61 protein-coding genes (1 of these 61 running past the window's edge) are annotated in these 54,935 nt (G+C 59.0%); 30 read left to right on the top strand and 31 right to left on the bottom strand.

Annotated elements, in window-relative coordinates:
- Positions 1-324 precede the first annotated feature (324 nt).
- Together AC2FEE_RS05040 and AC2FEE_RS05045 are read left to right on the top strand one after the other, a co-directional pair.
- A complete protein-coding gene (locus AC2FEE_RS05040; protein WP_496863488.1) occupies positions 325-1,245 on the top strand; it encodes a sulfite exporter TauE/SafE family protein in 921 nt (306 codons plus the stop codon).
- A gap of 2 nt (positions 1,246-1,247) precedes the next feature.
- Positions 1,248-2,015, top strand: coding sequence for a TIGR02186 family protein (locus AC2FEE_RS05045; protein ID WP_496863489.1), 768 nt, complete (start codon positions 1,248-1,250; stop codon positions 2,013-2,015).
- A 3-nt stretch (positions 2,016-2,018) separates the two neighbouring features.
- Here the strand turns inward: AC2FEE_RS05045 and AC2FEE_RS05050 are convergent, their stop codons facing one another.
- From AC2FEE_RS05050 to AC2FEE_RS05080, 7 genes are all read right to left on the bottom strand, one after another.
- A complete protein-coding gene (locus AC2FEE_RS05050; protein WP_496863490.1) occupies positions 2,019-2,747 on the bottom strand; it encodes an SDR family oxidoreductase in 729 nt (242 codons plus the stop codon).
- Positions 2,744-4,276 (bottom strand): ATP-dependent DNA helicase, encoded by a 1,533-nt coding sequence (locus AC2FEE_RS05055; protein ID WP_496863491.1) that lies wholly within the window; start codon positions 4,274-4,276, stop codon positions 2,744-2,746. The genes AC2FEE_RS05050 and AC2FEE_RS05055 overlap by 4 nt, the downstream gene beginning before the upstream one ends.
- Positions 4,277-4,336: 60 nt before the next feature.
- Positions 4,337-4,975 (bottom strand): acyl-homoserine-lactone synthase, encoded by a 639-nt coding sequence (locus AC2FEE_RS05060; RefSeq protein ID WP_496863492.1) that lies wholly within the window; start codon positions 4,973-4,975, stop codon positions 4,337-4,339.
- 84 nt (positions 4,976-5,059) lie between these two features.
- The gene (locus tag AC2FEE_RS05065; RefSeq protein ID WP_496863494.1) at positions 5,060-5,779 is read right to left on the bottom strand and encodes a helix-turn-helix transcriptional regulator; all 720 of its coding nucleotides are present in this window, start codon (positions 5,777-5,779) and stop codon (positions 5,060-5,062) included.
- Positions 5,718-5,936, bottom strand: a complete 219-nt coding sequence (locus AC2FEE_RS05070; protein WP_496863496.1) for a hypothetical protein — start codon at positions 5,934-5,936, stop codon at positions 5,718-5,720. Before AC2FEE_RS05070 ends, AC2FEE_RS05065 begins: the two co-directional genes overlap by 62 nt.
- A gap of 205 nt (positions 5,937-6,141) precedes the next feature.
- Positions 6,142-7,428: a crotonyl-CoA carboxylase/reductase gene (gene ccrA / locus AC2FEE_RS05075; RefSeq protein WP_480592861.1), complete on the bottom strand. Its 1,287-nt coding sequence runs from the start codon at positions 7,426-7,428 to the stop codon at positions 6,142-6,144.
- Positions 7,429-7,539: 111 nt separating this feature from the next.
- Positions 7,540-8,928 (bottom strand): 1-acyl-sn-glycerol-3-phosphate acyltransferase, encoded by a 1,389-nt coding sequence (locus AC2FEE_RS05080; RefSeq protein WP_496863498.1) that lies wholly within the window; start codon positions 8,926-8,928, stop codon positions 7,540-7,542.
- Positions 8,929-9,072: 144 nt separating this feature from the next.
- On the opposite strand from AC2FEE_RS05080, the gene AC2FEE_RS05085 reads away from it, so the two are divergent.
- The 3 genes from AC2FEE_RS05085 to deoD all read left to right on the top strand — a co-directional run bounded on the left by AC2FEE_RS05085 (position 9,073) and on the right by deoD (position 12,213).
- Positions 9,073-11,040, top strand: a complete 1,968-nt coding sequence (locus AC2FEE_RS05085) for a methylmalonyl-CoA mutase family protein (RefSeq protein WP_496863500.1) — start codon at positions 9,073-9,075, stop codon at positions 11,038-11,040.
- 124 nt (positions 11,041-11,164) lie between these two features.
- Positions 11,165-11,482 carry an H-NS histone family protein gene (locus tag AC2FEE_RS05090; RefSeq protein WP_496863502.1) on the top strand — a complete coding sequence of 106 codons (318 nt, stop codon included), beginning with the start codon at positions 11,165-11,167 and terminating at the stop codon, positions 11,480-11,482.
- Between the two features lie 17 nt (positions 11,483-11,499).
- Positions 11,500-12,213, top strand: a complete 714-nt coding sequence (deoD, locus tag AC2FEE_RS05095) for a purine-nucleoside phosphorylase (protein ID WP_496863504.1) — start codon at positions 11,500-11,502, stop codon at positions 12,211-12,213.
- 261 nt (positions 12,214-12,474) lie between these two features.
- On the opposite strand, the gene AC2FEE_RS05100 is transcribed toward deoD, so the two are convergent.
- The 10 genes from AC2FEE_RS05100 to AC2FEE_RS05145 all read right to left on the bottom strand — a co-directional run bounded on the left by AC2FEE_RS05100 (position 12,475) and on the right by AC2FEE_RS05145 (position 19,748).
- Complete coding sequence (locus AC2FEE_RS05100; RefSeq protein ID WP_480592851.1) at positions 12,475-12,621, bottom strand: hypothetical protein; 147 nt, start codon at positions 12,619-12,621, stop codon at positions 12,475-12,477.
- Between the two features lie 137 nt (positions 12,622-12,758).
- Complete coding sequence (locus AC2FEE_RS05105) at positions 12,759-13,538, bottom strand: succinate dehydrogenase iron-sulfur subunit (RefSeq protein ID WP_421597218.1); 780 nt, start codon at positions 13,536-13,538, stop codon at positions 12,759-12,761.
- A gap of 12 nt (positions 13,539-13,550) precedes the next feature.
- The gene (sdhA, locus tag AC2FEE_RS05110; protein ID WP_496863506.1) at positions 13,551-15,359 is read right to left on the bottom strand and encodes a succinate dehydrogenase flavoprotein subunit; all 1,809 of its coding nucleotides are present in this window, start codon (positions 15,357-15,359) and stop codon (positions 13,551-13,553) included.
- A gap of 25 nt (positions 15,360-15,384) precedes the next feature.
- Positions 15,385-15,756, bottom strand: coding sequence for a succinate dehydrogenase, hydrophobic membrane anchor protein (locus tag AC2FEE_RS05115; protein ID WP_496863507.1), 372 nt, complete (start codon positions 15,754-15,756; stop codon positions 15,385-15,387).
- An 11-nt stretch (positions 15,757-15,767) separates the two neighbouring features.
- Positions 15,768-16,151 (bottom strand): succinate dehydrogenase, cytochrome b556 subunit, encoded by a 384-nt coding sequence (gene sdhC, locus AC2FEE_RS05120; protein ID WP_496863508.1) that lies wholly within the window; start codon positions 16,149-16,151, stop codon positions 15,768-15,770.
- 213 nt (positions 16,152-16,364) lie between these two features.
- Positions 16,365-17,027, bottom strand: coding sequence for a DUF1194 domain-containing protein (locus AC2FEE_RS05125; protein WP_496863510.1), 663 nt, complete (start codon positions 17,025-17,027; stop codon positions 16,365-16,367).
- Between the two features lie 55 nt (positions 17,028-17,082).
- Positions 17,083-18,111, bottom strand: a complete 1,029-nt coding sequence (locus tag AC2FEE_RS05130; protein ID WP_496863511.1) for a MaoC family dehydratase — start codon at positions 18,109-18,111, stop codon at positions 17,083-17,085.
- Positions 18,111-18,317 (bottom strand): DUF1737 domain-containing protein, encoded by a 207-nt coding sequence (locus AC2FEE_RS05135; protein WP_496863513.1) that lies wholly within the window; start codon positions 18,315-18,317, stop codon positions 18,111-18,113. The genes AC2FEE_RS05130 and AC2FEE_RS05135 overlap by 1 nt, the downstream gene beginning before the upstream one ends.
- 12 nt (positions 18,318-18,329) lie before the next feature.
- Positions 18,330-18,884 (bottom strand): NnrU family protein, encoded by a 555-nt coding sequence (locus tag AC2FEE_RS05140; RefSeq protein WP_496863514.1) that lies wholly within the window; start codon positions 18,882-18,884, stop codon positions 18,330-18,332.
- A gap of 6 nt (positions 18,885-18,890) precedes the next feature.
- The gene (locus AC2FEE_RS05145; protein WP_496863515.1) at positions 18,891-19,748 is read right to left on the bottom strand and encodes an HpcH/HpaI aldolase/citrate lyase family protein; all 858 of its coding nucleotides are present in this window, start codon (positions 19,746-19,748) and stop codon (positions 18,891-18,893) included.
- Positions 19,749-19,918: 170 nt separating this feature from the next.
- Here AC2FEE_RS05145 and AC2FEE_RS05150 point away from each other — a divergent pair, with 170 nt between their 5' ends.
- Positions 19,919-20,218 carry a hypothetical protein gene (locus tag AC2FEE_RS05150; RefSeq protein WP_496863516.1) on the top strand — a complete coding sequence of 100 codons (300 nt, stop codon included), beginning with the start codon at positions 19,919-19,921 and terminating at the stop codon, positions 20,216-20,218.
- On the opposite strand, the gene AC2FEE_RS05155 is transcribed toward AC2FEE_RS05150, so the two are convergent.
- Positions 20,215-20,970 carry a sulfite exporter TauE/SafE family protein gene (locus tag AC2FEE_RS05155; protein WP_496863517.1) on the bottom strand — a complete coding sequence of 252 codons (756 nt, stop codon included), beginning with the start codon at positions 20,968-20,970 and terminating at the stop codon, positions 20,215-20,217. The genes AC2FEE_RS05150 and AC2FEE_RS05155 overlap by 4 nt on opposite strands.
- A gap of 161 nt (positions 20,971-21,131) precedes the next feature.
- Between AC2FEE_RS05155 and mdh the strand changes: the two genes are divergently transcribed.
- The 11 genes from mdh to lpdA all read left to right on the top strand — a co-directional run bounded on the left by mdh (position 21,132) and on the right by lpdA (position 34,154).
- Entirely contained in the window at positions 21,132-22,094 is a 963-nt protein-coding gene (mdh, locus tag AC2FEE_RS05160; protein WP_496863518.1) for a malate dehydrogenase, read from the top strand.
- Between the two features lie 75 nt (positions 22,095-22,169).
- Positions 22,170-22,847, top strand: a complete 678-nt coding sequence (locus AC2FEE_RS05165; protein WP_496863519.1) for a hypothetical protein — start codon at positions 22,170-22,172, stop codon at positions 22,845-22,847.
- An 85-nt stretch (positions 22,848-22,932) separates the two neighbouring features.
- On the top strand, positions 22,933-23,706 hold the full coding sequence (locus AC2FEE_RS05170) for a hypothetical protein (RefSeq protein ID WP_496863521.1): 774 nt from the start codon (positions 22,933-22,935) through the stop codon (positions 23,704-23,706).
- 192 nt (positions 23,707-23,898) lie between these two features.
- Positions 23,899-25,092, top strand: a complete 1,194-nt coding sequence (gene sucC / locus AC2FEE_RS05175) for an ADP-forming succinate--CoA ligase subunit beta (protein ID WP_496863522.1) — start codon at positions 23,899-23,901, stop codon at positions 25,090-25,092.
- 593 nt (positions 25,093-25,685) lie between these two features.
- Entirely contained in the window at positions 25,686-26,567 is an 882-nt protein-coding gene (gene sucD, locus AC2FEE_RS05180; RefSeq protein ID WP_496863523.1) for a succinate--CoA ligase subunit alpha, read from the top strand.
- A gap of 5 nt (positions 26,568-26,572) precedes the next feature.
- Positions 26,573-27,415: a hypothetical protein gene (locus tag AC2FEE_RS05185; protein ID WP_496863524.1), complete on the top strand. Its 843-nt coding sequence runs from the start codon at positions 26,573-26,575 to the stop codon at positions 27,413-27,415.
- A complete protein-coding gene (locus AC2FEE_RS05190; protein WP_496863526.1) occupies positions 27,412-27,954 on the top strand; it encodes a DUF805 domain-containing protein in 543 nt (180 codons plus the stop codon). The genes AC2FEE_RS05185 and AC2FEE_RS05190 overlap by 4 nt, the downstream gene beginning before the upstream one ends.
- Positions 27,951-30,908 (top strand): 2-oxoglutarate dehydrogenase E1 component, encoded by a 2,958-nt coding sequence (locus AC2FEE_RS05195; RefSeq protein WP_496863527.1) that lies wholly within the window; start codon positions 27,951-27,953, stop codon positions 30,906-30,908. The genes AC2FEE_RS05190 and AC2FEE_RS05195 overlap by 4 nt, the downstream gene beginning before the upstream one ends.
- A gap of 3 nt (positions 30,909-30,911) precedes the next feature.
- Entirely contained in the window at positions 30,912-32,420 is a 1,509-nt protein-coding gene (gene odhB, locus AC2FEE_RS05200) for a 2-oxoglutarate dehydrogenase complex dihydrolipoyllysine-residue succinyltransferase (RefSeq protein WP_496863528.1), read from the top strand.
- Between the two features lie 2 nt (positions 32,421-32,422).
- Positions 32,423-32,692 (top strand): hypothetical protein, encoded by a 270-nt coding sequence (locus AC2FEE_RS05205; protein ID WP_170333339.1) that lies wholly within the window; start codon positions 32,423-32,425, stop codon positions 32,690-32,692.
- Between the two features lie 73 nt (positions 32,693-32,765).
- On the top strand, positions 32,766-34,154 hold the full coding sequence (lpdA, locus tag AC2FEE_RS05210) for a dihydrolipoyl dehydrogenase (protein WP_496863530.1): 1,389 nt from the start codon (positions 32,766-32,768) through the stop codon (positions 34,152-34,154).
- A 21-nt stretch (positions 34,155-34,175) separates the two neighbouring features.
- Here lpdA and AC2FEE_RS05215 read toward each other — a convergent pair whose 3' ends face one another.
- Positions 34,176-34,754, bottom strand: a complete 579-nt coding sequence (locus tag AC2FEE_RS05215; protein WP_496863531.1) for a TetR/AcrR family transcriptional regulator — start codon at positions 34,752-34,754, stop codon at positions 34,176-34,178.
- 100 nt (positions 34,755-34,854) lie between these two features.
- Here AC2FEE_RS05215 and AC2FEE_RS05220 point away from each other — a divergent pair, with 100 nt between their 5' ends.
- The gene (locus AC2FEE_RS05220) at positions 34,855-35,448 is read left to right on the top strand and encodes an NAD(P)H-dependent oxidoreductase (RefSeq protein WP_496863532.1); all 594 of its coding nucleotides are present in this window, start codon (positions 34,855-34,857) and stop codon (positions 35,446-35,448) included.
- Positions 35,449-35,457: 9 nt separating this feature from the next.
- Here AC2FEE_RS05220 and AC2FEE_RS05225 read toward each other — a convergent pair whose 3' ends face one another.
- The 4 genes from AC2FEE_RS05225 to AC2FEE_RS05240 are packed head-to-tail and all read right to left on the bottom strand — an operon-like array spanning position 35,458 to position 38,363.
- On the bottom strand, positions 35,458-36,063 hold the full coding sequence (locus AC2FEE_RS05225; RefSeq protein WP_496863534.1) for a pyridoxamine 5'-phosphate oxidase family protein: 606 nt from the start codon (positions 36,061-36,063) through the stop codon (positions 35,458-35,460).
- Positions 36,050-36,790: a lysophospholipid acyltransferase family protein gene (locus AC2FEE_RS05230; RefSeq protein WP_496863535.1), complete on the bottom strand. Its 741-nt coding sequence runs from the start codon at positions 36,788-36,790 to the stop codon at positions 36,050-36,052. Before AC2FEE_RS05230 ends, AC2FEE_RS05225 begins: the two co-directional genes overlap by 14 nt.
- The gene (locus AC2FEE_RS05235) at positions 36,790-37,689 is read right to left on the bottom strand and encodes a cell division protein FtsX (protein ID WP_496863536.1); all 900 of its coding nucleotides are present in this window, start codon (positions 37,687-37,689) and stop codon (positions 36,790-36,792) included. The genes AC2FEE_RS05230 and AC2FEE_RS05235 overlap by 1 nt, the downstream gene beginning before the upstream one ends.
- On the bottom strand, positions 37,686-38,363 hold the full coding sequence (locus tag AC2FEE_RS05240) for a cell division ATP-binding protein FtsE (RefSeq protein WP_496863702.1): 678 nt from the start codon (positions 38,361-38,363) through the stop codon (positions 37,686-37,688). The genes AC2FEE_RS05235 and AC2FEE_RS05240 overlap by 4 nt, the downstream gene beginning before the upstream one ends.
- Before the next feature lie 183 nt (positions 38,364-38,546).
- On the opposite strand from AC2FEE_RS05240, the gene AC2FEE_RS05245 reads away from it, so the two are divergent.
- Positions 38,547-39,338 (top strand): zinc-ribbon domain-containing protein, encoded by a 792-nt coding sequence (locus AC2FEE_RS05245; RefSeq protein WP_496863537.1) that lies wholly within the window; start codon positions 38,547-38,549, stop codon positions 39,336-39,338.
- Positions 39,339-39,356: 18 nt separating this feature from the next.
- Here AC2FEE_RS05245 and AC2FEE_RS05250 read toward each other — a convergent pair whose 3' ends face one another.
- The 5 genes from AC2FEE_RS05250 to argH form a co-directional block, all read right to left on the bottom strand.
- Entirely contained in the window at positions 39,357-41,894 is a 2,538-nt protein-coding gene (locus AC2FEE_RS05250; RefSeq protein ID WP_496863538.1) for a TIGR02302 family protein, read from the bottom strand.
- Between the two features lie 36 nt (positions 41,895-41,930).
- Entirely contained in the window at positions 41,931-43,196 is a 1,266-nt protein-coding gene (lysA, locus tag AC2FEE_RS05255; protein ID WP_496863539.1) for a diaminopimelate decarboxylase, read from the bottom strand.
- A 65-nt stretch (positions 43,197-43,261) separates the two neighbouring features.
- Positions 43,262-43,411, bottom strand: coding sequence for a hypothetical protein (locus AC2FEE_RS05260; RefSeq protein ID WP_496863540.1), 150 nt, complete (start codon positions 43,409-43,411; stop codon positions 43,262-43,264).
- Positions 43,412-43,502: 91 nt separating this feature from the next.
- Complete coding sequence (locus AC2FEE_RS05265; RefSeq protein WP_496863541.1) at positions 43,503-43,685, bottom strand: argininosuccinate lyase; 183 nt, start codon at positions 43,683-43,685, stop codon at positions 43,503-43,505.
- On the bottom strand, positions 43,685-45,073 hold the full coding sequence (gene argH / locus AC2FEE_RS05270; protein ID WP_496863542.1) for an argininosuccinate lyase: 1,389 nt from the start codon (positions 45,071-45,073) through the stop codon (positions 43,685-43,687). The genes AC2FEE_RS05265 and argH overlap by 1 nt, the downstream gene beginning before the upstream one ends.
- Positions 45,074-45,094: 21 nt before the next feature.
- Here argH and AC2FEE_RS05275 point away from each other — a divergent pair, with 21 nt between their 5' ends.
- The 10 genes from AC2FEE_RS05275 (at position 45,095) to yddG (ending at position 53,081) form a co-directional block, all read left to right on the top strand.
- Positions 45,095-45,661: a TlpA disulfide reductase family protein gene (locus AC2FEE_RS05275; RefSeq protein ID WP_496863543.1), complete on the top strand. Its 567-nt coding sequence runs from the start codon at positions 45,095-45,097 to the stop codon at positions 45,659-45,661.
- 91 nt (positions 45,662-45,752) lie between these two features.
- Complete coding sequence (locus AC2FEE_RS05280; protein ID WP_496863544.1) at positions 45,753-46,082, top strand: hypothetical protein; 330 nt, start codon at positions 45,753-45,755, stop codon at positions 46,080-46,082.
- A gap of 59 nt (positions 46,083-46,141) precedes the next feature.
- Positions 46,142-46,528, top strand: a complete 387-nt coding sequence (locus AC2FEE_RS05285; RefSeq protein ID WP_496863545.1) for a hypothetical protein — start codon at positions 46,142-46,144, stop codon at positions 46,526-46,528.
- Positions 46,525-47,496, top strand: a complete 972-nt coding sequence (locus AC2FEE_RS05290) for a sterol desaturase family protein (RefSeq protein ID WP_496863546.1) — start codon at positions 46,525-46,527, stop codon at positions 47,494-47,496. The genes AC2FEE_RS05285 and AC2FEE_RS05290 overlap by 4 nt, the downstream gene beginning before the upstream one ends.
- Positions 47,497-47,588: 92 nt before the next feature.
- Positions 47,589-47,777, top strand: a complete 189-nt coding sequence (locus AC2FEE_RS05295; protein ID WP_496863547.1) for a hypothetical protein — start codon at positions 47,589-47,591, stop codon at positions 47,775-47,777.
- Between the two features lie 91 nt (positions 47,778-47,868).
- The gene (locus tag AC2FEE_RS05300; protein ID WP_496863548.1) at positions 47,869-48,702 is read left to right on the top strand and encodes an EAL domain-containing protein; all 834 of its coding nucleotides are present in this window, start codon (positions 47,869-47,871) and stop codon (positions 48,700-48,702) included.
- A gap of 184 nt (positions 48,703-48,886) precedes the next feature.
- The gene (locus tag AC2FEE_RS05305) at positions 48,887-50,062 is read left to right on the top strand and encodes an acetyl-CoA C-acetyltransferase (RefSeq protein ID WP_496863549.1); all 1,176 of its coding nucleotides are present in this window, start codon (positions 48,887-48,889) and stop codon (positions 50,060-50,062) included.
- A gap of 185 nt (positions 50,063-50,247) precedes the next feature.
- Complete coding sequence (gene phbB / locus AC2FEE_RS05310) at positions 50,248-50,970, top strand: acetoacetyl-CoA reductase (RefSeq protein ID WP_496863551.1); 723 nt, start codon at positions 50,248-50,250, stop codon at positions 50,968-50,970.
- A 300-nt stretch (positions 50,971-51,270) separates the two neighbouring features.
- Positions 51,271-52,218, top strand: a complete 948-nt coding sequence (locus AC2FEE_RS05315) for a transcriptional regulator GcvA (RefSeq protein WP_496863553.1) — start codon at positions 51,271-51,273, stop codon at positions 52,216-52,218.
- Entirely contained in the window at positions 52,215-53,081 is an 867-nt protein-coding gene (gene yddG / locus AC2FEE_RS05320) for an aromatic amino acid exporter YddG (RefSeq protein WP_496863554.1), read from the top strand. Before AC2FEE_RS05315 ends, yddG begins: the two co-directional genes overlap by 4 nt.
- Here the strand turns inward: yddG and AC2FEE_RS05325 are convergent.
- The 3 genes from AC2FEE_RS05325 to AC2FEE_RS05335 all read right to left on the bottom strand — a co-directional run bounded on the left by AC2FEE_RS05325 (position 53,078) and on the right by AC2FEE_RS05335 (position 54,349).
- The gene (locus AC2FEE_RS05325; protein ID WP_170327212.1) at positions 53,078-53,242 is read right to left on the bottom strand and encodes a YdcH family protein; all 165 of its coding nucleotides are present in this window, start codon (positions 53,240-53,242) and stop codon (positions 53,078-53,080) included. The genes yddG and AC2FEE_RS05325 overlap by 4 nt on opposite strands.
- Positions 53,243-53,363: 121 nt before the next feature.
- The gene (locus AC2FEE_RS05330; RefSeq protein WP_496863556.1) at positions 53,364-54,083 is read right to left on the bottom strand and encodes a tRNA1(Val) (adenine(37)-N6)-methyltransferase; all 720 of its coding nucleotides are present in this window, start codon (positions 54,081-54,083) and stop codon (positions 53,364-53,366) included.
- 50 nt (positions 54,084-54,133) lie between these two features.
- Entirely contained in the window at positions 54,134-54,349 is a 216-nt protein-coding gene (locus AC2FEE_RS05335) for a putative signal transducing protein (protein WP_037316655.1), read from the bottom strand.
- A gap of 55 nt (positions 54,350-54,404) precedes the next feature.
- Between AC2FEE_RS05335 and AC2FEE_RS05340 the strand changes: the two genes are divergently transcribed.
- Positions 54,405-54,935, top strand: the 5' portion of a protein-coding gene (locus AC2FEE_RS05340) for a polyprenyl synthetase family protein (protein WP_496863557.1). 468 nt of this gene lie beyond the right edge of the window; only the first 531 of its 999 coding nucleotides appear in the window; its start codon is at positions 54,405-54,407; its stop codon lies off the right edge, out of view.

Below are 54,935 nucleotides of genomic sequence, written 5' to 3' on the forward strand. Positions count from 1 at the left end.
TATCAGTCCAGTTCGCCGCAGCGCCGCATGCAGAGTTGATTTTGCATGCGGCAACCGCTCTAAAGGGGTATGTGTGTGTTTCCTTTGATAGCCGAGATCGGACCTTCCCAGATCAGGGTGCCGGAAACACAAGAACGCCCGCCTTACGGGCGTCCTCGCATTCTTCAGCCAAATCGGATTACCGGGTGCCAGCCTGGGCGTTCGAGATTCGCCATGTGGCCGTGGGATTTGTCCCCGACGCGCCGCATAAACGCCTCACCCAAATGGTTTGAGACAGCATGCGTCACCCAATGTGCCGCGGCCGATCTCATCCGGTAACTCCAAATGCAGATTTACCTTCCAATCGCCGAAGTCTCCGTCAATGCCTTCCTGCTTCTGGGGCTGGGTGGGATGGTCGGTATCCTGTCTGGCATGTTCGGCGTGGGCGGCGGGTTCCTGATGACGCCGCTGCTGTTCTTCATCGGCATCCCCCCTGCCGTCGCCGTCGCGACCGAAGCCAACCAGATCGTCGCCTCTTCCTTTTCCGGTGTGTTAGCGCATTTCCGACGAAAGACGGTGGACCTGAAAATGGGCACGGTCCTGTTAACCGGAGGGTTAATAGGCGCCGCCCTCGGGGTGGTGGTGTTCAACTACCTCAAGAGCCTTGGCCAGGTCGATCTGCTCGTCACACTATGTTACGTCGTCTTCCTCGGCGTGGTCGGCAGCCTGATGTTCATCGAAAGCCTGCGTGCGCTGCGCAAGGCGAAAAAGGGTGGCGGAGCACCTGCGAAACGACGTCAGCGTGGCTGGGTTCATGCGATGCCGTTCAAAATGCGCTTTCGCACGTCGGGCCTCTATATCTCGGTCATACCCCCGATGATGGTCGGGCTGTGCGTCGGCGTTCTGTCGGCTATCATGGGGGTCGGCGGCGGCTTTATCATGGTACCGGCGATGATCTATTTGCTGGGGATGCCCACAAAGGTCGTGGTCGGCACCTCGCTGTTTCAGATCATCTTCGTGACGGCCTTCACCACCATGCTGCACGCCACCACGAACTATACGGTCGATATCGTTCTGGCGGTTCTGCTGCTGGTCGGTGGTGTCGTCGGGGCGCAGATTGGTACTGTGATCGGTGCCCGGATGCCAGCCGAGCAGCTTCGGGTTCTTCTGGCGGGTTTGGTTCTGGTGGTCTGCGGCAAGTTGGCGTTGGACCTGTTGATTGAACCGTCCGAGCTTTACTCGCTTGGCAGCGAAGGGGGCCACTGATCATGCTGAAACGCCTGATTGCCCTTATGATCCTATGCTGCACCCCTGCCCTTGCGGTGGAAGAGCAGGTTGTTCTGGGCCTCAGCCAGGATCGCGTTGCCATCACCGCGACCTTTGACGGCTCGGAAATCCTGATCTTTGGCGCCGTCAAACGAGAAACACCCATTCCACCCGGCCCTCCGCTTGAGGTGATCGTGGCCGTGGCCGGACCGTCCAGCCCGGTGGTGGTCCGGCGCAAGGAACGTAAACTGGGGATCTGGATCAATACCGACAGTGTTCTGGTTGATCTCGCGCCCAGCTTTTACGCGGTGGCCACCAGCGGGCCGCTGGTCGATATCCTTTCGGATACCGAGGATCTGCGCTATCGCATCTCGATCGAGCGGGCCATCCGCTCGGTCGGGGCGGCGATGCATATCCGCGGCGCGCAGTCATTCGCGGACGCCGTGGTGCGCATCCGCGAGGATGAGGGGCTGTATTCGATCCGTGAAAAAACCGTGGCGGTGGACGAACAGACCTTGTTCCGTACCTCGATCGCAATGCCCGCCGACCTGACCGAGGGCGACTACGCGGCACGCATCTTCCTGACTCGCGGCAAACAGGTCATCTCGCAGTTCGAGACCACCATCGACGTGCGTAAAGTGGGATTGGAACGCTTCCTCTACAACCTGTCTCGCCAGCAACCGGTCTGGTACGGTCTGATGTCGCTGGTCATTGCAATTGCGGCCGGTTGGGGTGCGTCCACGGCGTTCCGGCTGTTGCGCGAGAACTGAAGCCTATCCGCGGCCGATATAGGGCATCGTTGTGGCCATCACGGTCATGAACTGAACATTGGCCTCGGGTGGCAGGCTGGCCATATGCAGCACCGAGCGCGCGGCGTCCTCGACGGCCATGGTCGGGTCGGGCTGCTGTCCTGCCGCAACGGCTGTATCCACCAGACCCTGAACCATCTGCGTGCGCGCATTACCGATGTCGATCTGACCGCAGGCGATCCCAAAGGCGCGCCCATCCAAAGACAGGCTTCGGGTCAAGCCGGTGATCGCATGTTTCGTGGCCGAATAATGCACCGAGTCCGGGCGCGGTACATAGGCAGCAATCGAGCCGTTATTGATGATGCGCCCGCCTTGCGGCGACTGATGCCGCATGATCCGAAACGCTTCGCGCGCGCTCAGAAACATGCCGTTCAGGTTGACGTTGACGCTTTGGTACCAGTCCTCCAGCGCGATTTCGTCAATGGTGCCACCCGGCGCAAAGATTCCGGCATTGTTGAACAGCGCGTCCAAACGACCGGTCTTGTCCTGAAAGGTCTTGAACGCGGCCTGAACCGCATCCGCATTGGTCACATCCGCGACCAAAGGGATGGCATTGTCGTGGTCAGAGGCCATCTGGTGCAGCTTGTCCGCGCTGCGCGCGAGCAGGCCAACCGTCCAGCCCTCGGCCAGGAACAATTCCGCCGTGGCCCGCCCGATGCCCGAGCTTGCGCCGGTTACGATGATGGTGCTCATGTCTCTTCGGTCTCCAATGTCAGCGAAGCAGCCGGAACGGCGCGCAGGTCATCCACGCGCAGCGGGTGGGTGGGCTTGGCCAATCGGTTACGAACGACCCAAATAAGGCGTTCCTGCGCGCGTGTGATAGCCACATAGGCCAAACGTTTCCACAGCGGCTGCCCAGCCTCGGTTCGGCCCATGCGGGCGGCGGCATAGATGTCCGGCGCAAAGACCTGCACCGTGTCCCATTGAGAGCCCTGCGCCTTGTGAATGGTCACCGCTGCGCCATGCAGAAAAGTCGCGCCCATGCGCGCGGCATAGGGGATGAAGGGCTCTTCCTCATCCGGCTTCTCGATCTTGACGATAGACGCGGCGCTGACTTGCGGATCTTCGGCCCCCATCACGTGCAGGCGCGAAAACCCCGGCTTGCGTCCCGGACCCAAATAGATGACTTGGGCCCCTTTGATCAGCCCGCGCGCCTCAAGGTCCAGGCGTTTCTTGCGGTGCTTCAGCGGCAGCTCGATCCCGTCGCAGATCAGCGGCTCGCCCTCCATCAACTCGGTATCCGGCGCGCCGTGGACGTGCCGGAAGGCCTGAATAAGACGAATACGGGTGGCGTTCCGCCAGACGAGCACCGGGCTGCGAGCCATCAGATCGACCTCGACGCGCTGCCCCCAGATCACACGGTCATCTTGACGAGCGGTCTGTTCAACCATCTGTTCGAAATCCTCGAACCCCATCTGCGGGTCGGCCAGCGCGTGGGCAAGGTCCAGAATCGGGTTGTCCGCCTCTTGCCGGTGGACCCGGTGGAGGATCTGTTTGCGCGGTTCCGGTAAGGCCTCAAACACCATGCTGCCGGATTGATTGACCGGCGCCAGCTGTGCAGGGTCGCCAAACAGCAGCAGGGTTGGAAAAATCTCCTGCAGGTCCTCGAACTGCCGGTCATCCAGCATCGAGGCTTCGTCCACAAACCCGACATCCAACGGCTCATCCCGACGTTTCCAGCCGGTGATGAAATCCGACCCGCGCAAGCCCGCGGCAGCCAACGCACCGGGGATGGATTTGTTGTTCTGATAAAAGGCGGCGGCGCGGTCCAGTGCCTCATCGGTCAGACCCTCGATCTCGGGGCGTTCGTCATTGCCCGCCAGCCATTCAGCGATGCGCTCATAATCCGGGTCATAGACCGGCGTGTAGAGTATGCGGTGAATCGTCGTCGCGGGAACACCACGCAGGCGCAACACGCTGGCCGCCTTGTTGGTGGGCGCCAGGATCGCCAGGCTGCGCTTTTCCTTCGCCTTGCGGCTTTCGAAATCGCCCGAGACGATTTGCACTCCGGTTTCGGCCAGCGCCTTGTACAGTTCGGCCAGCAATAGGGTTTTACCCGACCCCGCCTTGCCGATTACCGCCATGACACCGGACTTCCCCGCCCCCGGCAGCTTCAGCAGAGCGTCGTCATCCAGGTCAACACCGGCTGATCGCAACATCTCGGCGATGCTGTCGTAGGCGGCGGCCTGGTCTTCGGAAAAGGTAACGGGGGGCATAGACATGGCGCGACCCTACAGGGCCGCGCCAGCTATCACCAGAGAGGGATTAAGGATTTCGCGCGGTCAGGCCGACAGGGCGAACCGGTGTTGTCGGCCGGTACCAAAGGCGGTTTTGAACCACAGGCGGGACAGTTCGCGAGGGATTCCCGCACGTTCGGCGACACGGTTGCAATCCGCGGCGGAATAAGGCCAAAGCCCGACTGAAACCTGATCGCGCCCCTTCCCTTCGGTGCCCAGAACAATGGGCGAAGACCCGATCAGCCGGTAAATCCGGATCATCCGTGCATCGAAAACACCCGCGATATGGGTCAGACCGAACCCTTCCATCATTTCACCACCGCTTAGCATGATCGCACCCGCCGTATGCGGGCTGGCTGTTCGGGACAGACAAAACCGGGTCACCTCCCAGATCAGAGAGCTGCGGATCGGTTTGCCCCCGGTCAGGTGGCCAAAGACCTCATTCACCATCACAGGTCCGGTGGTCGGCAGAACACGCATGGATCCACCGTGACGGCCATCCTCTTCTTCCCAGATGACGTACAAAGGGTTCAGGTCGTCGTACTGATCCCGCTCCTCTCCTTTATCGTTGACCTGGACGTCCCAGCCCAGCCGGGTTTTGAACTGATCCGCGCGGTCCCGGAACATTCCATCGGCCAGGTCCGGAAACTTGTGAAGCTCGTCAGCAAACAGGTAGCGCAACATGACTTTTTTCCCCTTGTCGTCCTGTGCAGGAACGAAGGGGGTACAAAGTCACGGTTAATTTCCCGTTCGTGGGGCGTGCGCCTGTTAAACCACTATTAATCCCCGGCTCAGCGCCGTGGCGATGGCGTGGGTTGTGTTCTGCGCCCCTAGCTTGGCGCGGGCGCTTTCGATGTAAACACGCAGCGTATGCTCAGAAATTGACAGCGAATGGGCTACTTGTGCACGGCTGTAGCCCAGCGCCAGCAGGGTCATCGCGTCCACCTCTCGCGGTGACAGGCCACGGGACGAGTCGGGCTGACGGTCACTTTCGAATTCCAGTGCTTTGCGGTTGAAGTAATGCGCGATCAAAATCAACTCGCGGCCATGTCGGTCGATGAAGTTTTTCCAGGTTTCGTCGCTGCAGGAATGGTTCACCGTGAACAGGGCAAATTGCCCTTTCGGCCCCCGGATCGGGATCGAATATCCCTGATTGCCAACGCCGTGGCTTTGCGCATCCTTCAAGAAGGCCTTGGCCACCTTGCCGGACCAGTCCAGGGTTTTCCAATCGACCGGATGAAACCGCTGAAAGCAGCCCAGTATGACAGGATCTATGCGGTGATAGTTCTTTTCCAGATACCGTTCAGCCCAGGCATCTGGATAGGTCGTATAGCCGTACTGATCCCCAGCGCCATCGACCCAATGGTAAATGAGATGTTCGACCTTCAGCCTGTCGCGCAATCGGATGGCGACATTGCTTAACTCATCAAGCGTGCTGGTGTTTTCCAAGTCCTTCAGGACCTGGCTCATATCGAGTTTTGTTCCCATCCGCGGGCGTCCGTACCTCAGCCTTCATGGACGCGATCTCGGCGGCGGCGACCAGCTTAGTGTCGTCCAGTTGCTCGGCCAGCGCGATCAAACCATTCTCAACAGCGAAGGCGTTGAGGTCCGACAACACGTCCAGTATCCACTCATTCTGCGCCATCAGGGTCGCTCCGAAACGGTTAACGAAGGGTTAACACAACCATAACATGTGTGGTGTTTTTTAGCCTATTCACTGGTTTCTACTCCCCAAAAAAAGTGAGGCTAGGATCGGTAAATTACTGAAAAGAGTAGACCTATTCATAAAAAACTGCGCCCGCGAACCGATAAGTCGATTCGCGGGCGCCTGAGATTTATTTACGTGCGATTCAACCGCGCGCGTCCAGAACCTCTTCCAGAGTGCGCATTCCGGTCTGCGGCGCCTGAACCAGGACCGACATGTTGCCCGGTTTATGCTCGTTGCGCAGCATCTTCATGTGCGCCTCGGGCAGATCATTCCAGGTGAACACTTCCGACATGCAGGGGTCCAGACGGCGCTCGACCATCAGCTGGTTGGCTGCCGCGGCCTGTTTCAGATGCGCAAAGTGCGAGCCCTGCAGGCGCTTCTGGTGCATCCACATGTAACGGACGTCGAAGGTCAGGTTATAGCCGGTGGTACCAGCGCAAATCACAACCATGCCGCCCTTTTTCACCACGAAGGTAGAGACCGGAAAAGTGCTTTCGCCCGGGTGTTCGAACACCATGTCCACGTTCACACCTTTGCCGGTGATATCCCAGATGGCTTTGCCGAACTTACGAGCCTCTTTGAACCACTCGGCATATTCCGGTGTGTTCACCGTCGGCAGCTGGCCCCAGCAGTTGAAGTCCTTGCGGTTCAGAACGCCTTTGGCACCCAGCCCCATAACGAAATCGCGCTTGCTTTCGTCCGAGATCACGCCGATCGCATTGGCGCCTGCAGTGTTGATCAGCTGAATCGCGTAGGAGCCCAGCCCGCCCGACGCGCCCCAAACCAGAACGTTCTGGCCCGGCTTCAAATCGTGTGGCTCGTGGCCGAACAGCATCCGATAGGCAGTTGCCAGCGTCAGCGTGTAGCAGGCGCTTTCTTCCCACGTCAGGTGCTTGGGACGCGGCATCAGCTGCTGAGCCTGAACATTGGTGAACTGCGCAAACGATCCGTCCGGCGTCTCATAACCCCAGATCCGCTGGCTGTCCGAATACATTGGGTCACCGCCGTTACAGTGTTCGTCGTCGCCATCGTCCTGATTGCAGTGGATGACAACCTCGTCGCCGACCTTCCAGCGAGTCACTTTCGACCCCACCGCCCAGACGATGCCCGACGCATCCGAACCAGCGATGTGATAGGGTGCCTTATGGCCGTCAAACGGCGAGATCGGCTTGCCCAGCGAAGCCCAGACGCCGTTGTAGTTCACGCCCGCGGCCATCACCAGAACCAGCACCTCGTGGCTGTCCAGTTCGGGAACGTCCACAACTTCCTGCACCATCGCGGTGTCCGGCTCGCCGTGGCGTTCTTTGCGGATCGCCCATGCGTACATTTTTTTGGGCACAAACCCCATCGGAGGGATTTCACCCATCTCATAGAGGTCTTTTTCCGGCGCGTCGTAAGACGCGATACCGCTGTCGGTGTCCAGAGCCATGTTGGCCTCCTTTATTCAAATCATTGCCGCGATGCAGAATCGCGTGCTCTAAACGATGAGATATTGGCCGGAGAGAAATATTGCAACATATTTTGAGTGTATTTTGTAATTTTATGACCCAGCGGGTGCAGAAATTTCCTTTGCGGATGCAGCAATAACTGTTTTTGCGTCCAATGGCGCTGAAGCCGCATAATAGTCCAGCAGGTCAACCCTCTGATCAGAAACGGATATTTTTCCGCCCTCACGTTTAAGAATGTTGCGGTCGAGCAATTGTTGGATCGCAGCCTCGATTTCCACGCGCTCCAAAGGCGTGGAGATACCGTTACGTCGCATAAGCCGCTCGATAAGTTGCACGGCGTCATCTTCGGGGATCTCGCCCATCTCGCGCGCAAGCCAGCACGCCGCAGGCCCCGGAACCAGAGGAATCGCAGCCCCGATACCTGCCATAAGATCACGGGCCAGATCCGTCATCAGGTTGGTTTCATGTTCCGTTCGGAACGCTTGCAGAGAGACCGGTCGCCCGTACCGTACCGAGGCCACACCGAATCGTTGATAGCGCCCGATCATCCGCCGCCCGATCTGCTTGAGTATCCACCACGTGATCACGCCGATCCGGGCGCGAAACCGGCGTTCGTTGCCTAGGGCGGCCTTGGTCAGAATCGTATCCTCAAGTACCCGGTCATAATTCAGGGCGACCGGCACGAACACAACATCGCGCCCTTGGGGCACCGTTGCGTCAATGATGTATTTCAGCAGCCCGAGCTTTGGACGCCCAAGCGCACCGGTCAGGCTGAGGCCGCCCTCGGGGAACATCGCCTGGGTTACACCGGCCTCAGTCGCGTGGCGAACGTAACAGGCCAGCACTTGCCGATACAGCTCACTGCCCGATTTACGACGAATAAAGTAAGCTCCCATCGCCCGGATAAGGCGGCTGAGCGGCCAGACCCGCGCCCATTCGCCTACAGCATACGACAAGGCCGATTGCTGCGCCGCCAGATAGGTGACCAGCACATAGTCCATATTGCTGCGGTGGTTCATGACGAAAACAACCGTTGCATCGGGATCGATGTCACTGATGGCCTTTTCATCCATATAGCTGAGCCGGACATTGTAGAAGGCATTGCTCAGCATCCGGGTCAAACGAATAGCGACGCTGAAATAAGCAACAGCGGAAAAGGAGGGCACAATCTCACGCGCATACCGGCGTGCGGTTTCAAAGGCCACGGCTTGCGGAACACGTTCCTCGCGCGCAAAGTCCTGAACCGCCTGCCCGACTTGCGGGTCATAGATCAGGCGCTGAATCATGTCGTGTCGCCGCGCCAGCTTGAACGGTTGAATCGGCCTTTGCAGCCGTTTGTTCAGGCGCTTGACCGCGCGTTCAAGGCGATGGCGGAAAAACCAGCGTACGGATGGGAACAAAAAATGCGAAGCCAGCGTGACCACGGCAAAAACCAGGATCAGCAAAAACAGCCAAAGCGGAAGTTCCACGGTCTGAGTCATGCGCGCACCCTGCCACCAAACCGTTGCACCTACAATCTGAAGAACCAAATATGCCGCGACGCAGCGAATTGACATATCCCGAAAATTGCGCTTTAGAACGCTTGAACGTAATTTTCTTGCCCACGCAAAGCACGAGGTCCCGTTATGACGCAGACGCAGAAAGATCGCCCCTGGCTCATCCGAACCTATGCCGGTCATTCCACCGCCAAGGCGTCGAACGCCCTGTATCGTGGCAACCTGGCCAAGGGCCAAACGGGTCTGTCAGTGGCCTTCGATCTGCCGACTCAGACCGGCTATGACAGCGACCATACATTGGCGCGCGGAGAGGTAGGCAAGGTGGGCGTGCCGATCAGCCATCTGGGCGACATGCGGGTGCTGTTCGATCAGATCCCGCTGGAGCAAATGAACACCTCGATGACGATCAATGCCACGGCCCCTTGGCTTTTGGCGCTGTACATCGCAGTTGCCGAGGAGCAGGGCGCGGATGTCGCCAAACTTCAGGGCACCGTTCAGAACGATCTGATCAAGGAATACCTGAGCCGCGGCACATATGTATGCCCGCCGAAGCCCTCGCTGAAGATGATCGCGGACGTGGCCGAGTATTGCTATACCAACGTGCCCAAATGGAACCCGATGAACGTGTGTTCCTATCACCTGCAAGAAGCTGGTGCGACACCCGAACAGGAACTGGCTTATGCGCTGGCTACCGCGATTGCCGTGCTGGACGAATTGCGCCCTCGGGTCCCGGCCGAGGATTTCCCCGCTCTTTGCGGCCGAATTTCGTTTTTCGTGAATGCCGGTATCCGATTTGTCACCGAAATGTGCAAAATGCGCGCCTTTGTCGATCTTTGGGACGAGATTCTGAAAGACCGCTACGGCGTCGAAGACCCCAAGTTCCGCCGCTTTCGCTATGGCGTTCAGGTAAACTCTCTGGGTCTGACCGAGCAGCAACCCGAGAACAACGTTTACCGCATCCTGATCGAGATGCTGGCCGTGACCCTGTCGAAAAAGGCGCGCGCCCGTGCAGTGCAGCTGCCCGCATGGAACGAAGCACTTGGCTTGCCGCGCCCCTGGGATCAGCAATGGTCGATGCGGATGCAGCAGATCCTGGCATATGAGACAGACCTGCTGGAATACGGCGACCTGTTTGACGGCAACCCGGCCGTGGATGCCAAGGTCGAGGAGTTGAAAGAGGGTGCGCGGGCCGAATTGGCCAACCTGGATTCGATGGGTGGTGCGGTTGCCTCAATCGAATACATGAAATCGCGTCTGGTCGATTCGAATGCGGAGCGTCTGAACCGGATCGAACGCAATGAAACCGTTGTTGTCGGCGTGAACAAATGGACTGAGGGTGAGCCCTCACCGCTGCAAACCGAAGATGGCGGCATCATGGTCGTCGACCCGGCGGTACAGCAGGAACAGATTGCCCGACTGAACGAGTGGCGGTCCGAGCGTGACGACGCGGCCGTTTCGGTGGCTCTGTCCGCGTTGCGCGAAGCGGCGCAGACCGGCGCCAATGTCATGGAGCCGTCGATTGCCGCAGCAAAGGCGGGCGTCACCACCGGTGAATGGGCAGAGGAAATGCGCAAGGTCTACGGCACCTATCGCGGCCCGACGGGCGTTTCCGGTTCAGTGTCGAACAAGACCGAAGGTCTGGACGACCTGCGCGCCGCAGTTGATGCCGTCAGCGACAAATTGGGGCGCCGTCTGAAATTCCTGGTCGGTAAACCGGGTTTGGACGGCCACTCCAACGGCGCCGAACAGATCGCCTTCCGCGCCCGCGATTGCGGTATGGATATCAGCTATGAGGGCATCCGCCTGACGCCCGAGGAAATCATCGCCGCCGCGATCGAGGACAAGGCCCACGTGATTGGCCTGTCAATCCTGTCCGGCAGCCATATTCCACTGGTGCAGGAGGTCATGACGCACTTGCGCGAAGCCGGTTTGGACGATGTTCCCGTGATCGTCGGAGGAATCATTCCCGATGACGATGCCGCAAAACTCGCGGCAATGGGTGTGTCCAAGATCTATACGCCCAAGAATTTCGAGCTCAACGCAATTATGGATGATATTGTGACTCTGGTCGATCCACAGTACATTGCGGCCCAATAACGGCCGCATTTCCGTTTTCATCTCCAAATCCATTGCCTTTAAGTAAGGTATAGATAAAAACCGGGTTTCAACTTACGGTGGTCTATTACGCCCATTCGTGGTGTATTTCGGAATGGAGAAAGAAATGGCGATCAGCCTTGAGAAAATGTCACGCAAAGAACTACTGGAATTGCGTGATAAGGTGGAAACTGCACTCAAAAGCGCGGAAAAGCGCGAACGTAAAGAGGCGTTGAAAGCCGCAGAAAATGCTGCCGCTGAATTTGGGTTCTCTCTGTCGGAACTCTCGGCAGGCGCAGCAAAGTCGACCAAAGGCGCAAAATCCAGCGCAAAATACAAAAACCCTGCCAACCCGGACCAGACGTGGTCCGGTCGCGGACGCAAACCGCAATGGGTTCACGATGCATTGAACGCCGGCGCTGATATTTCGGATTTGGAAATCTGACGGGAATTGGATCAGAGATGACAATTCATATTGGTGCCGAAAAAGGTGAAATCGCTGAAACCGTTTTAATGCCCGGCGATCCGTATCGCGCGAAATGGGCCGCAGAGACGTTTTTGCAGGATGCAAAACTTGTCAATAACGTGCGCGGCATGCTGGGTTTTACCGGTACCTGGAAGGGGAACCCGGTTACAATTCAGGGCAGCGGGATGGGAATGCCGTCCCTGTCGATCTATGCCAATGAACTGATCAGTGACTATGGTGCCAAGACTCTGATCCGGATCGGTTCGTGTGGCGGGATGCAGGACAGCGTCAAAATCCGCGATGTAATCCTGGCGATGACATCGACCACCCTCAGCACACCATCGCGCGGCATCCTGAAAGAGTTGAACTTTGCGCCCTGCGCCGATTGGGGCTTGCTGCAGGCTGCAGTCAAGGCTGCCGAAGCCAAAGGCACGCCCACCCACGTTGGCGGGATTTATTCGTCCGATGTCTTCTATGACGAACGCCCCGACCTGAACGAACAGATGGTTCGGCACGGCATCCTGGGGGTCGAGATGGAAGCCGCCGAGCTGTACATTCTGGCCGCACGCCACAACTGCCGGGCACTGGCCGTACTGACAGTGTCCGATCATCTTCTGACGGGTGAGGCTCTACCCTCGTCGGAACGCGAAAGCAGCTTCGGCGAAATGGTTGAGATTGCCCTGCAGGCGGCTTTTCCGGACACAGCATAACCAATAACAGGGCGCGACATCGCCCTGTTGATTTACTGTTTGCCCTGCAGGCAGGCTGTCGGGGCGTTTTCCCCGTCTTGCCGCGCCCCACAATAGGCGCAAATCCAGACACCTTCTTTTCGGTGCTGCCGCCATCGGCAATCGCGTGTCAAAGAGGACGTCCGTGACCGCCAGACGAAATAGGCAAACACGCCAGCGGCCAATAAAAGCAACAGAATGGGCATACTTATGCATTGCCCAATCTCTGCGTGAATTCAAGTGTCAGGCGGCGTTCGCGTATTCGAACAGCTCTGGTTCGTGCTGCTCCTGAGACACGAGCGCAGGTTCAGGAGTGTAGTAGGCCCAAGCCTGTTCCAACAAAGCCAGAGCTTCGGCTGCTTTGGTGTTTTCTGCTTTTTGTTCTTGCATCGGAGCGATCCCGTTTCGGTTCCATCACTCCTCCCTGCAGGCAGAATAGACCTGAACAGAACGGCTTGCATTGCATAGTATTGCAATCTCGCCATGCACTCGCCGCAATGCGGCGAGTGCAGTCTTTTGGGCGTCGCTTAAACTCCGCGATCGATCATCATCTTCTTGATCTCAGCAATTGCCTTGGCCGGGTTCAGACCTTTCGGGCAGGTCTTGGCACAGTTCATGATCGTGTGGCAGCGATACAGTTTGAATGGATCTTCCAGCTCATCCAGACGCTCTCCTGTGGCCTCATCGCGGCTGTCTATGATCCAGCGATAAGCGTGCAGCAGTGCGGCCGGCCCAAGGTAACGGTCGCCGTTCCACCAATAGCTCGGGCACGAGGTCGAGCAGCTGGCGCACATCACGCATTCATAGAGACCATCCAGTTTCTTGCGGTCTTCGATCGACTGCTTCCACTCTTTCGCGGGGCGATTGGTCTTGGTTTCCAGCCAGGGCATGATCGAGGCGTGCTGCGCGTAGAAATGGGTCAGGTCGGGGATCAGGTCTTTGACCACCGGCATATGCGGCAGCGGATAGATCTTTACGTCGCCCTTGATCTCATCCATGCCATAGATACAGGCCAGCGTGTTGATCCCGTCGATATTCATCGCGCAGGATCCACAGATGCCTTCGCGGCACGACCGACGGAAAGTCAGGGTCGGGTCGATCTCGTTCTTGATCTTGATCAGCGCGTCCAGAACCATCGGGCCGCAGCTATCCATGTCGACGAAATAGGTGTCGAGCTGCGGGTTTTTGCCGTCTTCGGGATTCCAGCGATAGATCTGGAACTTTCGCACATTGGTCGCGCCTTCCGGCTTGGGCCAGGTTTTGCCCGTCGTGATGCGCGAATTCTTGGGGAGGGTCAGTTGTACCATAAGTTCCTCTCCTTAGAACGTCCGCGCCTTGGGCGCGATTTTCTTGAGGCTGATGCCGCCTTCGTCTTCGGTGGTCAGCGGATCAACGATGACCGGGCGATAGCTGAGGTCTACCTTGTTACCCTCAACGCGTGAAACTGTGTGGACGCGCCAGTTCTCGTCATCACGCTCGGTGAAGTCCTCATGCGCGTGCGCGCCACGGGACTCCTTACGAGCCTCGGCACCGACGATAGTGGCCAGAGCGCTCGGCATCAGGTTGGTCAGTTCCAGCGTTTCCATCAGGTCACTGTTCCAGACCAGAGAGCGGTCGGTAACTTTCAGGTCGTCCATCTTGGCGGCGATTGCCGTCATCTTCTCGACGCCCTCGGCCATGGTCTTGGCGGTCCGGAACACGGCCGCGTCTTCCTGCATGGTCCGCTGCATCTCAAGACGCAGATCAGCAGTCGCGATCTCGCCGGTGGCATTGCGCACAGCATCGAAACGATCAAATGCCTTATCGACCGAAGCCTGGTTCAGAACCGGGTTCGCTGCCTTGGCGTCAACAACCTCACCTGCCCGGATCGCAGCCGCGCGGCCAAACACCACAAGGTCAATCAGCGAGTTCGAACCCAGACGGTTCGCGCCGTGAACCGAGGCACACCCGGCCTCACCCACCGCCATCAGACCCGGCACAACACCGGTTGGGTTGTCGGCGGTCGGGTTCAGAACCTCACCCCAATAGTTGGTCGGGATACCGCCCATGTTATAGTGCACGGTCGGCAGAACCGGGATCGGTTCCTTGGTAACGTCAACACCGGCAAAAACGCGTGCCGATTCCGAAATCCCCGGCAAACGTTCCGCCAGCGCTTCGGCTGGCAGGTGGCTGAGGTTCAGGTGGATGTGGTCGCCACCGTCGCCATGGCCTCGGCCTTCGCGGATCTCCATGGTCATCGAACGCGAAACGTAGTCGCGCGGCGCAAGGTCCTTGTACTGCGGCGCGTAACGCTCCATGAAACGCTCGCCTTCCGAGTTGGTCAGGTATCCGCCTTCACCCCGTGCGCCTTCGGTAATCAGGCAGCCTGACCCATAGATGCCGGTCGGGTGGAACTGAACAAACTCCATGTCCTGCAGCGCCAGGCCCGCACGGGCCACCATGCCGCCACCGTCACCGGTGCAGGTATGGGCCGAGGTCGCGCTGAAATAGGCCCGGCCATAACCGCCGGTCGCCAGCACCACCATCTTGGCGTTGAAGACATGCATCGTGCCGTCGTCCAGCTTCCAGCAGACGACACCCTGACACTGACCGCCCTCGGACATAATCAGGTCGATGGCGAAATACTCGATATAGAACTCGGCGTTGTTCTTAAGGCTCTGCCCATACAGCGTGTGCAGGATCGCGTGGCCGGTCCGGTCGGCGGCGGCACAGGTCCGCTGTACCGCGGGGCCTTCGCCGAATTCGGTGGTATGACCACCAAAGGGACGCTGATAGATCTTGCCTTCTTCGGTCCGGCTGAAGGGCACACCATAGTGCTCCAGCTCGTATACAGCTTTGGGAGCTTCGCGCGCGAGGTATTCCATCGCGTCGGTATCACCCAGCCAGTCCGAGCCCTTGACGGTGTCATACATGTGCCACTGCCAGTGGTCCGGGCCCATGTTCGACAGAGATGCCGCGATGCCGCCCTGCGCCGCAACCGTGTGCGAACGGGTCGGAAAAACCTTCGTGACACAGGCTGTACGCAAGCCTTGCTCCGCCATGCCCAGCGTTGCCCGCAGACCCGCGCCACCTGCGCCTACGACAACGACGTCGTATTCATGGGTTTCATATTCATATGCTGCTGTCATTGTTCTTGTTCCTTACCGCGCATCATCACAGGGCCAGCTTGACCAGGGCAAACAGCCCGGCAGCCATCAGCGTGTAGCCCACGGCCCACATTGCAGCGAGAGAGACTTTCTCAAGCACCCCGTGCACATAGTCCTCAATCGCTTCCTGCGCCTCGTACATCAGTTGCAGCAGGCCCACGACCAACGTGAGCGCTGTAACAAGCGCCGGGAACGGACGGCTGAAATAAGCCACGACCTCTTCGTGGGTTCCGCCAATGCCGGCGCCAAAGGTGAAGATGAAGATCGGCACCAATACGGTCAGGATCATCGCCCGAACCATGGTTCGCCAGTGAATGAGTGTGCCGGATTTCCCTGCGCCCAGACCCTGCGCGCGCTTGCGGTCAGTCAGATATCGCATGTGCCTTCTCCTTAAACCACAAGCACGGTGATCAGGGTCAGGACGGTCGCACCAACGAACATGCCCAGTCCCAGTTTCTCAGCGGTCTCGATGTCGAGACAATAGCCGAAATCCCAGATGACGTGCCGCAGTCGGCCCAGCGTGTGATACCATAGCCCCCAGGTCGCAGCCGTCAGGATGAGGTCACCGAACCAGCTGCGCAGAAAACCGTCGATCCCCGAGAATGCACTTTCCGATGTCGATGCGGCCAGCAGCCACCAAACGACCAGAATTGCCACCGCGAAAACCCCGATCCCGGTCAAACGAACCATGATCGAAGACAGAGACGTCATCTGAGGGCGATAAATCATAATATGTGGCGAGAGCGGGCGGTTGCCCCGATTTACATCGGCCATGTCGGCTCCTCTTTCATTGGCTACATGTCGTTTTACCTTTTTTTGCTTATCTGTCACGTGCTGCACGCGCAAAAAACGGCAAAAGGGGCACAATATCGCAGAAACCGGGATAATGTGATCACACAAAATAATACTGTGATCACAAAACTTATGCAGTCAAATCAATGTTAGCGCCTTCATGTTGCAATCATTGTGATCACGAATCCTCGGCGCTCACTCCAAAGCGGCAGATTGTTGTGTTACTTCGCGTAGCAGCTTCTTTCGGATTCGTTCGGGATAGTCTGAAAATCCGGCGGCCGAAACAACAAAAGCCCCTTCGCCAACAATGACGTTTTCAAAGAAATAGGCGGTCAGATCCGGCTCGCTTTCCTCGATTGCGATGGCGTTGACCGTGACACCCTGATTGCGCAACACTCCGTGCACCTCGGTCGGCTCGACCCCTTCATTGGACACTCCGTCGCCCGAAATGTCGATAAGGTGCCTCGCGCACTCGGACACGTCGTCAAAGCTGGACAGGGTCATCTCAAGCGCCTCGCCTATCGCGGTCGAGAAGTTGCGCCAGACCCGGGGGTCGGCGGCCACCTGATCGGCAAACCGTTCGAGCGTGTCGAAACTGTCGATCCGGGTCCATGGGATCGTCACCTTCTGGCGCGAAGCACCGGTCCACTGCACCAGCATCAACTGCGCTTGCCCGCGCACCAGCGCCTCGGACACGAGGGGATCGCGCAAACCTGCGGCCAGACCGTCCATCTGAATCCGGTATTCGCTTGTATCGACTGACCCGGACACATCCACCGCCAAAGCCAGCGCAAGATCGCAGCCCAGCGCCGGCGGGGTCAGAAACAGGCAAGCAGCAAGTGAGCGGAACAGGACCATGACCGCAGCCTAGCATGAATGTCGCAGGCTGCGATCAAATGAATGTGGGGTGCCCTCAGATCGGCATCAGCGCCCAGTAGTCCAGATCCAGCAGCACCCCGGGCTTGTATCGTCCATCTTCGCCCTTCAGTTCAAAGGGCGCACCACCCTTGGTGGCGACCAGTCGCAGTCGGATGGCGCCCACACCGGGCACACCGGTTTCGGCCTTATCCAGAACCTCGGACCAAGCCTTGATCGTGTCGCCCGAGAAACAGGGGTTGGCATGTGCTCCGCCGTTCAGGCCAACAATCATCTGCGCATTGGCCAGACCGTTGAACGACAGGGCCCGCGCCATAGAAATCACATGGCCGCCATAGATCAACCGGCCATCCGGGCGGAAGGTCAGGTCGAAATGCACTTTGGCCGTGTTCTGCCACAGACGGGTGGCCAGCATATGTTCAGCCTCTTCGACCGTCACACCATCAACGTGGTCGATGGTCTCTCCGATCTCGTAATCGCCCCAGCGATGCGCCTCACCTGACTGGACAAAATCATAGTTCGAGAAACTCAGCCCCTCGGGCACAACAAGATCGCCTGGCTCCAGAACCTTTTTCAGGTCCGGCACCACCGCCTCGGGCGCGGGGGCGTCGACGTTCGCTTTGCGCACCATCACCCAGCGCACATATTCGATCACCACCTCATCGCGCTGGTTCAGTCCGCGTGTGCGCACCCAGACCACGCCGGTCTTACCATTCGAGTTCTGCTTGACCCCGATCACTTCGGATTCAGACCGCAGCGTATCACCGGAATAGACCGGTTTCAGCCAGCGCCCCTCGGCATAGCCCAGATTGGCAACCGCGTTCAGCGAGATATCGGGAACGGTTTTGCCAAACACTACGTGGAACGCCGCCAGATCATCTATCGGACTTCGCGGAAGACCACTGGCCCGGGCAAACTCGTCCGAGGAATAAAGCGCATGTCGCGCAGGGTAGAGCGCATGATACAACGCCCGTTCACCGTCGGTTACGGTGCGCGGCACTGAGTGGTGCAGCACCTGCCCAACGGAGTAGTCCTCGAAAAAGCGGCCCGGATTGGTTTTTGCCATTATTGCTGTCCCAGTTTCATTTCGGGGGAGTAGTCGGCCTCGACCTCTTTGGTCACGGCCTGCGCACAACGCATGACGCTGTTGGCTGTGTCATAGGCATAAGAGGGGTCGCCATACAGCTCCCACCCCTTTGCCAGTGCATCCGACACCTTGTGGCAGAAGGCGGATGTGTCTTCCTCGGTCAACAGACGATAGAGTTTTGCCATCTTGTCTGCTCCTTATGACGGGAACGGCGATGGGCCGACCAGTCCGTGAATGTAACCGATGATCCCGAACAGCACGATCGAGGCCACAAAGAACATCGCGTCCTTGCCGTAGGTGCCGGGCTCAGCCGGGGTCCAGTCGGGCTCGGCGCGGTTGATCACGACCACCTCGACCATGGCCCATAGGAACAGACCACCGAACAGGATGATCGAAGCCAGATCGCCATTCACCAGCAAATGCGCAAAGGCCCAGGCACGGAAACCGGCCAGCATCGGATGACGCGTCTTGTTCAGCAGGCGACCTTTCTGACCGGCGGGGCTCATCATGTAGATGGCAATCAGCACCAGCAGGTTGTTGATGTGGATCATGAAGGACGGCGGCGACCAGACATGGATGAAGTCGGTCATGCGATAGCCGAAGATCATCAGCAAAATCGCTGCGACCAGCGCCAGCGCCACTGCGCCCTTGCCACCATTGCCCATGGCCGCGCGCTGCGCCGGCATCACGCGTTTGAACAGATGGGCGGCCCACCAAAGCGCCACCCCAAGAATTAGAAGAACAAAGCCCATGCTGGCTTACCCCGCTTGCAAAGCTGAAATCGCCTCCGCTTTTGCCAGAATTTCGCGGGCAGTTACAACATGCAGGTTTTCAACGATTTTGCCATCGACGACAGCAACACCCTGCCCTTGCGACTCAACCTCTTCAAAGGCCGCAATCTGGCGGCGGGCCAGGTCGATTTCGGTATCCGACGGGGCATAGGCTGCATTGGTGATATCCACCTGTGCAGGATGGATCAGGGTTTTGCCATCAAAACCCATGTCTCGGCCCTGTTCGCATTCAGCGGCCAGACCTTCGCCATCCTTGAAGGCATTATAGACACCATCGACAATGATTAGGCCCTCGGCCTTGGCAGCCAGCAGGCACAGACCGAGAGAGGTCATCATCGGCAGGCGATCCGGGCGGAAACGGGTCTGCAACTCCTTGGCCAAGTCGTTGGTGCCCATGACGAACCCGGCCATCAATGGGTGCGCCGCGATCTCGGCGGCGTTCAGCATGCCGCGCGGGGTCTCCATCATCGCCCAGATCGGCGTGTCGCCAGTAATCGCGGCCAGCGCTTCCACATCAGTGGCAGAATTCACCTTTGGCAGCAGCACCACATCAGCATCCATCTCGCGCACCGCTTCGGCATCGGCGCGGCCCCATTCGGTGTCCAACCCGTTGATGCGGACGATCTTGACCCGCGAGCCGTAGCCCCCGGCCGCCAGGGCAGTTTTGAGTGTTTCGCGGGCGTTTGCCTTTTCATCCGCCGAAACTGCATCTTCGAGGTCAAATATGATCGCATCCACCGGCAAGGTACGCGCCTTATCTAGCGCCCGGTCGCGCGAGCCGGGGATATAGAGAACGGAACGATAGGGGCGCTGACGGGGGTCCATTGGCCTCTCCCTTTGAAAGATTGTTGCGCGGAATGGGCCATTTTTTACTGGAAAGTTCAAGAGGAAAATTGCCGCAGCGCAGCATACGTGACGCAACGCGCGGAGTTTTAACCAGATTTCTGTCCTCCGACCGCACTCTGTTTGCCAGATGGAATCGAAAGGGGTGAGAGATGAAAAAGACGTTCTTCAAGATGACGATGAGCCTCGGAATCGTGGCTCTGGCTGCACAACAGGTTGAGGCCCGCACCTGCGCCCCGCGCGAGGACGTGGTGAAACGGCTGGCCGAAACCTATGGCGAGACACGACGCGGCATCGGCATTGCACGGCAGGGTGCGGTGATGGAGGTCTATGCCTCGGATCAGACCGGAAGCTGGACCATAACGGTGACACTGCCGGATGGAATGACTTGCCTGATCGCGACCGGCCAAGCCTATGAGCAGATGGCCGAGGCGCTGCCCCCCAACGTCTAGGTCAGCGCGTCCCAGATCAGTTTGCTACCGGTTATGGTCAACAAAACATAGGCGATACTAAAGAAAAGGCGCTCGGACAGCATGAAATGCGCCCGAACACCCAGCCACGCGCCAAGGATGGCAAACGGGGCCAACAGAAGATCCGCCAGCGCCGTGTGCCAGGTGAACAGGCCCAGATAGGCGTAGGGGATGAACTTCGCGCCGTTGATGACCCAAAAGACCAATACGGTCGAGGCCTGGAACTCGGTCTTCGACAGGCGCTGAGACAGCAGATAGACGGCGGCGGGCGGACCGCCTGCGTGACTGACAAAACTGGTGAAGCCCGCGACCAAACCCGCGAACAACCCGGCGGGGGCTGACAGGCGATTGGCAAAACCGCGGATCAGACCTTTGCTCTGCGCCATGTGCCAGATCACGAAGCCGACCGAAATCCCGCCAATCAGCAGGCGCAGAAGGTCGTCATTTGTTGCACGATAAAGCCAAGCGCCCAGCGCAACACCCGGCACGGCACCCAGGATCAGCAGCCGTGAATCCGGCCAGCTCCAACGTTTCCAGTACGGCCCCAGAGTGGTCACATCGATCACCATCAGAATTGGTAACATCAGCGCCAACGCCTGCCCGGGCGTGAGGATAAGGGCCAGAATCGACGACGACGCAAAGGCCACGCCCGAGCCGAAACCTCCCTTCGAGATACCGGCAAAGATCACCGCCGGGATTGCCACAGCAAAAAACATCAGGTTCAATTCGAACATGCGGCGTCCCGTAAATAGGCTTGTCTAACAGGCCGTTTAGCGCAATCACCAAGCACAGTGCAAACAGTATGCGGTTGTATGCCACGCTGCATAACCCTTGCGCGAAAACCATTTACCGACTAGCACAACCGCGATTTCAAAACCGACCGGAGATATTCCAAATGGCCAGACCCAAGATCGCGCTGATCGGCGCAGGTCAGATCGGCGGCACGCTCGCCCACCTCGCAGCAATGAAGGAACTTGGTGACGTCGTCCTGTTCGACATCGCCGAAGGCATCCCGGAAGGCAAGGCGTTGGACATCGCTGAGTCCGGTCCTTCGGAAGGGTTCGACGCCAAGCTGAAAGGAACCCAGTCCTATGAAGACATCGCAGGCGCAGATGTCTGCATCGTGACCGCCGGTGTGCCGCGCAAACCGGGCATGAGCCGCGACGATCTGCTGGGCATCAACCTGAAGGTCATGAAGTCGGTCGGTGAAGGCATCGCCGCCAACGCGCCCGACGCGTTTGTCATCTGCATCACCAACCCGCTGGACGCGATGGTCTGGGCTCTGCGCGAGTTCTCGGGCCTGCCGCACAACAAAGTCTGCGGCATGGCAGGCGTTCTGGACTCGGGCCGTTTCGCTCATTTCCTGTCGGAAGAGTTCAACGTGTCGATGCGCGACGTGACTGCGTTTGTTCTGGGCGGCCACGGCGACACCATGGTGCCGTCGGTCCGTTACTCGACCGTTGCCGGTATCCCGCTGCCCGATCTGGTCGAGATGGGCTGGACCACCCAGGAAAAGCTGGACGCCATCGTGCAGCGTACCCGTGACGGCGGCGCCGAGATCGTCGGCCTGCTGAAAACCGGTTCGGCCTTCTATGCGCCCGCAACTTCGGCAATCGAAATGGCCGAAGCCTATCTGAAAGACCAGAAGCGCGTTCTGCCCTGCGCCGCCTATTGTGACGGTGAGCTGGGTGTTGAAGGCATGTATGTCGGCGTGCCCACCGTGATCGGCGCGGGCGGCATTGAGCGTGTCGTCGACATCAAGCTGAACGAAGAAGAGCAGGCTGGTTTCGACAATTCGGTCAACGCCGTGAAGGGCCTGATCGAGGCATGCAAAGGCATCGACAGCTCGTTGGCTTGACGACACACGCATTGATTGCAAGGTTAAACGCGCCGGGACAGCTCGGCGCGTTTTTTTATTACAGGCCTTACATTTATGAAGAAACTGCTTCTGATTGCGTTGCTCGGCATCGCCACCAGCACTGCGGCCCAAACGACCCCGCAAACACTGACGCAACGTCTTGAGACAGCCCGCGAAGGGTCGTTCGAGCGCGGCACGCTCGAAACGCTGCGCGCGGTGGAAGTTCTGCTGCAGACCCAATACCAATATGGGATCGGCCGTGGGTTTGGCCGCGTTTTTGGAATGAGCCGCGGCAGGTCCGCCAACCCGGCGCCGGATAACCGCACGCCGACAACCTTTGCCGAGATGATCCAGGTCTTCGCCGTTGACCTCGAAGCCGCCCGAGGGACACTGGCGCAGACAAGTACCGAGACCGCAGAACCGTTCGAGATGGTGGTGACCGATCTGTGGTTCGACATCAATAGAAACGGACTCTTGGATGAAGGCGAGAATGTTTCGAACCTGTTGGTGCAATTTGCAGTGCCCCGCAATGCGCGACCCGAAAGGGAAGAGACCATTGCGCCACTCACCGTACGCTTCGATGGGGCCGATCACGCATGGCTGACGGCCTACACACACATGCTCTCGGGTATCGCCGAGGGCATTCTGGCCTTTGACCCTTCAACCATCTTTGCCGACTTGCTGTTTGCCGAGGCCATGTTGGCGGATGCACCCACAATTCCCAACACCTATAATTCAGATGCCATCCTTTAATTCAGATGCCATCCTTCTAAAGATCACAGCATTGGAAGTTCAATTAGAGGAATTGAACGCGTTCGAGGATCAACAGGAGGAAGACTTGGAACTTTTGCGCCAGAAAGAGCGCGATCTGGAAGCTCGAATTAGCGAGATGGCCGAGGCAGGTGAAGCAGCCGAACTAAAGCTAGAACTGGAAGACCTGCGAACACAGCGCAAGATTGCAAGGATAGACCACGGTGACACGTTCCGACAGCGCCGACTGATACGGAATGAAATCCGGGCGCACGAACGAAAGCTGTCACCCGAAGAACTGACAAAATACCTGGATACGGACTCTCAGAAGAAAATGCAGCACCGTGTGAGACGAACGATACAAGAACAAATCCCAAACGAGACCCGCAACGCAGTTTACGCGTTGATCAAAGCACTGGACTCCGAACCCGACCCCACAAGAATTGCCCGCGCGCGGGATCACTGGCTGAACATGCTGGCGCAAAACCGCATGTTCTGGGAAGCGCTGGAACGCGAGACGGATAATGACCGCGAGTGGATTGCGAACCCGAACCAATCAAGTGTTTTGGGTATAACGCTGGACGATGAAACGATTCAGGCCTGGAGGAGTGTTCTGGACGACGCGCAAGCCGTTTTGGAAGGCCGTCTTCTGGCCCCGCATCCGTTTTTACCCGAAGAATACGGCATAGATGTTTCGGTCTGGTTCGATGATCCTGCGCCGATTGATCTGCTATCCTGGCTTCATGGACGGGCCGCCATACCTTATGCCGCCAAGGGTCCCAAGATAACCAACGCAAACTGGCTGGCCTTCCAGCGGATGACACAAGGCAACGCCGGAAGTTTCGCGCTTTATTTCAACTGACGCGGCGCCCGCCCCGCGATTTCGTAAGTTAGATTCGAATCGATAAATAGTTTTGTGATCACACCCAAAAAAACTGTGATCACAAAAGTGAAAAATCTTCACTAAAAACCGCATTGGCATAAAAAAACCCTTTATAAATGCCCCCTAGGCACCTCTATAACGGTGTAATCGTAGTCAGACGGGACAGTTTCGATGAACATTCACGAATATCAGGCCAAAGCTCTTCTTCGCAGCTATGGCGCTCCGGTCTCCGAAGGTCGCGCAGTTCTGCGCGCCGAGGAAGCCAAAACCGCAGCCGGTGAACTGGATGGCCCCCTGTGGGTTGTCAAAGCACAAATCCACGCGGGCGGCCGCGGCAAGGGTTCTTTCAAAGAGGCCGACGCTGGTGAAAAAGGCGGCGTTCGTCTGACCAAGTCGGTGGAAGAAGCCGCCGAAGAAGCCAAGAAGATGCTGGGCCGCACGCTGGTAACCCATCAGACCGGCCCCGCAGGCAAGCAGGTCAACCGCATCTATATCGAGGCCGGTTCCGGCATCGAACGCGAGCTGTACCTGGCCCTGCTGGTGGACCGCCAGACCAGCCGTATCTCGTTCGTCTGCTCCACCGAAGGCGGCATGGATATCGAAGAGGTGGCAGCCGCCACGCCCGAGAAAATCCTGTCCTTCTCGGTCGATCCTGCCACGGGTTATCAGCCCTATCACGGCCGTCGCATCGCCTTCTCGCTGGGCCTGGAAGGCGCGCAGGTCAAGCAATGCGTCAAGCTGATGGGTCAGCTCTATAACGCCTTCGTCGAGAAGGACATGGAGATGCTGGAAATCAACCCGCTGATCGTTTCCGACAAGGGCGACCTGAAAGTGCTGGACGCCAAGGTTGGCTTTGACGGCAACGCGGTTTACCGCCACCCCGACATCGCCGAATTGCGCGACACGACCGAGGAAGACCCCAAGGAACTGGAAGCCTCCAAGTACGACCTGAACTACATCGCGCTGGACGGTGAGATCGGCTGTATGGTCAACGGTGCTGGTCTGGCGATGGCGACGATGGACATCATCAAGCTCTACGGTGCCGAGCCTGCCAACTTCCTCGACGTGGGCGGCGGTGCCACCAAAGAGAAAGTCACTGAGGCGTTCAAGATCATCACCTCGGACCCGCAGGTCAAAGGTATTCTGGTCAACATCTTCGGCGGCATCATGCGCTGCGATGTGATTGCTGAGGGCGTTGTCGCCGCGGTGAAAGAGGTCGGCCTGCAGGTTCCGCTGGTCGTGCGTCTTGAAGGCACGAATGTCGAGAAGGGCAAAGAGATCATCAACACCTCTGGCCTGGACGTGATCGCGGCGGACAACCTGAAAGACGGAGCAGAGAAGATCGTGAAGGCGGTTAAGGGGTGAACACAGCCCATCGTATAAGTCTGCTGTCGGGAATGTTAGCCTCAAGCGCTTTGCTTTCTGCGTGTGATGAAAGCCCTTCAAGGCATTCTTCCGAAGGAAGCGTTGCGCAACAAGCGGCTAATGCATTCTCAAGCACTTGTCTGGCAAGCCTTCCTGATTTCGGAAACTTTCAAAGTAACGCCCGCGCTGCTTCGCTGAATTCCTCAAAGGATCTAGGTCCAATTCATTCAGTTTATGTCGTGCCGAATAGCAAGATCTATGTTGGCCTTCGGAACCTCCCAGGTGCATCTGACGTCGAGGTCTGCGGCATTAGAGCGATAAGTTCCGAGCCTTCGTCAGTCATTGGGAATGCAATTTTGAATGCAGCCCACTCGGCAGTGGGCTCAGGAACTGAAGAAGAGTTTCCATCCGACAGGTTCGAATACGCTATCCAGCTTCCAAACGGCAGCCTTCTTACACACGACGCAAAAGACATGGGGAGCACGACAAGCAACGTGTTTCTGATTTCTCAACCAGTACCACAGGGAAGAGTCCCGTCGCTAATTTACGACGAATAGGCGCGCCCTCAGAAATCCAATAAAGGAGAACGCCAAATGGCAGTCCTCATCGACGAAAATACCAAAGTGATCTGTCAGGGCTTTACTGGCTCGCAGGGCACATTCCACAGCGAACAGGCCATCGCGTATGGCACCAAGATGGTCGGCGGCGTGACCCCCGGCAAAGGCGGCATGACACATCTTGACCTGCCCGTGTTCAACTCGGTCCACGAAGCCAAGGCCGTGACCGAAGCCAACGCCAGCGTGATCTATGTTCCGCCGCCCTTCGCAGCGGATTCGATCCTCGAAGCGATTGATGCCGAGATGGAAGTGATCGTCTGCATCACCGAAGGCATTCCGGTTCTGGACATGATGAAGGTGAAGCGCGCGCTGGAAGGCAGCAAGTCACGCCTGATCGGGCCGAACTGCCCCGGTGTGATCACGCCCGACGCCTGCAAGATCGGCATCATGCCCGGCCACATTCACAAACGCGGGAGCGTGGGTGTCGTTTCCCGCTCGGGTACGCTTACTTATGAAGCTGTGAAACAGACAACAGACGTAGGCCTGGGCCAGTCCACCTGTGTGGGCATCGGCGGCGATCCGATCAAAGGGACTGAGCATATCGACGTGCTGGAATGGTTCCTGGCCGATGACGAAACCCACTCGATCATCATGATCGGTGAGATCGGCGGCTCGGCCGAAGAAGAAGCCGCGCAGTTCCTGGCGGATGAGGCCAAGAAGGGCCGCAAAAAGCCGACCGCCGGTTTCATCGCAGGCCGCACGGCCCCTCCGGGCCGCCGCATGGGCCACGCGGGCGCGATTGTCGCCGGTGGCAAGGGCGGTGCCGAGGACAAGATCGAAGCCATGCGCTCGGCCGGTATCGTCGTGGCCGAAAGCCCAGCGCAGTTGGGTGAGGCTGTGCTGGAAGCGATTGGGTAGTCGCGATGGCGCACCAAAGTACATGCTTTGCGAAGCGGGGGAAGAAGTTCCCTCGCTTTCGGCATGTTTTGGTTATTGTTCTTGCCTGCCTGTACTCTGCATCAACAGCTGGTGCGAACGCATCGCCCGACTTCTCCAAGCCAACAAAGGACGTAATCGAACTTTGTACTTGGTCGACCGAGGATACCGTAGCTATTTCTCAAAAGTTTCTTGCTAGAGGGTGGAAGCGTTTCCGAGCACCCTTCACTGACTCAATGCTGGGGCTCGTCACAGATGGGTACTTACTGCCTGCTTTTACGTACAAGGATCACAACCCGCTCGAGTTGGATCTAGAAACTGGTGTGTCCACTAACCTTCTCGATCATGTAAACACAATTTCTGAAGGAGCCGAATTAGGACACTATGAAGTGTTGTGGACGGACCAAAACCCCAGCGCATTCTTGTTGCTATCTGATCGCAAAGACGAAACTGCTTCCAGCATTAGTTTGGGTTGCAACTATCATAGTACTTCGTTCGAGGACGCGACAAAAATAAGAGATGCAATCTGGGCATTCAATATCGAGGATCTAGGCGAAACTCGTGAACGTGAGTATGGTCCTTCTAGATACCTTTCGGCGACAACTTGGGGATACCCATCGAGCCAAGCAAACATAGCAAAGCAGAGTTTGGACAGAAAACCCACCGACTTGGAAAACCGCCCACTTCCAGAACCCGATTTGGGCGCTGGACCCGCAAAAATTTGGTTTTGGAGATTTGACGAAGCGGAGTTCAAAGAGGCCTTCGGCAGAACGCCTCATGCCGCCTTAACTCTGGACATAAGACGTCGAACGATAAGGCAAAAGCAATGACCTTCTCCGACGCCATCCGCACCTGTTTTTCCAAGTTCTTCACCTTCTCGGGTCGCGCCTCGCGGCCCGAATACTGGTTCTTTTTCCTGTTCATCGTGATCTGGAGCTTTATCGCCGGGGTCATCGACTGGCAGTTCTTCACTCAGGTCGCTACGACGCAGACCGATGAAGTCAAACAAGTCACCGCAACGTCCAACCAGCCGGTGCAAAGCATCGTCAGCCTGATCGTGTTCTTCCCGCATCTGGCCGTCGCGTGGCGGCGGATGCATGATACCGGGCGCAGCGGGCTTTATGCTCTGCTGCCAATCCTATTGATCCTTGGCGCCGGGGCCGTGCTTGTTTTTGGCATCGGCCTTGCCTCTCATTTCCAGCATGGCGGCAATCTGGACATTCTGTTCACCCGCGCCACGTTGCTGGTCGTCCTTCCGACACTTTTCGTTCTGTTTGTGTCGCCCCTCCTGGTTCTGTGGTGGCTGACCCGCCCGTCTCAACCAGGCACCAACCAATACGGTCCCAACCCATATGAGGTAGCCCAATGACCGAACATACGCCCAATTCCGCGTTCCACGCCTCAAGCTTCATGCAGGGGCACAATGCCGAGTATCTGGAGCAGCTTTATGCCCAGTACACCAAGAATCCCGGGGCGGTAGATGCCGCCTGGGCCGAGTTCTTCAAGGCCATGGGTGACGCCACACCGGACGTTCAGAAAGAGGCCGAAGGGCCGTCCTGGGCACGCACCGACTGGCCTCCGACGCCGGCGGATGATCTGACCGGTGCTCTGACCGGCGAATGGGCGGAGATCGACGCCAAGGCAGCGGGCAAGAAGATCAAGGACAAGGCTGCGGACAAGGGCGTTGAGGTCAGCGAAGACCAGATCAAACGTGCGGTTCTGGACAGCCTGCGGGCGCTGATGCTGATCCGGGCCTATCGGATCCGGGGTCATCTGGCCGCCAATCTGGACCCGCTGGGGATGCGCGCAGCCAGCACACACCCTGAGCTGGACCCCAGGACCTATGGCTTCACCGAAGCCGACATGGATCGACCGATCTTTATTGACAACGTGCTGGGCCTTCAGATGGCCAGCATGCGCCAGATCGTCGAGATCGTGAAGCGGACTTATTGCGGCACGTTTGCGCTGCAATACATGCATATCTCGGATCCCGAACAGGCCGCATGGCTGAAAGAACGGATCGAAGGCTATGGCAAGGAAATCCAGTTCACCAAGGAAGGCCGTAAGGCGATCCTGAACAAGATGGTCGAGGCTGAAGGTTTCGAGAAGTTCCTGCACGTCAAGTATATGGGCACCAAGCGGTTCGGTCTGGACGGCGGTGAAGCGTTGATCCCGGCGATGGAGCAGATCATCAAGCGCGGTGGCGCATTGGGGATCAAGGACATCGTCATCGGAATGCCGCACCGGGGCCGCCTGAACATTCTGGCCAATGTGATGAACAAACCCTATCGCGCGATCTTCAACGAATTTCAGGGCGGCAGCTTCAAGCCCGAGGACGTGGATGGGTCGGGCGACGTAAAATACCACCTTGGCGCGTCCAGCGACCGTGAATTCGACGGCAATAGCGTGCACCTATCTCTGACCGCGAACCCCTCGCACCTTGAGGCGGTGAACCCGGTGGTTCTGGGCAAAGTCCGTGCCAAGCAGGATCAGTTGAACGACACTGACCGTACTGCGGTAATGGGCATCCTGCTGCACGGCGATGCGGCCTTTGCCGGCCAGGGTGTTGTGGCCGAAGGCTTCGGCTTGTCGGGTCTGCGTGGTCACAAGACCGGCGGCACCATGCATATCGTAGTCAACAACCAGATCGGTTTCACCACTGCGCCGCATTTCTCGCGCTCCAGCCCGTATCCCACCGATATCGCGCTGATGGTTGAGGCACCGATCTTCCACGTAAACGGCGACGACCCCGAGGCTGTGACCCACGCTGCCAAGGTGGCGACCGAGTTCCGCCAGAAGTTCCACAAGGACGTGGTCATCGACATCTTCTGCTACCGCCGGTTTGGTCATAACGAGGGCGATGAGCCCATGTTCACCAACCCGATCATGTACAAGAAGATCAAGACACATAAGACTACGCTGTCTCTGTACACCGAACGCTTGGTCAAGGATGGCCTGATTCCGGAAGGTGAGATCGAGGACATGAAAGCCGCCTTCCAGGCGCATCTGAACGATGAGTTCGAGGCGGGCAAGGACTACAAGCCCAACAAGGCCGACTGGCTGGACGGGCGCTGGTCGCATTTGGACAAGAACAAAGAAGAATACGTGCGCGGCGAAACCGCGATCACGCCTGTTACACTGGTCGAGATCGGCAAGGCTCTGACGCACGCGCCTGAGGACGTTGCCTTGCACAAGACTGTGGGTCGCCTGCTGGACCACAAGAGGCAGATGTTCGACAGCGGAAAGGGCTTTGACTGGGCGACCGGTGAAGCGCTGGCATTTGGCTCGCTGCTGACCGAAGGTTTCCCGGTTCGCCTGTCCGGTCAGGACGCGACACGCGGCACGTTCAGCCAGCGCCACTCGGGCTTTGTGCACCAGGAAAACGAAGAGCGGTATTACCCGCTGAACAACATCCGTGCCGGTCAGTCGAAATACGACGTGATCGACTCGATGCTGTCGGAATACGCGGTTTTGGGCTTCGAATACGGGTATTCGCTGGCGGAACCCAACGCGCTGACCCTTTGGGAAGCACAGTTTGGTGATTTCGCCAACGGCGCGCAGATCATGTTCGACCAGTTCATAAGCTCGGGCGAAAGCAAATGGCTGCGGATGTCCGGCCTTGTGACCCTGCTGCCGCACGGCTTCGAAGGGCAAGGCCCCGAGCATAGTTCGGCACGCCTGGAACGGTTCCTGCAAATGTGCGGTCAGGACAACTGGATCGTAGCGAACTGTACAACGCCCGCGAACTATTTCCACATCCTGCGCCGTCAGTTGCACCGGACCTTCCGCAAACCGCTGATCCTGGTGACACCGAAATCGCTGCTGCGCCACAAGCTGGCGGTCAGCACCGCCGAAGAGTTCACCACTGGCTCCAGCTTCCACCGGGTGCTGTGGGACGATGCGCAGCAGGGCAACTCCGAGACTAAGCTGGTCAAGGACAACAAGATCAAACGTGTCGTGATGTGTTCCGGCAAGGTCTATTACGACCTGCTGGAAGAGCGTGACGCACGCGGCATCGACGATGTCTACCTGATGCGGATCGAACAGTACTATCCGTTCCCGGCGCATTCACTGATCAATGAGCTTGAGCGCTTCAAGGGGGCCGAGATCATCTGGTGTCAGGAAGAACCCAAGAACCAAGGTGCCTGGACATTTATCGAACCCAATATCGAATGGGTTCTGACTCGTATTAAGGCCAAACATACCCGGCCCCGCTATGTCGGTCGCGCAACCTCGGCCTCGCCCGCCACCGGTCTGGCCAGCCAACACAAAGCCCAACAAGAGGCGCTCGTGAACGAAGCGCTGAGCATCGAAGGAAAGTAAACGATGACCATTGAAGTTCGTGTTCCCACGCTTGGCGAATCCGTTACCGAAGCCACCGTTGCGACGTGGTTCAAGAAACCCGGTGATGCCGTGGCTGTGGATGAGATGCTCTGTGAGCTTGAAACCGACAAAGTGACCGTCGAAGTCCCTTCGCCCACAGCGGGTGTGATGGGCGAGATCGTAGCCGCCGAGGGTGAAACCGTCGGCGTCGATGCTTTGCTGGCGACCATCGCCGCAGGTGAAGGCGCCGCGGCAGCACCTGCACCGGCCGCGGCCCCCGCAGCCGAGGCCGCACCGGCCACTGGTGCAGGCAGCGTTGATGTGATGGTGCCCACCTTGGGCGAGTCGGTCACCGAGGCCACCGTATCCACCTGGTTCAAACAGGTTGGCGATGCCGTCGCGCAGGACGAAATGCTGTGTGAGTTGGAAACCGACAAGGTCTCGGTCGAGGTCCCTGCCCCGGCCGCTGGCGTTCTGGCGGAAATCGTGGCTCCCGAAGGAACCACCGTGGACGCGTCGGCCAAGCTGGCGGTGATCTCGGGCGCAGGTGCCGTTGCAGCTCCTGCCGCTGCTCCGGTCGCAGCCGCCCCGGCGGCGGCAACCTCGGGCAAGGACGTGGCCAATGCGCCCTCGGCCGAAAAAGCGATGGCCGAAGCCGGATTGTCCGCCGATCAGGTCACTGGCACGGGTCGCGATGGCCGCATCATGAAAGATGACGTGGTCCGGGCCGTGGCAACTGCAGCCGCACCGGCCCCTGCTGCGGCTCCGGCCCCTGCGCCCGCACCACGCGCGCCAGTAGCGGCCGAGGATGCATCGCGCGAGGAACGCGTACGCATGACTCGTCTGCGCCAGACCATCGCCAAGCGCCTGAAGGACGCGCAAAACACCGCTGCGATCCTGACCACCTTCAACGAGGTGGACATGACCGAGGTGATGGCTCTGCGCAACCAGTACAAAGACCAGTTCGAGAAGAAACACGGCGTGCGTTTGGGCTTTATGTCTTTCTTCACCAAGGCCTGCTGCCATGCGTTGAAGGAAGTGCCCGAGGTGAACGCCGAGATCGACGGCACCGACATCGTCTACAAGAATTTCGTGCATATGGGCGTCGCCGCAGGTACGCCGCAGGGTCTGGTGGTTCCGGTCATCCGCGACGCCGACAGCATGTCCTTCGCCGCGATCGAAAAAGCCATCGCCGAAAAGGGCAAGCGGGCCCGTGATGGCAAGCTGTCGATGGCCGAGATGCAGGGCGGCACCTTCACCATCTCAAATGGTGGCGTTTACGGCTCGTTGATGTCGTCGCCGATCCTGAACCCCCCGCAATCCGGTATTCTGGGCATGCACAAGATTCAGGACCGCCCGATGGTCATCAACGGTGAGATCAAAATCCGTCCGATGATGTATCTGGCGTTGTCCTATGACCACCGGATTGTTGACGGTAAGGGTGCGGTGACATTCCTTGTTCGTGTGAAAGAGGCGCTGGAAGATCCGCGCCGCCTGCTGATGGATCTGTAATTATGGCAACTCATGTATTGTGGCAGGCCGATGTGGCCGATTTCGATGCCTGGCTGAAAGTGTTCCGCGAGGACAAGCCTATGCGCAAGGCCGCGGGTATCCGCGACCTGCACGTCTGGCGTGACCCGGATCAGGCCGACCATGCCATCGCCATGTTCGAGGTCACGAACCTGGACAAGGCCCGGGCTTTTTTTGGCTCGGAAGAGTTGGCGATGCACCATGAACGGGGCGGCATTGCACATATAACGATCAAGCTGCTGGAACCGGTTTGAAGAAAACACCGCATGATCCGGCCACGCTGAATCATGCAGCCACCGGTCCATCCGGTCGACTTAGGAGAGTATAATGGCAAACTATGACGTCATCGTAATCGGCGCCGGCCCCGGCGGCTATGTCTGCGCCATCCGTTGCGCCCAGCTGGGCCTGAAAACCGCCGTTGTCGAAGGGCGTGAAGCCCTGGGCGGGACCTGCCTGAACGTGGGCTGTATCCCGTCCAAGGCGCTGCTGCACGCCTCTCATCAATTGCATGAGGCAGAGCATAACTTTGCCAAGATGGGCCTGAAGGGCAAAAGCCCTTCGGTCGACTGGAAACAGATGCAGGCCTACAAGGAAGAAACCATCGAGGGCAACACCAAGGGTATCGAGTTCCTGTTCAAGAAGAACAAGATCGACTGGCTCAAGGGTTGGGGTTCGATCCCCGCGGCTGGTCAGGTGAAGGTGGGCGATGAGGTCCACGCCGCCAAGAACATCATCATCGCGTCCGGGTCCGAGCCAGCTTCGCTGCCGGGCGTTGAAGTGGACGAAAAGGTCGTCGTGACGTCGACCGGTGCCTTGTCGTTAGGCAAGATCCCGAAAAAGATGGTCGTGATTGGCGCGGGTGTTATCGGTCTGGAACTGGGGTCCGTCTATCAGCGTCTGGGCGCCGAGGTCACCGTGATCGAGTTCCTCGACGTAATCACGCCGGGCATGGACCCCGAGGTGCAGAAGACCTTCCAGCGCATTCTCAAGAAGCAGGGTCTGAAGTTCATCATGGGCGCAGCGGTGCAAAAGACCGAAGCCACCAAGACCAAGGCAAAGGTCACGTACAAGTTGCGCAAGGATGACAGCGAGCATGTGATCGACGCCGACACCGTTCTGGTCGCCACCGGGCGCAAGCCGTTCTCGGACGGTCTTGGGCTTGAGGCTCTGGGCGTTGAGATGACCCCGCACGGCCAGATCAAGGTTGGTGCTGACTGGCAGACCAACGTTCCGGGCATCTATGCCATCGGCGACGTCACCGAAGGCCCGATGTTGGCGCACAAGGCCGAGGATGAAGGTATGGCTGCCGCCGAGCAGGTCGCGGGCAAGCATGGTCACGTCAATTATGGCGTCATCCCGGGCGTGATCTACACTTGGCCCGAAGTGGCGAACGTGGGCGAAACCGAAGAGACGCTCAAGGCCGCGGGCCGCGCCTACAAGGTCGGCAAGTTCATGTTCATGGGCAACGGCCGCGCCAAGGCAAACTTTGCCGCCGACGGTTTCGTCAAGATTTTGGCCGACAAGGAAACCGATCGCATTCTGGGTTGCCACATCATCGGCCCGGCAGCGGGTGACCTGATCCACGAAGTCTGCGTCGCGATGGAATTTGGGGCCTCGGCCGAGGATCTGGCCCTGACCTGCCACGCCCACCCGACCTATTCGGAAGCGGTGCGCGAGGCTGCTTTGGCCTGCGGGGACGGTCCAATCCACAGCTGAGGAAACCGACCTCGGCGGCGCTCACGTTGCCGGGGTCAGCCACGCGTCAAGATAGACTTCCAGCCTGTCGGTGAATGTCTGTGCGGAATGCAAAGCACAGAACTTCAGGGACATAGCCTGAATGGAGAAAGCCTGCACTCCTTCGGCCAAAAGATCCGTCGAAACATCCTTGCGGACGTCCGCGTCGTCGAGCCACATCATCACAACCCGGAAATATCTTTCAAAACAATAGGCAATCGGGCCAATTTCTGAAATGGCCGTTGCGCCTGAATATCTGATCAACAGGTCAAACACATACCGTTCGGATGTCATGAAGCTGTGAACCGGCTCGAGGGCGGTAACGATGTCCGCCCCTGTTTTGGGCGGTTTTTCTGCTTCGGCCTGGTCGAGACAAGCGTTCAGCTTTGCGGCCATCAGAATTTCCATCAGCGCATCTTTGTCGCGGAAATGCGCGAAGAACGTACCTTTGGCCACGCCGGCTGCCTGAACGACTTCTTCAACCCTCAAAGCTTCGTAGCCACACCTTTTAATAACCTCCTCTGAGGCCGCGATCAGGCGAGCCCGGGTTTTTAGAGTGCGTTTCTGAATCGTTTTTTGCATAGGTTCAAATTGCATGGTTTTTGACCGTGGTCAAATTTTTATTGACCGCGGTCATTTATTGATTCTATAAAATGACCATGGTCAATTTTGGAGATCCCCAATGCAGCGCAAAAAGATCCTTATTCTCAATGGACACCCTGCCGAAAGCAGCTTGTCCCGAACTTTCGCCCAAACCTATAGAGACGCCGCCCAAAACCATGGGCACGATGTCCGGGTGATTCACCTGAGCGATTTGCATTTCGATCATGACTTTGGTCAGGGCAATTACCACGACTTCAAACCGCTTGAACCCGTACTGGAACAGGTGCTTCAGGATATTGAGTGGAGCGAACACCTGGTCCTGACAGCACCTATGTGGTGGGGAGGGCTACCGGCGAAGCTAAAAGGTTTGATTGACCGGGTACTCATCCCGGGACGCACGTTCGACACGCGGAAAACAACTAAGATTGGTTTCCCCGCCCCGATGCTAACCGGGCGAACAGCCCGAGTAATCCTGACGTCGGACACGCCGGGCTGGTTCATGCGGCTAATATACCGCCAAGCACTTATTCGGCAGGTTCGCGATCAGATTCTGGGCTTTGTCGGCTTCAAACCAACGCGTTTTACCTATTTCGCAGGAGCCAGCTACCCAAAGCCCGGCAGTGTGGAGCGCTGGAACTCCAAAGTCGCCAAAATAGGCGCTGCAGCGATATAGTGGGCGTGTTCACCACATCGTTTTTGCGGCGCGCGCGCCCCATTCAGAATCATAGCGCGCGCCGCCTTCCTCTCCCTCGCTCACCTCGGCCAGTATTTCTCCCATACTGGGGATGTTGATGCTTTCATCGCCTGCGCTCCACGTTCGCGCACGCATCATCGCACGGGCGCATTGCGTGTAGATCTCGATGATTTCGATGACAGCAACAGTGGCGGGCAGCTTGCCGTTCTTTTCGAACCGAGCGCGCAGAGCGGCGTCAGCGGTAAGCCGCGCTTTTCCGTTTACACGGACGACGTTGTTGGATCCGGGCACCAGAAACATAAGTGCCACACGCGGATCGCGCACGATATTGCGCAAGGAATCCAGACGGTTGTTGCCGCGCCAGTCCGGCAAGGCCAGCGTCTTGGGGTCAAGCTCCAACACCACCGGGCCATCGTCCCCGCGCGGGCTGCCATCGGTGCCTTCAGGGCCGACCGTACTCAGAATGCACAGCCGCGACGCCATGATCCACTTTCGATACAGCGGCGTCAGGCGGTGCGCCACCTTGCGCAGCGAGGGCGCGGCGGGTTTACCATACAGCCCTTCGAGCGTTTCGATATCTTCAATGAACTCCATCCGGGTCAAACCCCACTTCTTTCATCAATGCATCAGAACGCGTTTCAATCATGTCTTCCAGCCGTTGCAGGAAATCCTTGCGGCCAACGCCAGGTTCGATCGGATCGAGAAAATCGACAATCGCCAGCCCGGGTTTGCGCAAAACGCCCGTGCGCGGCCAGAAAACGCCGGCGTTGGTTGCCACCGGAACACAGGGAAACCCAAGGCCTTCGTACAGAACCGCCGTGCCCACCTTGTAGGGAATGTGCACCCCTGGCGCGACGCGGGTTCCCTGCGGGTAGATGACCAACTGGCCGGGCTCGGAGAATTCCTTGGAGACGTCCTTGACCATCTTGGCCACGGCCACACCCTTTTTGCCTCGATCGACCGGGATACAGCCAAGGCGCCGGGCGTACATGCCAATGATCGGTGTCCAGAGCAGTTCCTTTTTCATGATGAACTTGCCGTGGGGTACCGCGTCAAAAATAATGATAATGTCGAGAAAGGACTGATGCTTAGCCCCAACCACGACCTCACCATTGGGCACGGTCCCGCGAACCTCGGTGCGGATGCCAACCATCCAGCGGGCCAGCCACATGGTTGTGCGGGCATAGGTCTTGCAGGCCCGCAGCGCGCCACTTTTGGCGAACAGGGCATAAGGGGCGAAGACAACACCCAGGATCAGCATCCAAGTGTAGATCACGATCATGAAGATCAGCGAACGGATCCATTGAAACGCTGTGGCCATCACGAAAGCTCCTTCAATTTGCGGCTGGCGGCAGTCCAGGTGGCCAGAAAGGCGACAGTGGCACCTAACAGCGGGATCAGTGCCGGCAGTATCCAGCCTGCGCCCTGAAAGCCAAGACCGGTCAGAAAACCGCCCTCGTCCGAGGCCTCGGGCAGCAGCAGCACGCCTGTCATGCCCAGCAGGACGCCTACAACCGCGCCAAAAAACGCGCGATAGGTAAAGCGCCGGACAAAAGCGCGGGCGATAAACCGGTCACGGGCACCGACCAGACGCAACACCTCGATGATCTGAGCGTTGGCCGCCAGCGACGCATTAGCCGCCAGAGTGATCATTGCCGCCGTGGCGCCACCGATCAGCAGGATCGAAACCCAGCCCAGCCGCCGCAGCGACATCGCCGCATCCACCAGCGGTTCGCGCCAGCGAGTGTGGTCGTCCAGTACGGCGCCCGGCACTTCGGCCCCCAATCGCAGACGCAGGCCGGTTGCATCCAGACCGGGCTCTCCTTCGATGATTTCGATCAGTTGCGGTATCGGCAAGGTGTCCAGCGGCAGGTCGGGACCGAACCATGGAGAAAGCAGCGCGGCCTGTTCCTCGGTCGTCAGCGCCCGGGCCGAAGCAACACCAGGTGTCTGGCTCAGCACGGTTAGGGCGGCCTCGGTCTGGGCCGCCAGCTGGTCGGCTGGAGCGTTGATGCGCAGGGTCGCGGCCCCGGCCAGTTCGGTCGCCCAACGATTGGCCAGCCGCCCCGAGGCCAGCGACAGCGCCAACGCAAACACCGCCAGAAACGCCATCGCGCCCGATACGAACAGAGTCAGATGCGCGGTATAGCCGGTGGGTGGCACGACCCGGTCGGCACGCGCGTCCCGTTTCAACAGGTTCCGGATCATCCCCTTGCTCATAGATCTGCCCCCGCAAGCTGGACCTGACGTTGCGAGATCCGCAGCACACGCGCCTGCACCTGGCTTTTGGCGGCGCGGATCAGGCTCAGGTCATGGGTGGCAATCAGCACGGTCTTGCCCATCTTGTTCAGCTCGACCAGCAGGCGCAGCAGGCGTTGCGACATCTCCCAGTCCACATTGCCGGTGGGTTCATCCGCCAGCACCACATCCGGCGACAGGATCACCGCACGGGCCAGGGCAGCGCGCTGACGTTCACCCCCGGATAGTTCCGGCGGGTGCGCATCCAGCCGGGCACCCAGACCGACCCAGGACAGCAATTCGCTCAGGTCCTCTCGCTTCGCGGTCTCGGCCTGCCCGGATACCATCAACGGCAGGGCCACATTCTCTGCCACCGTCATGTGATCCAGAAACCGGCAGTCCTGATGCACGACACCGATCCGGCGTCGCAACAGGGCCATCTGGTCCCGATCCAGCCGGGCGACATCCTGCTCCAACGCGCTCAACCGCCCGGATGTGGGCAGCAGCGCGCCATAGCACAGCTTGAGCAACGTGGTCTTTCCCGCGCCCGACGGGCCGGTCAGAAAGTGAAACGACCCCGGTTGCAGCTGCAGGGACACGTCGCTCAGCAGTTCGCCTCCACCATAGGTGTAGCTGACATTCTCCAGCTCGATCACAGGGGCCCCCATTCTAGTTGCCGCCCTTCTTGCCCGAGCGCGGTTGTGGTTTCAATGCCTGCACCGGGTCGAATTGGTGACACTTGTGCCGCGAAACCGAAAACACCCTTTGCGGTCGTGTCTTAACGGAATAACATCCCTGAAAAAACTATTATCAGGTCGAGGTTCCGACCAGGAGGCAGAATGCGTCTTACTTGTCCGAATTGCAGCGCCCAGTACGAGGTGCCAGACGAGGTCATTCCTGAAGAAGGCCGCGACGTACAATGCTCGAATTGCGAGAACACCTGGTTTCAGGCCAAGTACCCGGACCAGCCCGCCCCTGTGGCGGCCGAGTCTGTTATCGAAGACACGCCTGCCGAGGCAGAGCCAGCACCGGCAGAGGAAGAGCCAGCACCGGCAGAGGAAGCGGCTGCATCTGCAACCGAGGTAAAGGTAGCGCCCAAGCCTGAACCCGTGCCGGAACCAGAGGCTGCGCCAGAACCTGAGAAGCCCGCGGCGAACGGGAATATCGATCCAGCGGTAGCCAGTATCCTCAAGGAAGAAGCAGCCCGCGAGGCTGATCTGCGCGCTCAGGAAGGCGGTAGCCTAGAAACCCAGCCCGATCTGGCGCTGGATGCCCCGCCCGAACCCGAACCCGACACGGAAGGCGCCATCAAAGAGCTGACAGCCACCGAGACCGCGGAAGACGCGGGGCAGAAGGACGCGCTGCCGGATGTCGAGGCGATCAATTCCAGCTTGCGAAGCGATGACACCGCAGCGACAGAGGACACCGCGCCGCGCAAATCCGGTGGGTTCATGCGCGGTTTTGCAGCGATCCTGGTTGTCGGAATTGTGCTGATTCTGATCTATGGCAATGCGCAGAAAATCAGCCAGGCCGTTCCGCAGGCCGATCCTATCCTTGAACCCTATGTGACGATGGTGGATCAGGCGCGGCTGTGGCTCGAGATGCAGACCTCGGGTACAGCACAGAACTGATCCGGTTGCGGGGCAGCGTCAGAAGCGCTCCAGCAGCCGCTTAAGGTATTCCAACTCAATCTGAGGGCGGTCCGTTTCGCCGGTACGGCGGCGGATTTCGTCCAGCAGTTCGCGGGCGCGGCGGTAGACATCTTCGCCCTGCAGCATGTTGTCATCGGTCGAGATCGACCCATTCGCGCCCGGGTTACGACCCAACGGATCGCGGTTGTTGGCCTGCATATCGCCCTCCTGCGAGCCTTGGCCGGGTTGGTTCTGCTGGTTCTGGGCCAAAGCCTCACCAAGCGACCGCATCCCTTCGCGCAAGGCTTCCATCGCCTCGGACTGGCGGTCAATGGCCTCGGCCAGATCGTCGCTGCGCAGGGCCTCTTCGGCCTCGTCCATGGCGCGGCCCGCGCGACCCAACGCATCGCGTGCAGCTTCACCCTCGGGCGTTCCCGCGCCGGGCAGGCCTTGTTGTTGGCGACCCAGTTCATCCCGCAGGGCCTGCTGGCGATCGGCCAGCGATCCCTCACCCTGTTGGCTACCACCCTGTTGATCCGAGCCGCGACCGCCCTGGCCTTCATGGCTTTGCCCCCGGCCCTGACCACCGCTGCGGCCCTCGTTGCCTTCGCTTTCACCAGCCTGCGCACCGGGGTTGAACTGTTCCTGCAGATCGCGGAAGGCCTGATCGCTCAGCCCCTGCTGTTCACGCAGAGTCTCTGCCAACCCCTCCATGGCCTGCTGGCCTTCGGATTGCTGGCCCTGACCCTGACCTTGTGTGACGCGCATGTTCTCCATCATCTGCTGGAACTCTTCCAGCGCCTGCTGCGCCTCGGCCATGCGGCCCTGCTCCATCAGTTCCTGAATGCGGTCCATCATCCGCTGCAGGTCATCCTGCGTCATCTGCAGGGTCTCGCCGTTTTGGCCTTGCTGGTTTTCGTCGAACTCACCGTTTTCCTGCGCCAGACGCTGCAATTGGCGCATGTAGTCCTGTGTCGCCTCGCGCAGCTCTTGCATCAGTTCGGCGATCTCCTCGTCCGAGGCGCCATTCTTCATCGCCTCGGAAAGGCGTTCCTGCGCCCGGCGCATCCGCTCCAGCGCATCGGCAAGCGTGCCCTCTTCGATGATAACCGCAAGATCCCAAAGGGCCTGCGCGATCTCCTCCTGCTGCTTGGGCTTCAGATCGTATCTGGTAAACGCCTCCAGCCGCCGCAGGGTGACGCGCAAACGCAGGTAAGAGGTGTCCGAGCGAAAGAACCCCTCGGGCAGGTGCGAGACCGCCCGCAGCAATTGAGCGACTCGCGGCGCGTTGTCCCGCGACCACAGCAGATCGCGGCGCTGTTCAATCACTGCCGCCGCCAGCGGATCAAAGAAACGCCGCGCGGGCAGCTTGGTCATATAGGGTTCGGACTGGCTTTCCTGATCCGCCGCATCCCGTGCCGTCAGGGTGATTGTGACCGGCAAATGCGCCCAGGGGTGCTGCGAGAAATCCTCGATCAGGTCCTCGGTGAAATCGGCCCGATCGCCTGTAATCGGCATCGGCAGTTCCACCTCGATGGCTTCGCGTGCCTCGGGTGCTATGGTCAGGCCATAGCGGCGATCCACCGCGTCAAGATCCAGCTTGATCGTGGCGCTGCCGGACACCACGCCATAATCGTCACTGGCGGCAAAGGGCAGCTTCATCTGTCCACCTGCCTCGGCTTCAGCCGCATCCGCGACACCGATGCTGGGCGCGATATCCTGAACCACATCCAGCGCCCAATCGCGTCCGGACGGGCCCGCGATCTTCAACTGACCGGAGCGTTCGACAATAAACTCCTGCTCCGGCTCGGCCGCGTCCTGAGTACCCAGGGGCGTGATTGTTTCCGTCAGGCTATGCGCACCAACTTCTCCGTAGAATCGCAAGGTGATGCGGCTGCCCTGCGGAATCGACAGCGTCGGATCGGTCTGGTCGGCCAGATAGAGCGTCGGAAGGCCGGTATAGCGCGGCGGCTCGACCCACCCTTCCCAACTTGGCCCCTGCCCGGCAATCGCCGCGCCCGGCGCCATCTCGGCCACTGATCCGATGCGCCAGAACGACCCAAAAAGACCTGCGATAACCAGCGCCAGCAAGGCGGAATACCGCAATGCATATGGATCGCGGTCGGCCAGCCGCAGGTCTGGTTTGACCGGCTCGGCCTGCGCTGCCCGTTGCGCCATCCGCGTCTGGTGCGCGTGCCACAGCGCCACCGAATCCGCATCCATCGCCCCAATGGCCTGGTCATCCATCAGAGCCTGAATCGGACGTCCTGGAAGAGCGGCATCCAGCCGCATCAGCGCCTCGGCCCGTGATGGCACATGAAATCGCCTTACGCCCAGGATCAGTGTGGCAAGCAGCCCCAGAAGGGTTAGCGCCCCCACGATCCAGACCAGTTCGATCAGGACATGATCCTGCAGCCCCAGCATCAAAGCGGCCAAAATCGCCATGAGAACCGAGAAAAACGGCCAAAACGCGCGCAAAACCTGCTCGGCCAGCATCCCTGCGTGCGTCAGCCACAGGGACAATCTTGGGATCGGTAGGTTCGGTCTTGCGGTCAAGGCGGGCCTCCTGAGCGGGCCCGAGCGGTCATCGCGTCAAAGCCACTCTGGTATGGTATCGCGGTTTATGATTTCGTCAAAGCTCGGCCGTTCACGAATAACTGCAAATTGATCCCCATGCACCAGAATCTCGGGGATCAGGGGGCGGGTATTGTATTCGCTGGCCATCACCGCGCCATAGGCCCCGGCACTGCGGAAGGCGACCAGATCACCGGGTGCAAGCGGTGGCATGTGGCGCTGTTTGGCGAAGGTGTCACCGGTCTCGCAGACCGGGCCGACGATGTCATAGGGTTGCTGCTCAACGCCCGGTTCGGGCTCATTCACTGCAACGATATCGTGATGCGCCTCGTACATTGCGGGGCGGATCAGGTCGTTCATCGCCCCGTCGAGGATCAGGAAATCGCGATCTTCGCCGGATTTCACATAGATCACCTTGCTGACCATAAGACCCGCATTGCCTGCAATCAGACGGCCCGGTTCGATCTCGATCTCGCAATCCAGATGGCCCAGCGTTTTCTTGATCAGCGCGCCGTATTCCACCGGCAGCGGAGGCGCGTCATTGGCGCGGGTATAGGGGATGCCCAAGCCGCCCCCCAGATCAAGGCGGCGGATGTTGTGGCCCTCGGCGCGCAATTGCTCGGTCAGTTCGGCGACCTTGGTATAGGCCAGCTCGAACGGTTCCAGCTCGGTCAGTTGCGAGCCGATATGGACATCGATGCCAATTACCTCAAGCCCCGGCAGGCTGGCAGCATGGGCGTACACTTCGGACGCACGAGCGATGGGAATGCCGAACTTGTTTTCCGACTTTCCAGTGGCGATTTTGGCGTGTGTCTTGGCATCCACATCCGGGTTCACCCGCACGGTGATCGGTGCCACCACGCCCAGTTCCAACGCGACCGCGTTGATCACCTCCATCTCGGGCTCGGATTCAACGTTGAACTGACGGATGCCTCCGCATAGCGCGGTGCGGATCTCCTTGGCGGTTTTGCCGACACCCGAAAACACAATTTTATCACCCGGAACGCCCGCCGCCTTGGCGCGCAGGTATTCCCCGCCGGAAACCACATCCATACCCGCGCGCGCCTGCGCCAGCGTCTTCAGGATCGCCTGGTTGCTGGCGGCTTTCATCGCATAGCAGACAAGATGCTCGGTGCCCTCCAACGCATCATCGAACAGCTGGAAGTGCCGCAGCAGCGTCGCGGTCGAGTAGACATAGAACGGAGTTCCGACCGCGGCTGCGATTTCGGAGATCGGGACATCCTCGGCGTAAAGCGCGCCGTCGCGGTAGAGAAAGTGATCCATGTCTGCGCGCTTAGACCAAAACCGCCCGTCGAATCAATGGATTCGACTCGGGCGGGATCATTACATCAGTTGGTTGTCGACACACCAACCCGCGCGTAGCCCGAGACCGAAACGCCGGAGCGACCCGAATTCGCCTCGGGCTCGGAACGGGGGGTGTACGAGGGATCGCAGGCCGCAAGAACGGCGAGGGACAGGATCAGGCCGAAAAATTTCATGTTGTCATCTTAGTCCAGGAATTTCGGCACCAGGCCAAACTCATCGGCAAACATGGGTGTCATGCAAATAAAAAGCAACGGACGCAGAGGATTAAATGCCCAGATAAACGCCCAGCCCACCGCGCCGCAGGCCGACACCACCACCGACATAGGTGCCGCTGCTGCCAACGCCTACATTGGCGCTCATCGTGGGTTGAATTGGCTCACCATCGGCACCACAGGCGGCCAGTGCAAACCCGGCCGCAATCAGCAAGACAACACGTAGAATTAGCATCATACCAGCGCCTTCCACCGCTTGATCTGGGCACGCACCTGATCTGGTGCGGTACCGCCATAGGACTGGCGCGAGTTTACCGAATTTTGGACGGTAAGGACAGAATAGACGTCATCGGTGATTTCCGCGTGGACCGACTGCATGTCTCTCAGCTTCAGGTCGGGCAAGTCGCAACCCTTGCTCTCAGCCATGGCCACCAGCGATCCGGTGACGTGGTGCGCGTCGCGGAACGGCAGACCCGGCACCCGCACCAGCCAGTCGGCCAGATCGGTCGCTGTGGAAAAGCCCGACCCTGCTGCTGCGGCCAGGCTGTCACGATTGGCGGTCATGTCCCTGACCATGCCCTCCATCGCGGCCAGCGCCAGCATCCAGTTGTCGGCGGCATCAAAGACCTGCTCTTTGTCTTCCTGCATGTCCTTGGAATAGGCCAAAGGCAGGCCTTTCATCACCATCATCAACGCGGTGTTTGCCCCATAGATGCGACCCACCTTGGCACGGATCAATTCCGCCGCATCAGGGTTTTTCTTCTGCGGCATGATTGACGAGCCGGTCGAAAAGCGATCCGACAGCGTCACAAACCGGAACTGGGCCGAGGACCAGATCACCAGCTCTTCGGCGAAGCGCGACAGGTGTACGGCGCAGATCGAGGCAGTCGACAGGAACTCCAGCGCGAAATCACGATCGCTGACCGCGTCCAGCGAGTTCGCAGCAGGGCGGTCAAACCCCAGAGCCTCAGCTGTCATTTGACGGTCAATGGGGAAGGACGTCCCCGCCAATGCAGCTGCTCCCAACGGGGATTCGTTCATCCGAGCGCGGGCGTCACGAACACGGCTCAGGTCGCGGCCGAACATCTCGACATAGGCCATCATGTGATGGCCCCATGTCACCGGCTGCGCCGTTTGCAGATGGGTGAAACCGGGCATGACCCAATCCGCGCCCGCTTCAGCCTGCGCCAAAAGCGCGCGGATCAGAGCCAGAAGACCGGTTTCGGCCGCATCCAGCTGATCACGCACCCAGAGTTTGAAATCGGTCGCAACCTGGTCATTACGCGACCTGCCCGTGTGCAAACGGCCTGCGGGCTCGCCAATAACCTCTTTCAGCCGTGCCTCAACATTCATGTGGATGTCTTCCAGCGCCGTCGAGAACTGAAACGCCCCGTTCTGGATTTCTGACAAAACGGTGAGCAGCCCTTCCCGAATAGCTTCAGCGTCACTATCACTTATGACGCCTGTGGCCGCCAACATGGCGGCATGGGCGCGCGAGCCTGCGATGTCCTGGGCTGCCATCCGCTGATCGAACCCGATCGAGGCATTGATTGCCTCCATGATCGCGTCTGGACCGGCGGCAAAGCGGCCGCCCCACATCTGGTTCGAAGATTGATCGGTCATGTAAGAAAACCCGGAGTTGATATGCGCCTATTTCGTCTGATCCCCCTTTATATGGCCCTTGCGCTGGGTGCAAACGCGGCATTGGCCACGGATGCGGAAACTCTGGGCCCCCTGCGCGACGGTACGCTGAAACGGCTGATACTGCATAAGGAACCCAAACCCCACGAACTGGTTGAATTCCAACTTGAAGATGACGGCGGCACCGCGACGCTGGAAGACTACAAAGGCAAATACGTTCTGCTGAACTTCTGGGCCACGTGGTGCGCGCCCTGCCGCAAGGAAATGCCGCAAATCGCCGAGTTGCAGGCAGAGTTTGGCGGCGAAAGGTTCGAGGTGCTGACGCTGGCCACCGGACGCAATTCCCCCGCGGGGATCAAAAAATTCTTCGAAGAGAACGGCATCGAAAACCTGCCCCGCCATCAGGACACAGGCTCGGCCGTGGCACGGGAATTCGGCGTAATCGCCCTGCCAATCACAGTAATCCTTGACCCCGACGGCAATGAGATCGCCCGGCTGATCGGGGATGCCGAGTGGAATTCGGACAGCGCCAAAGCGATTATTTCAACGCTGGTGGGCGCTGAAAGCTGAGGAATACGCCATTCCCAGCAATCTGTGCTAGACTGGAACCGGCCCCGATGGGCCGGTTTTTCGTTTGTTACCTTTTGGAAGGGAGGCGACTATGAAACCTGTAGTACTGTTGATAGGTCGCTTACCAAATGTCATCGGCGACGTAGCGAGGCAGTTGGATCACATGCCGATCCAATGGTTAGGCGCGCATGATCAGGATGAGGTCCGACGGCAACTGGACGCAGAGCCCCGGATTGTCTGCGCCATCTTGGGCGCCGGTCTGGATGACAAGATACGCGGCGAGATGGTGGGCATCATCGCCGCCCGCAGACCGGATATCTGCATTCATCTCAAGGATCGCGCTTCTGGCCCCGACGGTCTGGTGCCCTTTGTTAAGCGTGTCGTGCAGCACGAAATCCTAGACACACTCGAGGCCGGCTGACGCCACGCAACCTTTGACAGCATCCTGACCGCTCTGCACTCTGCGGGCGGGAGGATGGAATGCCGCTTGAAATACTGCTGGTTCTGGTTGTCGGAGGCATCGTCGGTGTGACGGTGCTGCTGCATTTGGCCGGACGGTCGCGGGTACGCGAACTGACGCCCGAGACCGCACGCTCGGAATGGCTGCGCCATGCGCCCGACGATGTGATCATCGACATCACCATTGCACATGACAAACACGCGGCCCTGATCCGGACCGAAACCGGCAACGGGCTGCTATGGTCTTTCGGCGCCGATACCGTGGCGCGTCACCTGCTGGATTTCGATTGGCTGGATCACCCAGACGGGTTCGAGATCCAGTTCCATGAATTCGGCACACCCAAAGCCATCATCCACCTTGACGAATTCGAACGCCCCCACTGGGAGCATCTGATGGACCCCGCATGACCGACCAAATTACCTTCCCCGACGCCGTGCAATGGGCGGTGCCCTTCTTCATCGCTGCCATACTGGCCGAGTTCCTGTGGATCGCCATCAAGGGCAAAGGCGGCCGATACGAGACACGGGATGCGGTGACCTCACTTGTGATGGGGGCGGGAAATATCGCCTCGGGCTTCTTGCTGGGGTTCATCGCCTATGGGTTTTTCATGTGGTTGTGGCAGATCACGCCGCTGAACCTGGGAACCTCGATCCCGGTGATCATCCTGTGCTTTGTGCTGGACGACCTGCGGTATTACTGGGTGCATCGCTTTGGTCACCGCATCCGCTGGGTTTGGGCCAGCCACGTAAACCACCACAGCTCGCAACACTATAACCTGACCACCGCATTGCGGCAGACATGGACCTATACGTTCACCTTCATGATGGTGGTGCGTGCGCCGCTGATCCTGCTGGGCTTTCACCCGGCGATGGTGCTGTTCTGCGGCGGCCTGAACTTGATCTATCAGTTCTGGATTCACACCGAAGCCATCGGCAAGATGCCCCGCTGGTTCGAGGCGGTAATGAACACGCCCAGCCACCACCGTGCCCATCATGGCCGCAACGCGCGCTATCTGGATTGCAACTATGCGGGCGTTTTCATCATCTGGGATAAGATGTTCGGCACCTTCGTGCCCGAACAGGAGGACGACCGGGTCGACTACGGTCTGGTCCACAACATCGGCACCTTCAATCCCCTGCGCGTGGCCTTCCATGAATGGGTCAGCATCTGGCGCGACGCAACCCAACCGGGGCTGACCCTGCGCGAGCGTCTGGCCTATTGCTTTGCACCGCCGGGCTATAGCCACGATGGCAGCCGCGACAGTTCAGAGCAGATCAAAGCCAAGCACCTTGCCCGACACCCGGAAGATCGCGGCACGCCCGGATTCGAGCATTTCGAGGCCAAAACGCTCAATACGCACGCAAAACAGGCCTAAATTCGCCGACCCGGCACCCCCTTGCCTTGAAAGCGGGATTTCACATTCCATATTCAGCGAATGTGACCCGTATCGAGTAGCCGGAGGCCGAAATGTCCAGATTGACAACTTTTTCAACCGTTCTTGGTTTGGTCGGGCTGGTTCTGGCAATGCTGACGGCACTGGCGGGTGGCGCAGCCAGCGTTATTGCGCTGGGATTTGCCATGCTGGCACTCGGCTTCATGGGGGCCGTGGTCGGCGCGGCCGCAGCCTTGAGCCGCGTTTGGGAAGTGACGCGCTGAACCGCACCAAATTCGCGGCCTTTAACCACAGATTCATAGTTTTGGCCTGAAATCAGACCCCGAACGGCGACGTAACGGGAATGGCAAAGCTATGCAGGACAAAAAACAGGCAGATGTGCCCGAGGGTGCCGAAAGCCCTCTGAATGCGGCTGTCGCGTCCCGCGATACGTCCACGGTTCAGATGGCGACCGAGGCGGTTAAGCACAAACAGTGCAAACTGGCCTTTCAACCGGTAATGCAAGCTCACCCACCGTTTGGCGTGGCTTTTTATGAAGGCTTCATCCGGGTTCTGGACGAAACCGGGCGGGTCATTCCCGCGCGGGACTTCATGCCTCAGCTGGAAAACACCCCCATCGGGCGGGATCTGGATTGCGTTGCGCTGGAAATGGGGCTGCGGACGCTGGCCAGGAACCCTGATATCCGCTTGTCCATCAACATGTCGGCCCGCTCGATTGGATATGCGCGGTACTCGCGGGTACTGGAGCGGTTCCTGAAAAAAGACGCCAATATCGGTGAACGACTTATTCTGGAAATCTCGGAAAGCTCAGCGATGACGGTGCCGGAACTGGTGATTGATTTCATGGACCGGCAGCAACCGCGCGGCGTGGCCTTTGCGCTGGACGATTTCGGTGCCAGCAATTTCAGTTTCCGCCATTTCCGCGAGTTTCTGTTCGACGCCGCCAAGATTGACGGGCAGTTCATACGCGGCATCAGCGACAACCCCGACAATCAGGCGCTGGTCCGCGCTCTGGTCGCTGTGGCACGGGAATTCGAAATCCTGGTAACAGCCGAATCGGTTGAAACCAAGGCAGACGCGGAATTTCTTGTGGCCAATGGCGTGGACTGTTTGCAGGGATTTTTATTCGGCACCCCCACTGTCTCAGCTCCGTGGAAAGACCAAAAAGCCCAGCAAACCGGCAGTTAGACACGCAAGGGCTGCCCTCAGGGCACCCTGAGACAAGGTGACCGTTGCTGCATTTGCAGCATTGCGCTATGCCATGTTCAGTTGGAGCGGGGGATCAGGAGGCGCTCTGGTTCACAGGGGCTTTGCCTTTGCGATCCACGCCGTTACGGTTCCCACAGGACCTTGACGGTAAAGGATTGTCTATATGACCAACGTAGTAATCGCATCCGCAGCACGCACCGGTGTCGGCAGTTTTGGCGGCTCATTTGCAAACACACCCGCACATGATCTGGGTGCCGCCGTTCTCGAGGCTGTCGTCGAACGCGCCGGTGTCGAAAAGGGTGAGGTCAGCGAAACCATCATGGGCCAGGTGCTGACGGCCGCGCAGGGTCAGAACCCGGCGCGTCAGGCGCATATCAATGCCGGTCTGCCGCAGGAAAGCGCGGCCTGGGGCATCAACCAGGTTTGCGGCTCGGGCCTGCGTGCCGTAGCTCTGGGCGCTCAGCACATTCAGCTGGGCGATGCCGAGATCGTTGCTGCTGGCGGTCAGGAGAACATGACCCTCTCGCCCCATGCCGCCGCTCTGCGCGCCGGTCACAAGATGGGCGACATGAAATATATCGACACGATGATCCGCGACGGCCTGTGGGACGCCTTCAATGGCTATCACATGGGTCAGACCGCTGAAAACGTCGCCGAGAAATGGCAAATCAGCCGTGACATGCAGGACGAATTTGCCGTCGCCTCGCAGAACAAGGCCGAAGCCGCGCAGAAGGCTGGCAAGTTTGCGGATGAAATCATGCCCTTCACCATCAAGACCCGCAAGGGCGACATCGTGATGGACGCTGACGAATACATCCGCCATGGCGCCACCATGGAAGCGATGGCAAAGCTGCGTCCGGCCTTCGCAAAGGACGGTTCGGTCACGGCCGCAAACGCATCCGGCCTGAATGACGGCGCGGCGGCGACGCTGCTGATGTCCGCCGAAAATGCAGAAAAGCGCGGGATCGAGCCCCTGGCCCGTATCGCATCCTATGCAACCGCCGGTCTGGACCCGTCGATCATGGGCGTAGGCCCGATCTACGCTTCGCGCAAAGCGCTGGAAAAAGCGGGCTGGTCCGTTGACGATCTGGATCTGGTCGAGGCGAACGAAGCGTTTGCCGCACAGGCCTGCGCCGTGAACAAGGACATGGGCTGGGATCCGTCGATCGTGAACGTGAACGGCGGCGCAATTGCCATCGGTCACCCGATCGGCGCCTCGGGCTGCCGCGTCCTGAACACGCTGTTGTTCGAAATGAAACGCCGTGATGCGAAGAAGGGTCTGGCGACACTTTGCATCGGTGGCGGCATGGGTGTCGCCCTGTGCGTGGAGCGCGACTAAGTGCTTTGACATCTAAATAGAAAAGGCGTCCGTTGGGCGCCTTTTTTTCTTACAATCACCTTTTACCCGATAGCTGCGACAATATCGCCGGATAGAAAGACGAATTCGAACACGAAACGATATTGCGCAACTCTCTCTCTCAGAGTAACAGAATTACCAAGCAGACTAAATTGGAGGATTCCTCAATGGCACGTACAGCACTCGTAACCGGCGGCTCCCGCGGCATCGGCGCAGCAATTTCCAAGGCGCTCAAGGCCGAAGGGTATAACGTTGCAGCCACCTATGCCGGGAACGACGAAGCGGCGGCAAAATTCACCGAGGAAACCGGCATCGCCACCTACAAGTGGAACGTGGCCGATTATGACCAGTCCAAAGCGGGTATCGAAAAGGTTGAGGCCGAGGTCGGCCCAATTGACATCGTGGTCGCCAACGCGGGCATCACCCGTGATGCGCCGTTCCACAAGATGACCCCCGATCAATGGAAAGACGTGATCGACACCAACCTGACAGGCGTGTTCAACACCGTTCACCCCATCTGGCCCGGTATGCGCGAGCGCAAGTTCGGCCGTGTGATCGTTATCAGCTCGATCAACGGTCAGAAGGGTCAGTTCGCTCAGGTGAACTATGCCGCGACCAAAGCCGGCGATCTGGGCATCGTGAAGTCGCTGGCGCAAGAAGGCGCGCGTGCAGGCATCACCGCCAACGCAATCTGCCCCGGTTACATCGCGACCGAGATGGTCATGGCGGTTCCGGAAAAAGTACGCGAATCCATCATCGGCCAGATCCCGGCCGGGCGTCTGGGTGAGCCCGAGGAAATCGCCCGCTGCGTCGCGTTCCTGGCATCCGACGAATCTCAGTTCATCAACGGCTCGACCATTTCGGCCAACGGTGCGCAGTTCTTCGTCTAATCCGACCATCCAGCAAGAAATCGGGCCGGTCCTTATGGACCGGCCCTTTTGTATCCCGTAAGAACGCGCGCGCTGCGCTCAGCGGGAACCGAACAACCAGTTCAGCACTTCATTGATGACCTGGGCCCGTTCCTGATGGGCGCGCCGAAAAGCGCGGGCGGCGGCGGGGTTCGTAGTCGCTTCGATCATGGCGGTTTCCTTTTTCAGAACAGTTCATTTGACTTGAACCCAATATGAAGCCTACAAAAATAGCTGACAAACGAGCTTTATGATCCCCTCAGTTAAGTAAATCTTGCCCGGATGAGTGACTATCTACCCCCTCTAACCGCCTTACGCGCCTTTGATGCAGCTGCGCGGCACATGTCTTTTGCCAAGGCCGCAGAAGAGCTGCACGTCACGCCCGCCGCTCTGTCCTTTCAGATCAAATCGCTGGAAGAGCATCTGGGTCGCCCCTTGTTTCGCCGCCTGAACCGCGCGGTGGAACTGACCGAGGCGGGGCGCACCTTGGCCCCCGGAGCGGCCGAAGGGTTCGCCACCCTGCAGGCCGCGTGGCAGACCACCAGACGGCAAGGCAACGACACCAGCCTGACGGTGACCGCAGGCCCTGCCCTGACGGCCAAGTGGCTGGCACCTCGGCTTTATGACTTTGCGCGGACGCATCCTGAAATCGACCTGAAGTTTTCGGCCACCCTGCGGATCATGGACTTGGAACGTGATGATGTAGATGTGGCCATCCGCTTTGGCTATGGCCCGGATGATGGGTTGTACTCCGTTCCTGTCCGCAAAGAGTGGCTGACCCCGGTAATGACCCCGGAACTGGCCGAGCGGTACCCAACCCCCGAGAACCTGAAGGACGCTCCGTTGATCCATGACGATTCGATTGCATTCCTCAGGCCACGCTGTGACTGGCCAACATGGTTCCGGGCTGTGGGGATTGATTTCACACCCGCGCATGGTGCGCGTTTCTCGAACGCCGATCACGCGATTGATGCCGCTGTTGCGGGGGTCGGCGTGGTGCTGGGCCGTCGCGCCATGATCCTGAAAGACATGACCGAGGGGCGGCTGGTTGCTCCCTACAAGGTCGCCATCGAGACCCGCGGGCGATTCCGATTTCTATGCCTGCCCGGTGCCGAAAACCGGCCTCAGATCGCGGCTTTTCGGGATTGGTTCGTTGCCGAGATCGAGAAAACCGCGCATATCTCGAACGAATTCAAGATCGTTCCGGTGGAAGATGTCCCTGTCCCATGACCAGAACACGCGCAACAGCCATCGGGTTTATCGCCGTTTTGCTGTGGGCCTTGCTGGCCTTGTTCACCGTCGGGTCATCTCCGACCCCACCCTTGCTGCTAAACGCCATCTGCTTTTCGATCGGAGGCACCCTGGGCCTGATCTGGACGTGGACCAGCGGTGGGTTGCGCCAGTTACGCGCGGTGCCGTGGACGACATACCTGTTCGGCACCATCGGGTTGTTCGGCTACCACGCACTGTATTTCTCGGCCCTACGCATGGCCCCCGCAGCCGAAGCCGGATTGATTGCCTATCTCTGGCCACTGTTAATTGTACTGTTTTCCGGACTGCTGCCGGGTGAGCGTCTGCGCATCGGACATTTAATCGGTGCCTGCCTTGGCTTTGCCGGCGCAGTCGTGATCATTGCCGGGGGCGGCAGTATGGGGTTTCAGGTCAATCACCTGCCGGGCTACGGGTTGGCGCTGCTATGCGCGCTGACATGGTCGGGCTATTCGGTCCTGTCGCGCCGTTTGGGGGATACGCCAACCAGTTCGGTTGCCGTGTTCTGCATGATCACAGCCATCGCCTCGGGCCTGTTGCATCTGGCCATCGAGGAGACCCTCTGGCCAAGCAACATCTTCGGTTGGGCCTCGGTCGCGGCACTTGGGCTGGGGCCGGTTGGGCTGGCGTTCTATGTTTGGGATATCGGGGTCAAGCAGGGTGACATCCAGATCCTGGGCACGGCGTCCTACGCGGCACCCCTGTTGTCTACGCTGGCTTTGGTTGTGGCCGGGATCGCCGCCCCGTCCTGGGGTCTGGCGATCGCGGCCGTTTTCATCACTGGTGGCGCGGCCATTGCCGCGCGGGCCAGTATGAGACGCTAGTTCGACAGTCGCTCGATCTCTTCCTTAAGTCTAAGCTTCTGCTTTTTAAGCTGAGCAATATGGAGATCGTCGATGCCAGGCGAGCGTTGGGCTTGTTCAACTTCAAGACCGAGAGATTCATGTTTTTTCTTCAGTTCGGTCAGGTGTGCGCTCACGCTCATGGCGATACTCCTCTGTTGGTGTCTGAGTTTCACGTAAGAAGTTGACCACATCGTTTCCACCCTGTCACGCTGCAGACGCACAGAATCTTTCCTAAATCCGACAAATTCGGCTGGTTACTGCCTATCGGTCGAAAATGCCGCAGATCGCGGCCCCGTCGCGCAGCACGGCCGAGACCTGCGGCGTATAGCTTTCACCGTCCTCTTTGTGCCGGTCGCCCGCGTGTAAAATCAGTGGTGCGTGTAGCCGAAATGCTGCCCGGCCACCCTTTCTGGCCCGCAATATCACCAGTTCGGCAGCGCGACCGGTACGGGCGGCCAGCGGCAGCACCTCGACCGAACCAAGACGCCCGGCGCAACCCTCCAGCATGTCGGGCAAACGGTCGGACTTTTGGATCATGTGCAGGTACCCGCGCGGTGCGAGGCGTTTGGCCGCAACGCCGAACCAATCGGCCAGAGGAGTCTCTTCCCCCAAAGCCACGCTGCGCCCTTTATCCGCAGCAGAGCTATGCGCCCCGGCGCGGTAATAGGGCGGATTGGCGATCACGTGGTCGAACTGCCTCTGTTTCAAGTTAGCGGGAAGAGCATTAAGGTCTGCTTCGATCACCTCCAGCGACGCCCCGTTTTCCACCGCGTTTCGGCGCGCCAGATCGGCATAGGGCGCTTGCAGCTCCACCCCGATCCCTTGCAGCCCCGGCACACGGGCCAACAGGCACAGGATTGCAGCCCCGGCCCCACAGCCCAGTTCCAACACGGTGTGACCACGTGTCGCCGGAACCGACGCCGCCAACAGCACCGGATCCACTCCGGCGCGATAGCCGGAACGCGGTTGCCACAGGCGCATACGTCCGTTTAAAAAGTCGTTACAAGTCAAATCACTATTGGGGAACAGGTTCATCGTCCCAACGGTATCTCGTTGTCGCGCATCACTCTTTCAGCGCGGGTCAGGTCATCCGCACGCACCATCAGGCGGCGCGGGAAGATTCCGATGCCGCCTTCGAGGATGCTCATATTTACGTCCATCTGAAAGCAGTCTATATCCTCGCCTTCAAGAAGGGCTGAAGCAAAGGCTAGGATCGTTGGATCGGTGCTGCGCAAAAGTTCTTTCATGGGACGGATGTAAGGGCAAGGTACGCCGAAAGTCGAGCCTTGTATCAGGAGTGTGATGGATATCGACACGATCACAAAACCGCATGAACGGCTGGCGGAAATACTGGCCAGCGAAATGGACGCGGTCAACGAACTGATCCGCACGCGCATGGCTTCTGAGCACGCGCCGCGTATTCCTGAAGTCACAGCGCATCTTGTTGAGGCCGGTGGCAAGCGCCTGCGCCCGATGCTGACACTGGCAGCGGCCCGTCTGTTCGGTTATTCGGGCGATCACCATGTGCGCCTGGCGGCGACGGTCGAATTCATTCACACCGCCACGTTGCTGCATGACGACGTGGTAGATGAAAGCGCCCAACGGCGTGGGCGACCCACGGCGAACCTGCTGTGGGACAATAAATCCAGCGTTCTGGTCGGCGATTACCTGTTCTCCCGCAGCTTCCAATTGATGGTTGAGACCGGATCGCTGCGGGTCCTGGATATTCTGGCCAATGCCTCGGCCACCATTGCCGAGGGCGAAGTGCTGCAGATGACAGCCGCCACCGATCTGAGCACGGATGAGGCGATTTACCTGCAGGTCGTGCGTGGC

It is taken from the genome of Ruegeria sp. YTSC199 (assembly GCF_059609725.1).

Excerpts from the sequence above, each read along its gene's own strand:
- AC2FEE_RS05040 (WP_496863488.1), top strand. The coding sequence starts at position 325 with ATGCAGATTTACCTTCCAATCGCCGAAGTCTCCGTCAATGCCTTCCTG.
- AC2FEE_RS05045 (WP_496863489.1), top strand. The coding sequence starts at position 1,248 with ATGCTGAAACGCCTGATTGCCCTTATGATCCTATGCTGCACCCCTGCC.
- AC2FEE_RS05050 (WP_496863490.1), bottom strand. The coding sequence starts at position 2,747 with ATGAGCACCATCATCGTAACCGGCGCAAGCTCGGGCATCGGGCGGGCC.
- AC2FEE_RS05055 (WP_496863491.1), bottom strand. The coding sequence starts at position 4,276 with ATGTCTATGCCCCCCGTTACCTTTTCCGAAGACCAGGCCGCCGCCTAC.
- AC2FEE_RS05060 (WP_496863492.1), bottom strand. The coding sequence starts at position 4,975 with ATGTTGCGCTACCTGTTTGCTGACGAGCTTCACAAGTTTCCGGACCTG.
- AC2FEE_RS05065 (WP_496863494.1), bottom strand. The coding sequence starts at position 5,779 with ATGGGAACAAAACTCGATATGAGCCAGGTCCTGAAGGACTTGGAAAAC.
- AC2FEE_RS05070 (WP_496863496.1), bottom strand. The coding sequence starts at position 5,936 with ATGGCGCAGAATGAGTGGATACTGGACGTGTTGTCGGACCTCAACGCC.
- ccrA (WP_480592861.1), bottom strand. The coding sequence starts at position 7,428 with ATGGCTCTGGACACCGACAGCGGTATCGCGTCTTACGACGCGCCGGAA.
- AC2FEE_RS05080 (WP_496863498.1), bottom strand. The coding sequence starts at position 8,928 with ATGACTCAGACCGTGGAACTTCCGCTTTGGCTGTTTTTGCTGATCCTG.
- AC2FEE_RS05085 (WP_496863500.1), top strand. The coding sequence starts at position 9,073 with ATGACGCAGACGCAGAAAGATCGCCCCTGGCTCATCCGAACCTATGCC.
- AC2FEE_RS05090 (WP_496863502.1), top strand. The coding sequence starts at position 11,165 with ATGGCGATCAGCCTTGAGAAAATGTCACGCAAAGAACTACTGGAATTG.
- deoD (WP_496863504.1), top strand. The coding sequence starts at position 11,500 with ATGACAATTCATATTGGTGCCGAAAAAGGTGAAATCGCTGAAACCGTT.
- AC2FEE_RS05100 (WP_480592851.1), bottom strand. The coding sequence starts at position 12,621 with ATGCAAGAACAAAAAGCAGAAAACACCAAAGCAGCCGAAGCTCTGGCT.
- AC2FEE_RS05105 (WP_421597218.1), bottom strand. The coding sequence starts at position 13,538 with ATGGTACAACTGACCCTCCCCAAGAATTCGCGCATCACGACGGGCAAA.
- sdhA (WP_496863506.1), bottom strand. The coding sequence starts at position 15,359 with ATGACAGCAGCATATGAATATGAAACCCATGAATACGACGTCGTTGTC.
- AC2FEE_RS05115 (WP_496863507.1), bottom strand. The coding sequence starts at position 15,756 with ATGCGATATCTGACTGACCGCAAGCGCGCGCAGGGTCTGGGCGCAGGG.
- sdhC (WP_496863508.1), bottom strand. The coding sequence starts at position 16,151 with ATGGCCGATGTAAATCGGGGCAACCGCCCGCTCTCGCCACATATTATG.
- AC2FEE_RS05125 (WP_496863510.1), bottom strand. The coding sequence starts at position 17,027 with ATGGTCCTGTTCCGCTCACTTGCTGCTTGCCTGTTTCTGACCCCGCCG.
- AC2FEE_RS05130 (WP_496863511.1), bottom strand. The coding sequence starts at position 18,111 with ATGGCAAAAACCAATCCGGGCCGCTTTTTCGAGGACTACTCCGTTGGG.
- AC2FEE_RS05135 (WP_496863513.1), bottom strand. The coding sequence starts at position 18,317 with ATGGCAAAACTCTATCGTCTGTTGACCGAGGAAGACACATCCGCCTTC.
- AC2FEE_RS05140 (WP_496863514.1), bottom strand. The coding sequence starts at position 18,884 with ATGGGCTTTGTTCTTCTAATTCTTGGGGTGGCGCTTTGGTGGGCCGCC.
- AC2FEE_RS05145 (WP_496863515.1), bottom strand. The coding sequence starts at position 19,748 with ATGGACCCCCGTCAGCGCCCCTATCGTTCCGTTCTCTATATCCCCGGC.
- AC2FEE_RS05150 (WP_496863516.1), top strand. The coding sequence starts at position 19,919 with ATGAAAAAGACGTTCTTCAAGATGACGATGAGCCTCGGAATCGTGGCT.
- AC2FEE_RS05155 (WP_496863517.1), bottom strand. The coding sequence starts at position 20,970 with ATGTTCGAATTGAACCTGATGTTTTTTGCTGTGGCAATCCCGGCGGTG.
- mdh (WP_496863518.1), top strand. The coding sequence starts at position 21,132 with ATGGCCAGACCCAAGATCGCGCTGATCGGCGCAGGTCAGATCGGCGGC.
- AC2FEE_RS05165 (WP_496863519.1), top strand. The coding sequence starts at position 22,170 with ATGAAGAAACTGCTTCTGATTGCGTTGCTCGGCATCGCCACCAGCACT.
- sucC (WP_496863522.1), top strand. The coding sequence starts at position 23,899 with ATGAACATTCACGAATATCAGGCCAAAGCTCTTCTTCGCAGCTATGGC.
- sucD (WP_496863523.1), top strand. The coding sequence starts at position 25,686 with ATGGCAGTCCTCATCGACGAAAATACCAAAGTGATCTGTCAGGGCTTT.
- AC2FEE_RS05185 (WP_496863524.1), top strand. The coding sequence starts at position 26,573 with ATGGCGCACCAAAGTACATGCTTTGCGAAGCGGGGGAAGAAGTTCCCT.
- AC2FEE_RS05190 (WP_496863526.1), top strand. The coding sequence starts at position 27,412 with ATGACCTTCTCCGACGCCATCCGCACCTGTTTTTCCAAGTTCTTCACC.
- AC2FEE_RS05195 (WP_496863527.1), top strand. The coding sequence starts at position 27,951 with ATGACCGAACATACGCCCAATTCCGCGTTCCACGCCTCAAGCTTCATG.
- odhB (WP_496863528.1), top strand. The coding sequence starts at position 30,912 with ATGACCATTGAAGTTCGTGTTCCCACGCTTGGCGAATCCGTTACCGAA.
- AC2FEE_RS05205 (WP_170333339.1), top strand. The coding sequence starts at position 32,423 with ATGGCAACTCATGTATTGTGGCAGGCCGATGTGGCCGATTTCGATGCC.
- lpdA (WP_496863530.1), top strand. The coding sequence starts at position 32,766 with ATGGCAAACTATGACGTCATCGTAATCGGCGCCGGCCCCGGCGGCTAT.
- AC2FEE_RS05215 (WP_496863531.1), bottom strand. The coding sequence starts at position 34,754 with ATGCAAAAAACGATTCAGAAACGCACTCTAAAAACCCGGGCTCGCCTG.
- AC2FEE_RS05220 (WP_496863532.1), top strand. The coding sequence starts at position 34,855 with ATGCAGCGCAAAAAGATCCTTATTCTCAATGGACACCCTGCCGAAAGC.
- AC2FEE_RS05225 (WP_496863534.1), bottom strand. The coding sequence starts at position 36,063 with ATGGAGTTCATTGAAGATATCGAAACGCTCGAAGGGCTGTATGGTAAA.
- AC2FEE_RS05230 (WP_496863535.1), bottom strand. The coding sequence starts at position 36,790 with ATGGCCACAGCGTTTCAATGGATCCGTTCGCTGATCTTCATGATCGTG.
- AC2FEE_RS05235 (WP_496863536.1), bottom strand. The coding sequence starts at position 37,689 with ATGAGCAAGGGGATGATCCGGAACCTGTTGAAACGGGACGCGCGTGCC.
- AC2FEE_RS05245 (WP_496863537.1), top strand. The coding sequence starts at position 38,547 with ATGCGTCTTACTTGTCCGAATTGCAGCGCCCAGTACGAGGTGCCAGAC.
- lysA (WP_496863539.1), bottom strand. The coding sequence starts at position 43,196 with ATGGATCACTTTCTCTACCGCGACGGCGCGCTTTACGCCGAGGATGTC.
- AC2FEE_RS05260 (WP_496863540.1), bottom strand. The coding sequence starts at position 43,411 with ATGAAATTTTTCGGCCTGATCCTGTCCCTCGCCGTTCTTGCGGCCTGC.
- AC2FEE_RS05265 (WP_496863541.1), bottom strand. The coding sequence starts at position 43,685 with ATGCTAATTCTACGTGTTGTCTTGCTGATTGCGGCCGGGTTTGCACTG.
- argH (WP_496863542.1), bottom strand. The coding sequence starts at position 45,073 with ATGACCGATCAATCTTCGAACCAGATGTGGGGCGGCCGCTTTGCCGCC.
- AC2FEE_RS05275 (WP_496863543.1), top strand. The coding sequence starts at position 45,095 with ATGCGCCTATTTCGTCTGATCCCCCTTTATATGGCCCTTGCGCTGGGT.
- AC2FEE_RS05280 (WP_496863544.1), top strand. The coding sequence starts at position 45,753 with ATGAAACCTGTAGTACTGTTGATAGGTCGCTTACCAAATGTCATCGGC.
- AC2FEE_RS05285 (WP_496863545.1), top strand. The coding sequence starts at position 46,142 with ATGCCGCTTGAAATACTGCTGGTTCTGGTTGTCGGAGGCATCGTCGGT.
- AC2FEE_RS05290 (WP_496863546.1), top strand. The coding sequence starts at position 46,525 with ATGACCGACCAAATTACCTTCCCCGACGCCGTGCAATGGGCGGTGCCC.
- AC2FEE_RS05295 (WP_496863547.1), top strand. The coding sequence starts at position 47,589 with ATGTCCAGATTGACAACTTTTTCAACCGTTCTTGGTTTGGTCGGGCTG.
- AC2FEE_RS05300 (WP_496863548.1), top strand. The coding sequence starts at position 47,869 with ATGCAGGACAAAAAACAGGCAGATGTGCCCGAGGGTGCCGAAAGCCCT.
- AC2FEE_RS05305 (WP_496863549.1), top strand. The coding sequence starts at position 48,887 with ATGACCAACGTAGTAATCGCATCCGCAGCACGCACCGGTGTCGGCAGT.
- phbB (WP_496863551.1), top strand. The coding sequence starts at position 50,248 with ATGGCACGTACAGCACTCGTAACCGGCGGCTCCCGCGGCATCGGCGCA.
- AC2FEE_RS05315 (WP_496863553.1), top strand. The coding sequence starts at position 51,271 with ATGAGTGACTATCTACCCCCTCTAACCGCCTTACGCGCCTTTGATGCA.
- yddG (WP_496863554.1), top strand. The coding sequence starts at position 52,215 with ATGACCAGAACACGCGCAACAGCCATCGGGTTTATCGCCGTTTTGCTG.
- AC2FEE_RS05325 (WP_170327212.1), bottom strand. The coding sequence starts at position 53,242 with ATGAGCGTGAGCGCACACCTGACCGAACTGAAGAAAAAACATGAATCT.
- AC2FEE_RS05330 (WP_496863556.1), bottom strand. The coding sequence starts at position 54,083 with ATGCGCCTGTGGCAACCGCGTTCCGGCTATCGCGCCGGAGTGGATCCG.
- AC2FEE_RS05335 (WP_037316655.1), bottom strand. The coding sequence starts at position 54,349 with ATGAAAGAACTTTTGCGCAGCACCGATCCAACGATCCTAGCCTTTGCT.